The organism is Pseudoalteromonas sp. BZK2 (assembly GCF_014349195.1).
Classification (GTDB): domain Bacteria; phylum Pseudomonadota; class Gammaproteobacteria; order Enterobacterales; family Alteromonadaceae; genus Pseudoalteromonas; species Pseudoalteromonas simplex.
In genome coordinates this window covers 57,672-115,342 of sequence record NZ_JACSOG010000006.1, presented here as the reverse complement: position 1 = coordinate 115,342, position 57,671 = coordinate 57,672, and the positions used below count along the sequence as shown (strand labels likewise).

51 protein-coding genes (2 of these 51 cut by a window edge) are annotated in these 57,671 nt (G+C 41.9%); 33 read left to right on the top strand and 18 right to left on the bottom strand.

Annotated elements, in window-relative coordinates:
• Positions 1-950: the 3' portion of a methyl-accepting chemotaxis protein gene (locus BIZ38_RS05390; protein ID WP_054552819.1), read on the top strand. 931 nt of this gene lie to the left of the window's left edge; the window shows 950 of its 1,881 coding nt (coding positions 932-1,881); its start codon lies beyond the left edge, outside the window; it ends in the stop codon at positions 948-950.
• 99 nt (positions 951-1,049) lie between these two features.
• Here BIZ38_RS05390 and BIZ38_RS05385 read toward each other — a convergent pair whose 3' ends face one another.
• The 5 genes from BIZ38_RS05385 to priA form a co-directional block, all read right to left on the bottom strand.
• Positions 1,050-1,424: a gamma-butyrobetaine hydroxylase-like domain-containing protein gene (locus tag BIZ38_RS05385; RefSeq protein ID WP_187489772.1), complete on the bottom strand. Its 375-nt coding sequence runs from the start codon at positions 1,422-1,424 to the stop codon at positions 1,050-1,052.
• A 76-nt stretch (positions 1,425-1,500) separates the two neighbouring features.
• Positions 1,501-2,829 (bottom strand): HslU--HslV peptidase ATPase subunit, encoded by a 1,329-nt coding sequence (gene hslU / locus BIZ38_RS05380; RefSeq protein ID WP_130049805.1) that lies wholly within the window; start codon positions 2,827-2,829, stop codon positions 1,501-1,503.
• An 11-nt stretch (positions 2,830-2,840) separates the two neighbouring features.
• Positions 2,841-3,359: an ATP-dependent protease subunit HslV gene (gene hslV / locus BIZ38_RS05375; protein ID WP_054552816.1), complete on the bottom strand. Its 519-nt coding sequence runs from the start codon at positions 3,357-3,359 to the stop codon at positions 2,841-2,843.
• 80 nt (positions 3,360-3,439) lie between these two features.
• Positions 3,440-3,967 carry an SPOR domain-containing protein gene (locus BIZ38_RS05370; RefSeq protein WP_130167267.1) on the bottom strand — a complete coding sequence of 176 codons (528 nt, stop codon included), beginning with the start codon at positions 3,965-3,967 and terminating at the stop codon, positions 3,440-3,442.
• Between the two features lie 16 nt (positions 3,968-3,983).
• Positions 3,984-6,164 carry a primosomal protein N' gene (gene priA / locus BIZ38_RS05365; RefSeq protein WP_187489771.1) on the bottom strand — a complete coding sequence of 727 codons (2,181 nt, stop codon included), beginning with the start codon at positions 6,162-6,164 and terminating at the stop codon, positions 3,984-3,986.
• A 233-nt stretch (positions 6,165-6,397) separates the two neighbouring features.
• Here priA and rpmE point away from each other — a divergent pair, with 233 nt between their 5' ends.
• Together rpmE and BIZ38_RS05355 are read left to right on the top strand one after the other, a co-directional pair.
• Positions 6,398-6,613: a 50S ribosomal protein L31 gene (rpmE, locus tag BIZ38_RS05360; RefSeq protein WP_036973208.1), complete on the top strand. Its 216-nt coding sequence runs from the start codon at positions 6,398-6,400 to the stop codon at positions 6,611-6,613.
• A 535-nt stretch (positions 6,614-7,148) separates the two neighbouring features.
• Entirely contained in the window at positions 7,149-8,390 is a 1,242-nt protein-coding gene (locus tag BIZ38_RS05355) for a malic enzyme-like NAD(P)-binding protein (protein WP_054552813.1), read from the top strand.
• A 100-nt stretch (positions 8,391-8,490) separates the two neighbouring features.
• On the opposite strand, the gene metJ is transcribed toward BIZ38_RS05355, so the two are convergent.
• Positions 8,491-8,811: a met regulon transcriptional regulator MetJ gene (gene metJ, locus BIZ38_RS05350; protein WP_036973203.1), complete on the bottom strand. Its 321-nt coding sequence runs from the start codon at positions 8,809-8,811 to the stop codon at positions 8,491-8,493.
• A gap of 224 nt (positions 8,812-9,035) precedes the next feature.
• Between metJ and metB the strand changes: the two genes are divergently transcribed.
• A complete protein-coding gene (metB, locus tag BIZ38_RS05345) occupies positions 9,036-10,295 on the top strand; it encodes a cystathionine gamma-synthase (RefSeq protein ID WP_054552812.1) in 1,260 nt (419 codons plus the stop codon).
• A gap of 4 nt (positions 10,296-10,299) precedes the next feature.
• Entirely contained in the window at positions 10,300-12,645 is a 2,346-nt protein-coding gene (gene metL / locus BIZ38_RS05340) for a bifunctional aspartate kinase/homoserine dehydrogenase II (protein ID WP_187489770.1), read from the top strand.
• A 79-nt stretch (positions 12,646-12,724) separates the two neighbouring features.
• On the opposite strand, the gene BIZ38_RS05335 is transcribed toward metL, so the two are convergent.
• A complete protein-coding gene (locus BIZ38_RS05335) occupies positions 12,725-15,235 on the bottom strand; it encodes a penicillin-binding protein 1A (RefSeq protein ID WP_054552810.1) in 2,511 nt (836 codons plus the stop codon).
• Positions 15,236-15,367: 132 nt separating this feature from the next.
• Here BIZ38_RS05335 and BIZ38_RS05330 point away from each other — a divergent pair, with 132 nt between their 5' ends.
• From BIZ38_RS05330 to BIZ38_RS05290, 9 genes are all read left to right on the top strand, one after another.
• On the top strand, positions 15,368-16,447 hold the full coding sequence (locus tag BIZ38_RS05330) for a pilus assembly protein PilM (RefSeq protein WP_054552809.1): 1,080 nt from the start codon (positions 15,368-15,370) through the stop codon (positions 16,445-16,447).
• Positions 16,435-17,007: a PilN domain-containing protein gene (locus tag BIZ38_RS05325; RefSeq protein WP_054552808.1), complete on the top strand. Its 573-nt coding sequence runs from the start codon at positions 16,435-16,437 to the stop codon at positions 17,005-17,007. The genes BIZ38_RS05330 and BIZ38_RS05325 overlap by 13 nt, the downstream gene beginning before the upstream one ends.
• Positions 16,997-17,602 carry a type 4a pilus biogenesis protein PilO gene (locus BIZ38_RS05320; RefSeq protein WP_054552807.1) on the top strand — a complete coding sequence of 202 codons (606 nt, stop codon included), beginning with the start codon at positions 16,997-16,999 and terminating at the stop codon, positions 17,600-17,602. The genes BIZ38_RS05325 and BIZ38_RS05320 overlap by 11 nt, the downstream gene beginning before the upstream one ends.
• The gene (locus BIZ38_RS05315; RefSeq protein ID WP_054552806.1) at positions 17,599-18,135 is read left to right on the top strand and encodes a pilus assembly protein PilP; all 537 of its coding nucleotides are present in this window, start codon (positions 17,599-17,601) and stop codon (positions 18,133-18,135) included. Before BIZ38_RS05320 ends, BIZ38_RS05315 begins: the two co-directional genes overlap by 4 nt.
• A 22-nt stretch (positions 18,136-18,157) precedes the next feature.
• On the top strand, positions 18,158-20,215 hold the full coding sequence (locus tag BIZ38_RS05310) for a type IV pilus secretin PilQ (protein ID WP_371351972.1): 2,058 nt from the start codon (positions 18,158-18,160) through the stop codon (positions 20,213-20,215).
• 179 nt (positions 20,216-20,394) lie between these two features.
• Positions 20,395-20,913 (top strand): shikimate kinase AroK, encoded by a 519-nt coding sequence (aroK, locus tag BIZ38_RS05305; RefSeq protein ID WP_036973192.1) that lies wholly within the window; start codon positions 20,395-20,397, stop codon positions 20,911-20,913.
• Positions 20,914-20,940: 27 nt separating this feature from the next.
• On the top strand, positions 20,941-22,011 hold the full coding sequence (gene aroB / locus BIZ38_RS05300; protein ID WP_054552805.1) for a 3-dehydroquinate synthase: 1,071 nt from the start codon (positions 20,941-20,943) through the stop codon (positions 22,009-22,011).
• The gene (locus BIZ38_RS05295) at positions 22,011-23,411 is read left to right on the top strand and encodes an AAA family ATPase (RefSeq protein WP_187489769.1); all 1,401 of its coding nucleotides are present in this window, start codon (positions 22,011-22,013) and stop codon (positions 23,409-23,411) included. The genes aroB and BIZ38_RS05295 overlap by 1 nt, the downstream gene beginning before the upstream one ends.
• A 53-nt stretch (positions 23,412-23,464) precedes the next feature.
• Complete coding sequence (locus BIZ38_RS05290; RefSeq protein ID WP_054552803.1) at positions 23,465-24,307, top strand: Dam family site-specific DNA-(adenine-N6)-methyltransferase; 843 nt, start codon at positions 23,465-23,467, stop codon at positions 24,305-24,307.
• Here BIZ38_RS05290 and BIZ38_RS05285 read toward each other — a convergent pair.
• Entirely contained in the window at positions 24,279-24,464 is a 186-nt protein-coding gene (locus tag BIZ38_RS05285; RefSeq protein WP_054552802.1) for a DUF2970 domain-containing protein, read from the bottom strand. The two genes, BIZ38_RS05290 and BIZ38_RS05285, sit on opposite strands and share 29 nt — an antisense overlap.
• Before the next feature lie 5 nt (positions 24,465-24,469).
• Complete coding sequence (locus BIZ38_RS05280) at positions 24,470-24,766, bottom strand: hypothetical protein (RefSeq protein ID WP_054552801.1); 297 nt, start codon at positions 24,764-24,766, stop codon at positions 24,470-24,472.
• 333 nt (positions 24,767-25,099) lie between these two features.
• On the opposite strand from BIZ38_RS05280, the gene rpe reads away from it, so the two are divergent.
• From rpe to trpS, 3 genes are read left to right on the top strand one after another with little or no spacing between them, the layout of a single operon-like run.
• Positions 25,100-25,786 carry a ribulose-phosphate 3-epimerase gene (rpe, locus tag BIZ38_RS05275; protein WP_138599274.1) on the top strand — a complete coding sequence of 229 codons (687 nt, stop codon included), beginning with the start codon at positions 25,100-25,102 and terminating at the stop codon, positions 25,784-25,786.
• Positions 25,783-26,448 carry a phosphoglycolate phosphatase gene (locus BIZ38_RS05270; protein ID WP_187489768.1) on the top strand — a complete coding sequence of 222 codons (666 nt, stop codon included), beginning with the start codon at positions 25,783-25,785 and terminating at the stop codon, positions 26,446-26,448. Before rpe ends, BIZ38_RS05270 begins: the two co-directional genes overlap by 4 nt.
• Positions 26,449-26,498: 50 nt before the next feature.
• Positions 26,499-27,503 (top strand): tryptophan--tRNA ligase, encoded by a 1,005-nt coding sequence (gene trpS, locus BIZ38_RS05265; protein WP_054552798.1) that lies wholly within the window; start codon positions 26,499-26,501, stop codon positions 27,501-27,503.
• Between the two features lie 132 nt (positions 27,504-27,635).
• On the opposite strand, the gene BIZ38_RS05260 is transcribed toward trpS, so the two are convergent.
• On the bottom strand, positions 27,636-28,529 hold the full coding sequence (locus BIZ38_RS05260; RefSeq protein WP_187489767.1) for a TraB/GumN family protein: 894 nt from the start codon (positions 28,527-28,529) through the stop codon (positions 27,636-27,638).
• A 55-nt stretch (positions 28,530-28,584) separates the two neighbouring features.
• Positions 28,585-28,776 (bottom strand): hypothetical protein, encoded by a 192-nt coding sequence (locus tag BIZ38_RS05255; protein WP_138599271.1) that lies wholly within the window; start codon positions 28,774-28,776, stop codon positions 28,585-28,587.
• Between the two features lie 277 nt (positions 28,777-29,053).
• Here BIZ38_RS05255 and BIZ38_RS05250 point away from each other — a divergent pair, with 277 nt between their 5' ends.
• Positions 29,054-29,299, top strand: coding sequence for a hypothetical protein (locus BIZ38_RS05250; protein WP_130151675.1), 246 nt, complete (start codon positions 29,054-29,056; stop codon positions 29,297-29,299).
• Between the two features lie 14 nt (positions 29,300-29,313).
• Here the strand turns inward: BIZ38_RS05250 and BIZ38_RS05245 are convergent, their stop codons facing one another.
• On the bottom strand, positions 29,314-30,369 hold the full coding sequence (locus tag BIZ38_RS05245; protein WP_187489766.1) for a hypothetical protein: 1,056 nt from the start codon (positions 30,367-30,369) through the stop codon (positions 29,314-29,316).
• 12 nt (positions 30,370-30,381) lie between these two features.
• Entirely contained in the window at positions 30,382-33,201 is a 2,820-nt protein-coding gene (uvrA, locus tag BIZ38_RS05240; RefSeq protein ID WP_187489765.1) for an excinuclease ABC subunit UvrA, read from the bottom strand.
• A 162-nt stretch (positions 33,202-33,363) separates the two neighbouring features.
• On the opposite strand from uvrA, the gene BIZ38_RS05235 reads away from it, so the two are divergent.
• The 3 genes from BIZ38_RS05235 to BIZ38_RS05225 all read left to right on the top strand — a co-directional run bounded on the left by BIZ38_RS05235 (position 33,364) and on the right by BIZ38_RS05225 (position 37,411).
• A complete protein-coding gene (locus tag BIZ38_RS05235; RefSeq protein WP_187489764.1) occupies positions 33,364-34,731 on the top strand; it encodes an MFS transporter in 1,368 nt (455 codons plus the stop codon).
• A 20-nt stretch (positions 34,732-34,751) separates the two neighbouring features.
• Entirely contained in the window at positions 34,752-35,432 is a 681-nt protein-coding gene (ssb, locus tag BIZ38_RS05230; protein WP_187489763.1) for a single-stranded DNA-binding protein, read from the top strand.
• A gap of 254 nt (positions 35,433-35,686) precedes the next feature.
• Positions 35,687-37,411, top strand: coding sequence for an EAL domain-containing protein (locus tag BIZ38_RS05225; RefSeq protein ID WP_187489762.1), 1,725 nt, complete (start codon positions 35,687-35,689; stop codon positions 37,409-37,411).
• Here BIZ38_RS05225 and BIZ38_RS05220 read toward each other — a convergent pair.
• Positions 37,408-38,307, bottom strand: coding sequence for a 1-aminocyclopropane-1-carboxylate deaminase/D-cysteine desulfhydrase (locus BIZ38_RS05220; protein ID WP_187489761.1), 900 nt, complete (start codon positions 38,305-38,307; stop codon positions 37,408-37,410). The two genes, BIZ38_RS05225 and BIZ38_RS05220, sit on opposite strands and share 4 nt — an antisense overlap.
• A 238-nt stretch (positions 38,308-38,545) precedes the next feature.
• Here BIZ38_RS05220 and BIZ38_RS05215 point away from each other — a divergent pair, with 238 nt between their 5' ends.
• The 9 genes from BIZ38_RS05215 (at position 38,546) to tldD (ending at position 51,219) form a co-directional block, all read left to right on the top strand.
• On the top strand, positions 38,546-40,573 hold the full coding sequence (locus tag BIZ38_RS05215) for an SUMF1/EgtB/PvdO family nonheme iron enzyme (protein WP_054552788.1): 2,028 nt from the start codon (positions 38,546-38,548) through the stop codon (positions 40,571-40,573).
• 132 nt (positions 40,574-40,705) lie between these two features.
• Positions 40,706-41,749 carry a rod shape-determining protein gene (locus BIZ38_RS05210; protein ID WP_054552787.1) on the top strand — a complete coding sequence of 348 codons (1,044 nt, stop codon included), beginning with the start codon at positions 40,706-40,708 and terminating at the stop codon, positions 41,747-41,749.
• Positions 41,749-42,591 carry a rod shape-determining protein MreC gene (mreC, locus tag BIZ38_RS05205; RefSeq protein WP_054552786.1) on the top strand — a complete coding sequence of 281 codons (843 nt, stop codon included), beginning with the start codon at positions 41,749-41,751 and terminating at the stop codon, positions 42,589-42,591. The genes BIZ38_RS05210 and mreC overlap by 1 nt, the downstream gene beginning before the upstream one ends.
• On the top strand, positions 42,584-43,063 hold the full coding sequence (gene mreD, locus BIZ38_RS05200; protein ID WP_054552785.1) for a rod shape-determining protein MreD: 480 nt from the start codon (positions 42,584-42,586) through the stop codon (positions 43,061-43,063). The genes mreC and mreD overlap by 8 nt, the downstream gene beginning before the upstream one ends.
• Positions 43,063-43,632 (top strand): Maf family protein, encoded by a 570-nt coding sequence (locus BIZ38_RS05195; protein WP_138616160.1) that lies wholly within the window; start codon positions 43,063-43,065, stop codon positions 43,630-43,632. The genes mreD and BIZ38_RS05195 overlap by 1 nt, the downstream gene beginning before the upstream one ends.
• Before the next feature lies 1 nt (position 43,633).
• Positions 43,634-45,106, top strand: coding sequence for a ribonuclease G (gene rng / locus BIZ38_RS05190; RefSeq protein WP_054552783.1), 1,473 nt, complete (start codon positions 43,634-43,636; stop codon positions 45,104-45,106).
• A complete protein-coding gene (locus BIZ38_RS05185) occupies positions 45,106-48,963 on the top strand; it encodes a YhdP family protein (RefSeq protein ID WP_187489760.1) in 3,858 nt (1,285 codons plus the stop codon). The genes rng and BIZ38_RS05185 overlap by 1 nt, the downstream gene beginning before the upstream one ends.
• A complete protein-coding gene (locus BIZ38_RS05180; protein ID WP_187489759.1) occupies positions 48,953-49,783 on the top strand; it encodes a carbon-nitrogen hydrolase family protein in 831 nt (276 codons plus the stop codon). Before BIZ38_RS05185 ends, BIZ38_RS05180 begins: the two co-directional genes overlap by 11 nt.
• A complete protein-coding gene (gene tldD / locus BIZ38_RS05175) occupies positions 49,780-51,219 on the top strand; it encodes a metalloprotease TldD (RefSeq protein ID WP_054552780.1) in 1,440 nt (479 codons plus the stop codon). Before BIZ38_RS05180 ends, tldD begins: the two co-directional genes overlap by 4 nt.
• 54 nt (positions 51,220-51,273) lie before the next feature.
• On the opposite strand, the gene BIZ38_RS05170 is transcribed toward tldD, so the two are convergent.
• From BIZ38_RS05170 to BIZ38_RS05160, 3 genes are all read right to left on the bottom strand, one after another.
• Entirely contained in the window at positions 51,274-52,005 is a 732-nt protein-coding gene (locus BIZ38_RS05170) for a glutaredoxin family protein (protein WP_187489758.1), read from the bottom strand.
• Between the two features lie 125 nt (positions 52,006-52,130).
• Positions 52,131-53,804, bottom strand: coding sequence for a hypothetical protein (locus BIZ38_RS05165; RefSeq protein WP_187489757.1), 1,674 nt, complete (start codon positions 53,802-53,804; stop codon positions 52,131-52,133).
• 205 nt (positions 53,805-54,009) lie between these two features.
• On the bottom strand, positions 54,010-55,050 hold the full coding sequence (locus tag BIZ38_RS05160; protein WP_138599261.1) for a helix-turn-helix domain-containing protein: 1,041 nt from the start codon (positions 55,048-55,050) through the stop codon (positions 54,010-54,012).
• A gap of 195 nt (positions 55,051-55,245) precedes the next feature.
• On the opposite strand from BIZ38_RS05160, the gene BIZ38_RS05155 reads away from it, so the two are divergent.
• Both BIZ38_RS05155 and BIZ38_RS05150 read left to right on the top strand, forming a co-directional pair.
• Entirely contained in the window at positions 55,246-55,404 is a 159-nt protein-coding gene (locus tag BIZ38_RS05155; RefSeq protein WP_166338734.1) for a hypothetical protein, read from the top strand.
• Positions 55,394-55,987 carry a Fic/DOC family protein gene (locus BIZ38_RS05150; protein WP_166338735.1) on the top strand — a complete coding sequence of 198 codons (594 nt, stop codon included), beginning with the start codon at positions 55,394-55,396 and terminating at the stop codon, positions 55,985-55,987. The genes BIZ38_RS05155 and BIZ38_RS05150 overlap by 11 nt, the downstream gene beginning before the upstream one ends.
• Before the next feature lie 86 nt (positions 55,988-56,073).
• Here the strand turns inward: BIZ38_RS05150 and gorA are convergent, their stop codons facing one another.
• Positions 56,074-57,435 carry a glutathione-disulfide reductase gene (gene gorA, locus BIZ38_RS05145; RefSeq protein ID WP_187489756.1) on the bottom strand — a complete coding sequence of 454 codons (1,362 nt, stop codon included), beginning with the start codon at positions 57,433-57,435 and terminating at the stop codon, positions 56,074-56,076.
• Positions 57,436-57,586: 151 nt separating this feature from the next.
• Between gorA and prlC the strand changes: the two genes are divergently transcribed.
• Positions 57,587-57,671 carry the start of an oligopeptidase A gene (gene prlC / locus BIZ38_RS05140; protein WP_187489755.1) on the top strand. Its footprint extends 1,967 nt past the window's final position, so 85 of the gene's 2,052 nt are visible here — the first part of the coding sequence; the start codon lies at positions 57,587-57,589; the stop codon falls past the right edge of the window.

Sequence of the window (57,671 nt, the reverse complement as noted above, 5' to 3'; positions counted from 1 at the left end):
AAATACGTCGCAGTAATGATTTAAGTATGTCTATTGAGCAGTCAGGTAAAGATGAAATCACCACGATGACAGTTGACTTTAATAGCTTGATTAGTGACTTTAAAAAGCTAATTTACGAAGTCAATACCGCTCTAGGCACACTCAATGTGGCAACAGAGCATTTATCTGAAACGACAGCGGCAACTAGCTCTGGTATGCAAGAGCAACTTCATGAAGCTGATATGGTTGCTACTGCTGCAACAGAAATGCAGGCGACGATTCAAGATATCTCTCACAATACTGAAGCAGCAGCGAAAAAAGCAGAGTCGACTAACTTAAGTGCGCAGCAAGGTCGTTCTGAGGTTGAATCAACGGTAGTGCAAATTAATCACTTATCAGACTCACTCGGTAATGCGTCAAGTGTGGTGTCGCAATTAGAAAAAGACGCTGAAACGATTGGCTCTGTACTGGATGTTATTCGTGGCATTGCTGAGCAAACAAACTTACTGGCACTCAATGCGGCTATTGAAGCGGCGCGTGCTGGTGAACAAGGCCGTGGTTTTGCGGTAGTAGCAGATGAAGTTCGCTCACTTGCGCAGCGTACTCAAGATTCAACACAAGAGATCGAGAGCATCATTTCGACCTTACAAGGGCGTACGCAAGAAGTGGTGAGCATTATGCAGCAATGTCGTACGCAAGGTGGCGAAAGTGCGGCGCAGGCAAGTAAGGCGGGTGAGTTATTGCGCTCAATTACCGAAGATGTACAAACTATTATGGATATGAGCACTCACATTGCCACAGCGATTGATGAGCAAAGCCAAGTGGCTTCTGAGGTGAATAAAAACGTGGTTCGTATTCGTGATATCGCTCAAGAAGCATCGGGTCACGCGGCGACTAATGCACAAACCAGCGAAGAAGTATCAGAGCAAGCGCGTGTGCTTTATCAAGCAATCGATAAGTTTAAAGTTTAATAATTACTTGATACTTTATATAGACAAAGGCGCGGTGACGGTGTCGTCATCGCGCTTTTTTGTTTTTAGGTGTGCTTTATCGAGGCATTTTGATAGGTATTAAGGCACAAACTTGATAGGCACGCTGTCTTTACTTGCTTCGTGCTCAGAGACTCTCGTTTGGTATTTCTGCCAAAGCTCATCATGGTTAGCTTGCAGCTCACTTAAATAGTGCCAGCTGAATAAACCGCTATTATGATTATCGCTAAACACCAGTCGAATCGCATAATGACCAACCGGCTCAATTTTACTAATTCCTACTTGTTGCTTACCAAGTACGAGTTTCATTGGTTCATTGCCATGACCTTGTACTTCAGCAGAAGGTGAGTGAACACGCAAAAATTCAGCACTAAATTGAGCAATAGTCTGATCATCAAAATGAACATCTAATACTTTGCTAACGCTGTGATAATGCACTTTAGTGACTTCTTTCATGTCAGCCTCGAATCTACGATTTATAAACTAAAAAGCCTCCAACTGGAGGCTTTTAATTATAACGCTAATTTGTTGATTAAAGAATGAAGCGACTTAAGTCTTCATCTTCAACAAGTGCACCTAAATGCTGCTCAACGTAATTGGCATCAATTGTTAGTGTTGAACCTGCTTTTTCTGAAGCATCAAATGAAATTTCTTCCATTAATTTTTCCATCACAGTATGCAAGCGACGGGCACCGATGTTTTCGGTTTTCTCATTAACTTGCCAAGCCGCTTTCGCGATACGTTCAATGGCATCATCAGTAAACTCAACCTCAACTTGCTCTGTTTTTAACAGCTCACGTTGCTGCTCAGTTAAAGAAGCATGAGGCTCAGTTAAGATACGTTTAAAGTCATCAGCACTTAGTGCTTCAAGCTCAACGCGGATTGGTAAACGGCCTTGTAGCTCAGGGATCATGTCTGATGGTTTAGCCATTTGGAATGCACCAGATGCGATAAATAACATGTGGTCAGTTTTAACCATGCCATGTTTAGTGCTTACTGTTGAACCTTCGATTAATGGTAGTAAGTCGCGTTGTACACCTTCACGGCTAACATCTGGGCCAGATGCTTCACCACGTTTACAGATTTTATCGATCTCATCGATAAACACGATACCGTTTTGCTCTACTGCGAAGATAGCTTGCTCTTTTAACTCTTCAGGGTTAACAAGCTTTGCTGCTTCTTCTTCAACTAATAGCTTAAATGCTTCTTTGATTTTTAGCTTACGCTTGCTGCGCTTATCGCCACCCATGTTTTGGAACATGCTCTGAAGCTGGTTGGTCATTTCTTCCATACCAGGAGGAGCCATGATCTCAACATTAGGTTGAGCTTGTGCAACATCGATATCAATTTCTTTATCGTCTAACTGACCTTCACGTAATTTTTTACGGAAAGATTGACGAGTAGAAGAGTTCTCTTCTGTTTTTGACTCACCAAAGGTATCGCGTGCTGGTGGTAAAAGAGCATCTAAAATACGCTCTTCTGCCGCTTCTTCAGCGCGATGTTTGAATTTTTTGGTTTGCTGTTCACGCGTCATTTTAATTGAGATATCAACTAAATCGCGGATGATCGTTTCTACTTCTTTACCAACATAGCCCACTTCGGTGAACTTTGTTGCTTCAACTTTAATAAAAGGCGCATTAGCAAGTTTAGCTAAGCGGCGTGCAATTTCAGTTTTACCCACACCAGTTGGACCAATCATTAAAATGTTTTTAGGTGTTACTTCTGCACGTAAATCATCGCTCAGTTGCATACGGCGCCAGCGGTTACGTAGCGCGATTGAAACTGCTTTTTTAGCTTTAGCTTGGCCAATAATATGTTGATCAAGCTCGTGAACGATTTCTCTTGGCGTCATCTCAGACATGGCAGTTCCTATTACAATTCTTCAATAGTTTGGAAATTATTCGTGAATACGCAGATGTTGCCTGCAATCGTTAGGCTCTTCTCTACAATGTCACGTGCACTTAGGTCGGTGTTTTCTAGTAGCGCTGTGGCTGCTGATTGTGCGAAGTTACCACCACTGCCAATCGCAATTAGGTCGTTTTCTGGCTGCACAACATCACCGTTACCTGTAATAATTAATGAAGCAGTTTCGTCTGCAACTGCTAATAGTGCTTCGAGCTTTCTAAGTGCACGATCACTACGCCAATCTTTGGCCATTTCAACGGCAGCCTTGGTTAAGTTGCCTTGGTGCATTTCTAGTTTGCTTTCAAATCGTTCGAAAAGGGTGAAGGCATCAGCAGTACCGCCAGCGAAACCAGCGATTACTTTGCCGTTATAAAGACGTCGAACTTTGCGGGCGTTGCCCTTCATTACGGTGTTACCAAGTGAAACTTGGCCGTCGCCACCAATAACGACCTTGTCGTCGCGGCGTACACTTACAATAGTGGTCATGATTATTCCTCATCATCGAGCGGCAAGGCCGCTCGTAAAAAGCGATTGATGAGGTGTTTATATGGGTGAATGAACTAAAATCAAGTCCAAAGCCAAATTCCGCAGCCCATTATTTTGATGCGTTTAAGTTTATTCTTGTCACTTTCGGCTAAACGTTTGGTTTCGTATGGGCCTAAGCGCACTTTATACCAAATACCATTGCTGCCCTCAGTTTTCTTCACTTCGGCCACTAAGCCGGCAAAAGCAATTTTAGCTTTTAATGTTTGTGCTTGCTCTAATGTTCTAAAAGAGCCGCATTGCATTACATATGGGCCTTTTTGTTCAATCTCTTTTACTTCAACCTGAACTTCGTGCTCTTTAATCTCTTTGATAAATTCAGGTGTCTTAGGTGGTGGAATAACTACTTCTTCTTTTTTAGTAGGGTTTGCTTGCTGCTCTACTAACTCAGGATCAGCATTATGTTTGATATACCATAGGCCGTAACCAAACCCGCCTACTAAGATAAGCGCAATTAAAACAAGAATAATAGGGAAAGGCTTTTTCGCCGGGGCTTGTTTTTTATTATTTCGATTTGCTGGTTTTTTATTTATGTAATCGTGCTGTGCCATGACTCTTAATTGGCCTTTAAATCATATCTATAGGATCGACATCTAAGCTCCAACGCACCTTTTGCGCTAATTTACTGGTACTTATATAGTCGACCATTTGCGCTAAATATTGGTGTAAGTGGGAGCGTTCCTGCGCCTGAATATGTAACTGAAAGCGATATTTACCTGCCACACGTTCTAGTGGTGCGGGTATCGGACCGAGCAATTGTATACCAGATACGTTCTGTACAGGAACCAAATCAGTTAAAAAATCCATCACTTGATTTATGTTATGTCCTTCGGCACGCACCATAGCCATATTTGTGATTGGTGGAAGTTGCGCGTCTTCTCGTTCTGTCAGTGCGTAACGGGCAAAATCTTGGTAACCATTATTAACTAAGTCTTGCAGTAGCGGGTGCTCAGGAAAGTGAGTTTGTAATAATACTTGCCCAGGTTCACCACTGCGACCTGCACGGCCTGCCACTTGCGTAACAAGTTGCGCTAAATGTTCAGTGGCGCGAAAGTCACACGAATATAATCCACTGTCGACATCTAGGATTAAAACAAGGCTAACATCGGCAAAGTGGTGGCCTTTTGCCAACATTTGCGTGCCAACTAAGATGCGCGCACCGCCTTGGTTAATATCATCAAGGGCTTTTTCTAAGCTGCCTTTACGACGAGTTGAATCTCGGTCGATACGACTAATCGGAATATCAGGGAAGGTTTGTGTTAAAAACTCTTCGATTTGTTCAGTGCCTTTGCCATTTGGAAAAATCTGCGTGCTGCCGCAATCAGGGCATTGATGAGGCACCTGATGTTGCTCACCACAGTGGTGACAGATCATCTGGCCAATGGCTTTATGAAAGGTTGCACTGGTGCTGCAACGTGAGCACTCACTTAGCCAACCGCACTCATGGCATATAAGGGTAGGCGAAAAACCACGACGGTTTAAAAACACCATCACTTGCTTACCACGTTCTAAATGCTGGCGCATATAGGCAAGGCTGGCATGGGCAATCCCTGCTTGCTCAGGCTGACCTTTCATGTCCATTAATTGGAACTGGTTATCAGTACTGGTTTGGGCCCGTTCAGTGAGGCTCAACAGCTGATATTTGTTATTAATTGCTTTATGTAAGGTCTCAAGTGCTGGTGTGGCACTGCCTAGAACGAGCGGAATATTATGTTGGTATGCTCTATAAGCGGCTAGGTCTCTAGCATGATAGCGTAGTGTATCTTGTTGCTTAAACGAGCTGTCGTGCTCTTCATCAACGATGATCATGCCAAGTGATAAAAAAGGTAAGAAAATACTTGAACGTGTGCCGATCACTATGGCGCAGCTGCCTTTTTCACAAAAACGCCAAGTTTGTAAGCGTTCGTTATCTGTCAATGCTGAGTGCCATAGCATAATTGGGGTATCGGGAAAGCGACGACGAAAGCGGTTGACAGTTTGGGGTGTTAAGCCAATTTCAGGCACTAATACTAAGGCTTGCTGACCTTTTTTCAGTACTTCTTCTAGGCATTGCAAATACACTTCGGTTTTACCACTTCCGGTAACTCCTTCAAGCAAAAAGCTTGTAAAGCCACGAGCTTGGTTAATGCTGGTGCAGGCAACAGCTTGCTCTTTATTAAGCACCGGCTTGCTACCGACAGTCGGCGCGCGTTGCTGCCATTGGTTATCATGCTCAATAAACTGGGTGATCAGTTCTTTATCAAGCAGACTGTCGATGGTTTTTTTTGTAAATCCGAGCGCTTTTAATTCTGTGACCGATGACTTGCCCGACTCGGCTAGCTGTTTTAATAAACTTAACTGAGTTTTTGCTTTTAATGACGGCAGTTTTGCACCTTTATCGGTCAGCTCAACCATATTAATACTGGTTTTATCTGGGCATTCGCCTTGCCTTAATGCAGCCGGAAGTGCCGTATGAATGGTCTCGCCCAATGGGTAACAGTAGTAGCGTGCTGTGAATTTTAGTAATGCTAAATGTTGCTTAGATAACACTGGCGTGTCGTCTATAACATCAATAATCGGCTTGATTTTGTCAGCGGGAACATCGGTTGATGTTTTAAGAGCCAGTACCACGGCAACCTTTTTTTGACTACCAAATGGCACGCGAACCCGCATACCTGGCTTTAACTCAGGGCTATGCAGCAGCTGTTCAACTTTATAATCGAAGGTACGCTGTAAAGGGACTTTTATGGCAACTTCTACAAAGTGCATAACAACTCAACTGAAACAAAGATAGAAAGATAATGTACTAAAATTGCAGTTAAAAACCTACCAACAAATACTGAACAACAGACCACTTGGTTATTTTTTTAGCGAAAGATGTATTTAAAGCTTGTCGTAAGGCGTCTTGAGCTATAAAATACGCGGCCTATTAATTGTATTAACTGCGTATGGTGCCAGACTTCGGGTTTGGAGAGCGATACGGCCTTAACTAGAGGTTCCCTATGAAAGAAGGTATTCACCCTAAGTACGAAGCTATCACTGCAACTTGTTCATGTGGTAACAAATTCGAAACTAGCTCAACTCTTTGTAAAGACATCCACTTAGACGTATGTTCTGAGTGTCACCCGTTTTACACTGGTAAGCAAAAGATTTTAGACACTGGCGGCCGTGTTGATCGTTTCAACAAGCGCTTCGGTGCACTTAGCAGCAAGAAGTAATCTCTGCTGTTTAGTTAAAAAAAGCACCTTAAGGTGCTTTTTTTATGCCTAAAATTTACAAAACTCATTATTAAAGCTGCCACTTACTTATCATCTTCACTTATGTATCTTGCATAACTATTTCTGGTTGTTATGCCCATTATGTCGCTAATTTTGCAGACAAAGCGCCACCCCTTGGCTATATTCTTTTTTGTATAAACTTTCATAAAAGTTATTAAAAATAATAAATTTAAATAACTTTGTTAGTAAATGCTGTGAACTTCGTTGAAATGGCTGTTTTGGGCTAATTTCGGCTAATTGCAGTGTACGTGCGTATAAAATACAACAACACGTGCTTAAAAGGTCATAAATAGATGAATTTTTATGTCTGATTAATCGCAACTATGCACAGAAATTGTTGGGAAATCCTTTAAAATTAAGCGATATAGCATATAACAGGATAGACCTGATAATACTTGGAATTTTTATACATTACAGGTATCGTACTGATGCAAGCTCTCTCACTTTTTAACTTTTTGCAGGATACTATCGCGTTATGTCAGATTTTCGTGAACAAGCATTACATTACCACGCTCACCCCGTTCCAGGTAAAATTAGTGTTGAACTAACCAAGCCAGCCGAAACGGTTAACGATCTCGCTTTAGCTTATAGCCCAGGTGTGGCTGAACCAGTCCGTGAAATTGCTGCTGATCCAGCAAACGCCTATAAATACACAGGCAAAGGCAACATGGTTGCAGTTATTTCAAACGGTACCGCAATTTTAGGTTTAGGTAACTTAGGTCCGCTTGCATCAAAACCTGTAATGGAAGGTAAAGCCTTACTATTCAAACGTTTTGCTGGCCTTGACTCAATTGATATTGAAGTTAAACACCGCACAACAGAAGATTTCATTAATACGGTTGCTAACATCGCTGATACGTTTGGTGGTATCAACCTAGAAGATATTAAAGCACCAGAATGTTTTGAAATCGAAAAAGCGCTTATCGAGCGCTGTGATATTCCCGTTTTCCACGATGACCAACATGGTACCGCTATTGTTACAGCTGCTGGTATGCTTAACGCCCTTGAAGTGCAAGGCAAAGATATCGAAGATGCTATCATCGTATGCTTAGGTGCTGGTGCTGCTGCTGTTGCTTGTATGGAGCTTTTAATTAAGTGTGGTGCACTGCGTGAACACATTTATATGCTTGACCGTAAAGGTGTGATCCATACACGTCGTGATGACTTAAACGAGTATAAGCAATTATTTGCTAACAATACCGATAAGCGTACATTACAAGATGTTATTGCTGATGCCGACGTATTCGTTGGTGTATCAGGTCCTAATCTGTTAACTGCAGATGATCTTAAGCTGATGGCAGACAAGCCAGTCGTGTTTGCATGCTCAAACCCAGATCCTGAGATTGCTCCAGAAGTTGCACACAGCGCGCGTAACGATTTAATTATGGCAACGGGTCGTTCAGATTTCCCTAACCAAGTAAATAACGTGCTTTGTTTCCCATTCATTTTCCGTGGCGCGTTAGATGTTCGTGCAACGGCAATTAATGATGAAATGAAAATTGCTGCAGTTCATGCTATTCGTGGCATCGCGAAAGAGCCTGTACCAAGTGAAGTATTAAAAGCGGCTGGCGTTGAGTCACTTGAGTTTGGTGCCGAGTACATCATTCCTAAGCCCATGGATCCGCGTTTATTACCACGTATTGCACGTGCTGTTGCTGAAGCGGCAGTAGAGTCGGGTGTGGCGCAAATCGATATGCCAGAAGATTACATGCGTTAAACTAAATTAGCCTTAGGTATAACGCTCAATAAAAAAACTCAGCCTAGGCTGAGTTTTTTTATATCTGCGATTATCGGCGGTGATCCGATGGCCGAAATACTTATTCTGAATCAAGCACTGGGATATCTAATCCCATTTCTTGCATAATTCTTTTAACTTCTTCAGGTACCTTTTCAGGGTTGTCTTTACGTAGGTCGTCATCATTTGGTAATGGTTGACCTGTAAAAGCATGTAAGAAAGCTTCACACAATAACTCACTGTTCGTCGCATGACGCAGGTTATTGATCTGGCGGCGTGTACGCTCGTCAGTTAATACTTTTAATACGTTAAGTGGGATTGATACGGTAATCTTTTTTACTTGTTCTGATTTTTTACCGTGTTCTGCATATGGGTGAATGTATTCACCGTTCCATTTAGCCATAAGTTGTTTCGTTGCCTCGGTTGTCAGTGATTTACGCCTTATTCACAGCGCAAGATGCGGAAATTCTATCTCTTTAAAAAAGATAGTCAAATACTAGTTATTTAGCCATCTAGTGGTGTAAATGTATAAACTTCTATGTGTAAGCGATAAATGCTTTGACTTCTCATATTTGATCATCTAACCTTTTAGACGTCTAAACATCCAATTAAAGAATAGGTGATGAAATGAGCGAAAAAAATAAAGCGACGATTGCTGTTCGTCACGGCATTGAAGCCGATAAACATCATGGTGCGGTTGTGCCTCCTTTATACTTATCAACCACCTATTCGTTTGCTGATTTTGATACTAAGCGCCAGTATGACTATGGTCGCAGCGGTAATCCAAATCGCGATATCTTAGCTGAAACCTTAGCTGAGCTTGAAGGTGGTGCTAAAGGTATTATCACTGCAACAGGTATGTCTGCTGTGCATTTAGCAACTCAGCTGTTAAACAGTGACGACACGTTAGTGATCCCACATGACTGTTATGGCGGTAGTTATCGTTTATTCACCTCGCTTGAAAAGCGTGGCCTGTTAAAACTAAAAGTTTTGGATTTAACTAAATCTGAAAACCTCCAAGAAATTTTAGCGATTAAACCTAAGTTGATTTGGATTGAAACGCCAAGTAACCCAATCTTGCGTTTAACAGATATTAAAGCAATCACTAGTATTGCTAAGCAGTGTGGTGCTTTGGTTGCGGCTGATAACACCTTCTTATCACCCGCATTACAAAACCCAATTGAGTTTGGTGTTGATATTGTTGTGCACTCAACTACTAAATACATCAATGGTCACTCTGATGTAGTGGGCGGTGCAGTGATTGCTGCAACGCAAGAGCTAGGCGACGAGCTTGCTTGGTGGGCGAATAATATCGGTATTACTGGTGCACCATTTGACAGCTACTTAACGCTTCGTGGTTTACGTACTTTAAATGTACGCCTAAAGCAGCACCAAGAAAATGCCTTTGCCATTGCTGAGTATTTAGAAAGCTCTCCTTATGTGAGCCAAGTTTATTACCCTGGCCTTGCTTCTCACCCACAACATGAGCTTGCTAAAGCACAGCAACGCGGTTTTGGTGGCATGGTGAGCTTTGATATTAAAGGCGACATCAACGATGCTGCTGCGTTTTTAACAAGCCTTAAAGACTTTAGCCTTGCTGAGTCGTTAGGTGGGGTAGAAAGTTTGATTTGTCACCCTGCAACAATGACCCACGCAGGCATGGAGCCTAAAGCACGTCTTGAAGCTGGTGTGGGCGATACCTTGATCCGTATTTCTGTAGGCATTGAAGACGTAAAAGATCTCATTGCTGATTTAGACCGTGTTTTCAATTTAGTTAAGCCAGGTCAAGGACTGCAAGTTACAAAAGCTGAAGCTAAGCAAGCACAGCAAGATACACAACAAAACGCGTCATTTAAGTTAACGCCAGCACATACGGCATTGTGGTAGAAAAATGGTAAATATTGTTCATAAATTTGGTGGCTCAAGCTTAAGCTCGGCAGATCGTTATCATGCGGTAGCGAACATCGTTCTTGCTAATACTGAGCAGGGCGATTGCGTCGTTGTGTCGGCATCGGGTAAAACAACCGATACCCTGGTAAAGCTTTGGCAAAGTTACCAGCAGCAAGATAGCCAAGCTGTTAGCGATATTCTATTGCTTATTGATAACAATCAACGTGCGCTTATTGAGCAGCTACTTATAGGGCAGAATAAACAACAGGCGTTGGCACAGTTAAAAGATGAACTTGCTGTACTAAATGAATTAATTAGTCAGCAGCAGTTACTTGAAGCCCCTTTACTTGCTCATGGTGAAGTGTGGTCGGCGCGGTTATTGGCTGCTTATCTAAATCAGTTAGGTGTCGATTCGCAAGATGTTGATGCAAGACAGCTATTTACTCTAAATGGTGGCCAGCTTTTACATCAAAAAAACCAACAGCAATGCAGTGATGCGATTAGCAGAACACATATCAACGTAGTAACGGGTTTTATAGCTGCAGATTGCCAAGGTAATACGGTGACATTAGGCCGTAATGGCAGTGATTACAGTGCCACTTTGTTAGCGAGTTATACTTTTGCCAAGCAAGTGTCTATCTGGACAGATACACAAGGGGTATTTAGTACTGACCCTCGTAAAGTTAAAAATGCGGTTAAGTACGCCAAAGTATGCCGCGAGCAAGCTAACTTATTAGCGCGTTTAGGTAACCCAGTATTGCATGCAAAAACCTTGTCGCCGTTAAAAGACTCAGAAATTAAATTAATGGTAAGAAGTAGCTTTGATTGTGATGCAACGCCAACCGAGGTAGTAAAAGAAGGTTATAGTAAAGCAAAACGTTTTATTACGACCTTAGATAACATCGATTTATTACGGGTTGATAAACTAAGCAGTGGTGAAGTCGGTGAGCTTAGTCAGTTAATTCAACACAGCCTGCATCACTTTACTAAAGAGGGCGATACTTACTTATTAGTGCCAGGTCAAAGCACTCACCAAGTTGTCAGCCACTTAGCGGGCCGTGCAAATATTGTCGAGTCAAATTTAAGTGGTTGTGCAGTAGTTGCCCCAACAGCTGATGTATCTGCGCTAACAGAGCAAGCCACAGCGCTTTTAAAAGAGCAAAGTATTCATCCTCGTTTTGTACAACAAGACGATAACTATGTGTTGATCTTAAACGATCAGGCAATTGATAGTGATGTTTTAACTCTTCTACATGACAAGCTGGTAAACAAAGGTCAAGAGTTGGCCATTATCGTTGCTGGACTTGGTAATGTAGGCGAAGTGTTCTTATCGCAACTACAAGCTCAGTTTGCGCGTTTATCTGCTCAGTACAAAGTAAAAGTAGTTGCTCTTTTACGCTCTAAACAAATGCTTTTTAGTGCCAGTGGTTTAAATACCGAAACATGGCAAGAGCAGTGGCATAATGAAGCGCAAAGCTACGACAAAGCTGAATTATTAGCACGTATCAATGAACTAGATTATGAGCACAAAGTGGTGATTGATATCACTGCCAGTGAGGCGTTCAGTCAGTTATACCCTGACTTTGTTGAACTTAACTGTCATTTGATCAGTGCAAACAAATATGCGGGCACTGCAGAAAATAGCTGGTATCAAAACCTACGCACTAATTTGGCTGAGCGAAATCTGTTATGGCGTTATAACACCAGTGTGGGTGCAGGTTTACCGATTAACTTTGCTTTAGCTGATTTGCAAAATAGCGGAGACAGCATTAACCGCATTGAAGGGGTATTCTCGGGTACTTTATCTTGGTTATGTAGCAGTTATGATGGCAGTGTGCCGTTTTCAGATTTAGTGTTTCAAGCTCAGCAAATGGGCTATACAGAGCCAGATCCTCGTGAAGATTTATCTGGCCGTGATATGCAGCGCAAACTGCTAATTTTAGCGCGTGACTTAGGCCTTGATTTAGAGCTTGATGATATTGCTTTAACACCTCTGATGCCTGAACAGCTTGCATCAGGAAGCTGGCAAGATTTCCTTGCAAACAAACAGCTACTTGATGAATTCATGACAGAAAAAGCAGCCCAAGCTGCGGCGGAAGATAAAGTGGTGCGCTACACCGGTGCTATAACACTCGTAGATGGTAAGGTTCAGGCTCAAGTTGGTTTAGTCAATGTTGGCAAAGATGATGTACTAGCAAGCCTTAAACCGGGCGATAACATCTTTGTGATCAATTCACAGTGGTATACAGATAATGCATTGGTGATCCAAGGCCCAGGAGCGGGTAAAGAAGTCACTGCCGCTGGGGTGCACTCAGACCTATATTGGCTGGTAAATAACCTAAAGTAATTTTGCTGATCTTAGTTTAAATAGCTAAGCAAAAAGCGCCCCAAGGGCGCTTTTTTATGTCTTATAGCAACTTAGTTATTTAGAACAACTCTTCCTCTGTGCTGAGCTTTTCTTCAAATACGTCTGTTGGTTGATCGAGTACGTACTTAGTTGGTGCAGTGCCTTTAATGAAGTATTCAAAACGACTGGTGTAATCATTTTTGTGACTCAATAGACCTGTTGCTAAGTCGATTCGAACCGATACTAAACCTTCAGGAAGCTCAATAGGTGCTTCTGGCATACCATCAAGGGCTGCACGCATAAAGTCGACCCATGCAGGTTGCGCGGTTTTAGCGCCGGATTCTGCACCTGATATTTGCGATTTATCGAGGTTACTATTGTAAGTCGAGCGGCCTAGCGCTTTTCCAGGGTTATCAAAACCAACCCAGACCGAAGTCATTACATTGCGATTAAAGCCGCTAAACCAAGTATCTACCGAATCATTAGTGGTACCTGTTTTACCAGCTAAATCACGACGATCAAGTGCTTGTGCACGCCAGCCTGTGCCACTCCAGCCTGTTTTATGGGTCCAACTACCGCCCCCCCAAATTGCACTGTGCATAGCTTGCGAAATTAAAAATGCATTTTGCTTAGAAATGATACGAGGCGCACAGCGAGGTGTTTTCGTTATCTCTGCTTCAGTAAAACTCTGTTGATTCTGGTTAAGAGATGCAAACTCAGGGGTTACAGTTTGCTTAGGCGCATCACAAGCAAGTTCTGGCTCTGTTTTGAATAAAACAGTACCCGCCGAATCCTGAATTTCAGAAATAAAGTAAGGGGTAATTAAGTGGCCGCCATTGGCGAATGTACTCATACCGCGGGCTAGTTCAAGTGGAGTGATTGAAGCGCTACCGAGTGCGAGTGATTCACTGCGGTTAATATCGTTATTCAAAAAGCCAAACTTAAGCAAATGATCGGCTGTACGCTCAAGGCCAACACCACGTAATAGGCGCACCGAGATTACGTTCTTCGATTGTGCGAGTGCTCTGCGAATACGTATAGGACCATTATAAACCGCAGGGCTGTTCTTAGGGCGCCATGCCACACCTTGGCTTTTATCCCATTGATTAATTGGTGCATCATTCAAAATAGAAGCAAGAGTATAGCCATTCTCAAGTGCCGCTGAATAAATAAATGGCTTAATGTTTGAGCCTACTTGGCGTTTTGCTTGAACTGCGCGATTGTATTGGCTTTGTTCAAAGCTATAACCACCGACAATCGCTTTAATGCGACCATCTTGTGGGTCAAGTGAAACAAGTGCGCTCGATGCTTCTGGTACTTGGCTAAGGATATAGCTTTCATCTGCATTTTTACGCAGCCAAATTTGCGCTCCCGCTGATAAAATTTCGGTAGCTGTTTTTGGTGCAAAGCTTTGACGGTAACGCGTAATATATTTACGCGCCCATTTTAGACCATCCCACTCAACAGTGACTTGTTCACCGCTTTTTAATAGCACATCAATTGATTGTTCAGCGACGTTGGTGACAACACCTGCTAATAGCGGACCAAATTCTTTGACATCTTTTAATTTAGATAAGATCTCTTCTTGGCTAAGAGGGCTTTCATTTTCGCTGTCCCATAACTGAGCCGCAGCACCACGGAAGCCATGACGCATATCGTAAGCGTGTAGGTTATCAACAATCGCATCTTGAGCAGCCTGTTGAATGTTAGAGTCAACGCTGGTGTAAACTTTAAAACCAGTATTATAGGCGCGCTCGTGACCATAACGAGCTACCATTTCAGCACGAACCATCTCTGAAATATACGGGGCATAGACTTCAATTTCTGCGCCGTGAAATTTTGCAGTAATAGGTGCGTTAATTGCCTCTTCATATTCGCTTCGAGTGATGTACTTTTCGGTGTACATACGACCTAATACGACATTTCGACGAGCCTTTGCGCGAACTGGGTTACGAATAGGGTTAAGTGCAGAAGGTGCTTTAGGTAGGCCTGCAATCATCGCCATTTGCGCTAAAGTTAACTCGTTTAAATCTTTGCCATAGTAAACTTGCGCAGCTGCACCAATACCAAAGGCGCGATTACCCAATTCGATTTTGTTTAAGTATAATTCGAGAATTTCGTCCTTAGTTAAAATACTTTCAATGTGAAGAGCTATGAAGATCTCTTTAACTTTACGGATATATGCTTTTTCTCGGGTTAAGAAGAAGTTACGGGCAAGCTGCATGGTTATCGTACTTGCGCCTTGTTTCTTTTCACCGGTAGATATGAGTACAATGGCTGAGCGAACTATACCAATTGGATCAATGCCAATATGTTCATAAAAGCGATTATCTTCTGTTGCTAATATTGCATCGATTAATGGTTGGGGTATTTGATCTATTGTTACTGGAATGCGGCGTTTTTCACCAAATTGATTGATCAATAAGCCATCTCGTGAGAAAACTTGCATAGGTGTCTGTAACTGAACGTCTTTTAAAACCTGAACGCTAGGAATGTCGGGTTTAACGTAATAGTATAGACCAACTAAAGTGATTAGTCCTAAGAATGAGCAGATGATAATAAATTGTAAAGTTCGCTTTAATAAAATCACTTATATTTTCCCTAAATGGACTCCCAATTAGAATCGGAGACTGCTAGTATATATTGATTAAAAAATGAATAATATTTTTTCAGATAAAAATTATAACTTGTTTATTATTAAAACAAAGGCCAAGTTGCAAACATGCTAAGTCAGCTATTTAAAAAGCCTTCATCTATGATGGTAGGGATCGACATCGGATCACACTGTATAAAGGCAGTGTTATTGCAGGAGACAGACGCTGGTTTGCGGCTTGAAGCACTAGCTATTGAACCTATGCCTAAAGGCGCTATGTCTGAACGTTCTATTCAAGACATAGAAGCAATAGGTAATGTTATCGCGAAATTAAAAAGAAAAATACCTAAATCCGTACAACGCGCTGCTGTTGCAGTGTCTGGGCAAACCGTGATCACAAAAGTAATTTTTATGGATGTATCATTAACTGATGCTGAACTTGAGTCACAAATTGCTATTGAAGCAGACAGCTTAATTCCTTACCCCCTCGACGAAGTTAATATCGATTTCGAAAAACTGGCTATTAACGAAGCGGATCCAAGTAAAGTTAATGTACTTCTTTCGGCAGCGCGAACTGAAAGTGTGCAAGCTCGTGTAGGTGCTCTTGAAACAGCTAACTTAAAAGCGGCAGTGGTCGATGTAGAAAGTTATGCCCTCAGCCGAGCAATGGATGTTTACTATCAACAGTTGCCAAGCGATGCTTACAATAAGTGTGTCGCTGTGGTTGATATTGGTGCTGTTCTGATGTTGGTTAGTGTGGTGCAAGAGGGTGAAACAATTTATACCCGTGACCAAGTATTTGGCGGCGATCAATACACTAATAGTATCGTTGCTTATTATAATAAAAGCTTTGATGAAGCTGAAATAGGTAAAACAACAGGGGATTTACCACCAAATTATACTTTTGAGGTGTTAGCGCCATTCCAAACATCACTATTGCAGCAAGTAAGACGCGCAGTACAAATGTTCTTAACAACCAGTGGTAAAGAGCAAGTTGACTATATTGTTCTAACGGGTGGCACAGCTATGATTGATGGCCTTGACAGGCTTTTAATTGAAGAACTGGGAATCCATACGGTGGTTGCTGAGCCATTTGCAAACATTGAAATCTCCGCAAAAGTGGATCGGAATATGCTGCAGCGTCACCGAACTCAGTTTGCAATAGCCACAGGACTGGCATTAAGGAGCTTTTCATCATGCCACATATAAATTTACTGCCCTGGCGAGAACAGCAAAGAAAAGACTCACAGAATAAATTTATAACTGTGCTTTTTTCTGTTGTTGTTGTCAGCTTTATCAGTATGTATCTATTGAGCTCTTTTTACAGCGGCCTTCGTCAAGGCCAAGATGCAAAGAATAACTTTTTAAATACTGAGATCGCTCTTTTGAATCAACGTATTAGGGAAATTAATGAGCTTGATAAAAAGAAAGAAAACTTACAGCAACGAATGCGTTTAATTGAAGAGCTGCAAAGTAGTCGTAACTTAGGTACACAAATCATGGATGAAGTTGCGAAAATAGTCCCCGCAGGTGTCTATTTGACGAAGTTGGAGCGCCGTGGTGACCAAATTCATGTAACAGGTCGTAGCGAATCGAATAACCGCTTATCGACCATGCTACGTCAAGTTCAAAGTTCTTATTTACTAGAGCGCCCAGTAATGCAAGGCATTGTTGCAGGTGAGCAGACATCAAGGCTATTAAGTGACTTTAATATGGATTTTTATGTTAAACCGTTTGATCAGATAGGTGAGGCGCGTAATGAACCTTGATATCAAATCGTTAACTGAAATAGATTGGAATGAAATAGAGCTCGAAAACATGGGTGATTGGCCCATTGCTGTAAAAGCGTTATGTTGTGCTTTTGTAGCTGCAATCGTGTTGTATTTTAGTTATAGCTTATTGGTGTCTGATGAGATTGCCAGCTATCACAGTGCCGTAGCAAAAGAAACTGAGTTGCGTAACACTTACAAGCAAAAATATGCTTTAGCGAGCAACTTAGAACTGTATCGCCAACAAATGGTAGAAATGGAAGAGAAATTTTCTCAACTATTGAAGCGCTTACCTACCTCGAATGAAACACCTGGGTTGCTTGATGATTTATCTTATGTTGGAACGACAAGTGGTTTAACCTTCTTAAAAATTGGTTGGTTACCTGAAATTGAAAAAGAATTTTATACAGAGCTACCGATAAAAATTGAGGTGGTGGGTACTTACCATGAATTCGGTGAATTCGTCGGCAAAGTAGCACAATTACCGCGTATTGTTAGTTTGCATGATTTTACAATTCAAACTTTAGGTAATGGCGAACTTACTTTTAGTGTTGTAGCCAAAACATATCGTTACGAGGGGGGCACTAAAAAATGAAGAAGCTTTCCTTAGTTATATTAATGAGCTTTGCGTTAGCCGCTTGTAATGATGATACTGCTGAGCAAAAAGAGTTTATCGATCAGGTAAAAGCTAGCACAACGCCGAAAGTTGAACCGATCCCACAGATAGCGCAATTTGAATATTTTGAATACAGTGCAGGCAGACTTCGCAGCCCATTTGTTGCTCCGAAGCCTGAGATTATTCAAAATAACCTTGTGCAGGTGAAGAACTGTCTTCATCCTGATCCAAATCGAGTTCGCCAACCTCTTGAGAAATACCCATTAGATAATTTGCTTATGAAAGGTACCATAGGCCGAGCTGGCAATACTTGGGCACTCATCAAAGCGGCAGATGAAACGCTTTATCGCGTAACCGTAGGTAATTACATTGGTTTGTATCATGGTGAAATAAAAGAAGTGCACGACAATTACATAGAACTATTAGAATTAATCCCTGATGGGGCTGGTTGTTGGAAAGAGCGTCTGACAAAGCTAGAAATGTTAGAGGCGGATACAAATGGTGCAAGTTAATCTTATGAAAGGTAAAAAAAATATGCATAAAGGAATGGCTTGGTTTAAAAACATGCATAAGTTCATGTTAGCTGCACTTGCTTTTTTAATAGCGCAGTCAGCAGTTGCGGCACCTTTACTATATGATGTGCGTTATAACCCATTAATGAAAGGCGAAACACAACTACAGCTTGTGTTTGATGAGGCACTGACATTCGAACCAAAAGTCCAGGTGTATAACTCACCAGCACGCATCGAAATGTTATTCAGTAATGTAGGTGTTGATAATGAAATGCGTGATGTACCTGTGAACCAAGCAGGTATTCAGCATGTAACAAGCACCATGACCGCTGATGGTTTGAAGGTCGTTGTATCGTTAGATAAATTAAAAATCTATAAAACGTTCGCTAAAGATAACATCCTAACGCTGCATGTTTCTGATAACCCAATTAGTGGAGACGAAATAGCGGATCCACTCTCAGCAGCCAATAATTATATAAATACAGTTCAGTCGATAGATTTTCGTCGTGGTGAAAAAGGCGAAGCAAGGCTGTTAGTATTTTTACAAGACACGCAAGCAGCTATAGATGTTCACGAAAGTGGTGGCAAAATTATTGCTGAGTTCCACCATACTGATATTCTCGATGATCTACTTTATCAGCTTGATGTGATGGACTTTGGCACAGTCGTTAGCAATATTGAGACGTTTAAAGAAGGCAATATGACACGTATCGTGGTTGAGCCAAACGCTGCATTTAAATTCACTCATCAGCAAATTGAGAATATTTTTACTTTAACTGTCGAAAAAGATGATACACAACGCGCTTACCTTGAAGGGGGAATTGAGTATCAAGGACGTCCAATGACGTTAAACTTCCAAGATATTCCCGTGCGTTCAGTACTGCAAATAATCGCAGGTTACAATGAATTTAACTTAGTAACGAGTGATTCTGTTACAGGCAATATTACTTTACGACTAGAAGGAGTCCCTTGGGATCAAGCTCTTGACGTAGTATTGAAAGTGAAAGGCTTAGATAAGCGCATGGATGGCTCTATATTAATGGTCGCCCCTTCTGAAGAGTTGGCTGCCCGAGAAGCTAAAGAACTTAAAGCTAAGCAGCAAGTTGAAGACTTAGAACCGCTTTATAGCGAATATATTCGCCTTAACTATGCAAAAGCAGAAGAGTTTGCAGACCTATTGAAAACAGACACAAATAGCATTATCTCAGCGCGAGGAAGTGTTTCTGTTGATAAACGGACGAACACTTTGCTGATCAAAGACACTGCAAAAAGTATTGAAAGTGTGCGTCGTATGGTTGAGACCCTAGACATTCCTGTTAAGCAAGTCGTGATTGAATCACGTATGGTGACAGTGAATGATAATGTGCAAGAAGACTTGGGTGTTCGTTGGGGTATTAGTGACGTAGGAAGCGATGGTGCTATTTCTGGCTCTTTAGAAGGCGCTGGCGGCATGTTTGGTGCGGGCTCTTACGATAATATTCCAAGTATTTCTGATCGCTTAAATGTCAATTTACCGGTTTCAAGCCCTGCGGGTAGTATTGGTGTGCAAGTCGCTAAGCTAGCCAATGGCACTATTTTAGATTTAGAGTTAAGTGCGCTTGAAGAAGAAAACCGCGGCGAAATTATCGCAAGCCCACGCATTACGACGGCTAATCAACAAAAAGCACGTATTGAGCAGGGTACAGAAATTCCATACGTTGAAGCTGCATCTAGTGGCGCAACGACAGTAACATTCAAAAAAGCGGTATTGAGCTTAGAAGTAACGCCTCATATCACACCAGACAACAAGGTAATTTTAGACTTAGTAATTACACAAGATACTCGTGGTGATACGGTACAAACGCCAACAGGCTCTGCTGTGGCGATCAATACCCAAGAAATCCAAACCCAAGTATTAGTAGAAAATGGTCAAACAGTGGTGCTTGGTGGTATCTTCCAGCAGCAAATCGTTAACTCAACTAAGAAAGTACCATTGTTAGGTGATATTCCTTATTTGGGTGTGCTGTTTAAAAGCACGAGTGAATTTAACGAGAAGAAAGAGTTGTTAATCTTCGTAACCCCTAAAATTCAAATTGATTAAGTGATTTTTTCTTAAGCAACGAGCAATTAGCATTTTTAATTGCTCGTAATCTGGCTTTTTATGCTAATTGACTTGAAATACCCAAGCAATTACTGAGATAATCCCCTCCTTAATTTTGGGGCCAGGTCGTTAGGCGGGGTTTTATTTCAAATTTTAGAGTTCGTTTGTACTAAAAAGATATGGCTGAGAAACGTAATATATTTCTAGTGGGCCCTATGGGGGCTGGCAAAAGCACAATTGGTCGTCACATTGCTGACCAATTACACCTTGAATTTTTCGATTCAGATCAAGAGATCGAGCGTCGTACTGGAGCAGACATTGCTTGGGTATTCGATCTTGAGGGTGAAGAGGGCTTTCGACTTCGTGAAGAAACTGTAATTTCAGACCTAACTGAGATGCAAGGTATCGTTCTTGCAACAGGTGGTGGTTCTGTGATCAGTAAAGAAGTACGTAACAAGCTTTCTGCTCGTGGTATTGTTGTATACCTTGAGACACCAATCGAAAAGCAAGTTGCACGCACACAGCGCGACAAGCGTCGCCCATTATTGCAAACAGAAGAAGCACCGCGTGATGTACTAGAGCGCTTAGCTGAAGAACGCGAACCGTTATACAAAGAAGTTGCTGATTTTGTTGTCCGCACTGATGAGCAAAGCGCGAAAGTTGTTGCTAATCAAATCATCGAGAAATTAGATTTTTAAAAACCAATAATAAAAAGGAAACTAGCTATGCTTGAATTAACAGTTAATTTGGACGAGCGAAGTTATCCTATTTATATTGGTCAATCTGCTCTTCAAGAGACTGGTCGGCTGCGCGAGCACATCGGCGACTGTCGACCTATCATTATCACCAACGACACCATTGCACCTTTATATCTTGATGATGTAATGACGTCGTTGGCTGATCTAAACCCGTTATCTTTTACCATCCCTGATGGCGAACAATATAAATCACTTGAGTGGTTTGAAAAGATTTCGGCGTTCTTACTTGAACATAACTGTGGCCGCGATACTTGCCTTATTGCCTTAGGTGGCGGTGTGGTGGGTGATCTCACTGGTTTTGTTGCTGCATGTTATCAACGTGGCGTGCCTTTTATTCAAGTGCCAACGACTTTGCTTTCGCAAGTCGATTCATCTGTTGGCGGTAAAACGGCAGTAAACCACCCACTTGGTAAAAACATGATTGGTGCGTTTTACCAACCACAAGCAGTATTTATCGATACGCAATCGCTACATACTTTGCCTGAGCGTGAATTCGCAGCGGGCATGGCTGAAGTGATTAAATATGGCCTTATTTACGACACTGAGTTATTTGCTTACCTTGAGCAAAATATCACTAAACTTAAGTCTCTTGATGAACAAACTTTACAGCATGTGATTTATCGCTGTTGTGAAATCAAAGCCTTGATTGTTGCACAAGATGAAAAAGAAGCCGGTTTACGTGCATTACTAAACTTAGGGCACACCTTTGGCCACGCAATTGAAGCGCAAATGGGCTATGGTAATTGGCTACATGGCGAAGCCGTTGCGGCAGGTATGGTACTGGCAGCACGCCTTGCACATACCCGTGATGACTTAAACGCAGCAGAAGTTGAACGCATTATTAAATTGATTGCTGAGTATGATTTACCTGTCGATATTCCGGCAGAAATGACCAGCGAGCAGTTTTTAACGCACATGCGTAAAGATAAGAAAAATAAAAAAGGCACGATTCGCTTTATTCTACCTACCCAATTTGGTCAATGTGCGCTGGTAAGTGATGTTACTGATCAGCAGGTTTGTGATTTAATAGCGCGCTAATGCAATCGCAAATATTGCCTAGCCGTGCTGCGCTAGTTGATCGAATCGCTCTGCAGTTTGAATATGGGCAAAACCTAATTTGCTTACTCGGTCCTTCTGGCCTTGGTAAAAGCTATTTATTAGAAACCTTCATCACGGATAAATACCTCGACTTTAATAAAGCGTTTGTTCAGTTGTCGGGAAAAATGACCGACCAACAGTTTATGACTGAACTGTTAGAACAAAGCTTTAGCAACCCACTAATTGATCACGCTTTAAGTTTGTCTGAAAACTTCTATCAACTTTATAAACAACAGCCTTGTGGTGATTGTTTATGGGTCATTGATGGAGGGCGTCATTTATCTGAAGAGTTAATTCAGCAATTAGAAGTCCTTGCCAAGCAAAGCCCGAGCACGTTATACATACTGATTGCATCACAATCGGCAGGGCAGTTTAGTCAAGCAGTTGAAATCCACTTAGAGTCGCTAAATTTAAGTGAAAGTAAGCAACTGATGCGTTGGTTTTTCGATAACCTCCCTGTTGAAGAAGACCCAGTTTTTCGCACCTTTTTACAAGAAGCGCATGGTAACCCAGCTTTATTACTTGCTTGGCAGCCTGAACAACAAACTGCAGACATTCGCGCACCAGAAAAAAGCTATAAACTGCTTTATTTAATTTTGCTCTTAATCACGACCATGGTGCTGATCATTGGCTTTTTATATAAAGCTGATATGACTGAGTGGTGGAAAGCGCATTACCAGCAGGATACAACGAACTCTGTGGCAACAGCACTGCCTGCAGAAGCAGTAATCAATGGTCGAGTAGAAAGCAAAGAGCTAGTTCTAGAACAAGCTCAAGACGATCTTCAAGCCGAGCAGCAAGTTGCTACTAATGATGAGGACAACACAACTCAGGCAGCTAAGGTGCCAGTTGATAACTCTGCGATAGAAAACCGTGAGAATGAAAGTCATAACAATAACGTGGCTGCGATTGTTGATAGCCTTTTGCCAGCAGAGCGAATAACACATGAGACTGAGCAACCAACGACAGATGAAGTTATAGCTGCCGTCATCAACGATGCTGAGCAAACCGAGTCTGCCATTGAGCCAGAGCTGCCATTAGTAGGAAATGCGTGGTATTTAACTCAGCCAGATGACAATTTTGTAATCCAATTACTTGCGGTGACTAAACAAGAGATTAGCGATAAGTTTATTACTGAAAATGGCTTGCAAGGGCAAGTAAATACTTACCAAAGCTTACGGAGTGGTAAGCCGTGGTGGATTGTAACTTATGGTAGTTACACCACACTGAATGATGCTAAGAAGGGCGTAACAACACTTTCTGATAATGTGCGTAAAAATCAGCCGTTTTATAAAAAAATAAGTAAAATTAAACAAGAAATCGCTTCACTAAATCAGTAAATTAAAGCTGATTAGTGTAAAATCGCGCAACACCGAATTGAAGTTAAGAGCAGATGCAGCAAAAAACCAGAGCCTTCCTTAAATGGGCAGGTGGAAAATACAGCCTAGTTGAAGATATTCGTACCCGCTTGAAGCAAGCGAGTATGGATGCTGACACCTTAGTTGAACCTTTCGTTGGTGCTGGCTCTGTATTCCTTAATACTGATTTTAAGCATTATATTTTAAATGATATAAATGCGGATCTGATCAATCTTTACACTGAGCTTAAGCGCACGCCCGATGAGTTTATTAGCGACGCTAAAAAGTTGTTTGTAGAGCTTAATAACCACCCCGAAGCCTATTACGAATATCGTGTTCAGTTTAATCAAAGCAGTGATGTGTATGAGCGTGCGATTTTATTTTTATACATGAATCGCCATGGCTATAACGGGTTGTGTCGCTATAATCTAAAAGGTATTTTTAATGTTCCTTTTGGTAAATATAAGCGCCCGTATTTCCCTGAAAAAGAAATGCATTTCTTTGCTGAAAAAGCTCAGCAAGCAACCTTTACTTGCTTAGGTTATGACAAGGTATTTAAGCTTATTCCTAATAATGCGGTTGTATATTGCGATCCACCTTATGTGCCTTTGAGTAAAACAGCTTCATTTACTTCTTACGCTAAAGGCGGTTTCAATTTAGATGACCAAGCAAACTTGGCGAATTTAGCTGAGCAAGCCGCATTCGAAAATAACACGCCGGTACTTATTTCTAACCACGATACAGTGTGGACGCGTAAAATCTACAGCCAAGCATCATTAGATGAGATCCAGGTAAAACGCACGATTAGCCCCAAGGGCGGTTCACGCAATAAAGTGAACGAGCTAATGGCTATGTATTTAGCACCAAAGAAACGGTGAAATAAATCGCTGCTACAAATAGACTGAAAAAAATCAGGGCAATGACGATGATAGTACTGAGCGAGTGCTCTTTGAAGTCAGCTTGACGCTTATTTTCTGATTGCACACCAAAAAATGCCGCAAAGACACTTTGTAATGCACTCATGAATTTGTTCATACGATTTAGAACTTAGAACCTAAACCGCTAACTTTCTTTGACTCTTCACTACTTGTTAATAACTCAAGTAAATCAAGATAATGGAACTGAGCACTGCGGCTATCACCCGTTAACCAAGAAAACCATCCTGTTTCTTGTTCTGCTTTCATACATTGAGCAGAAGATGATGATGCGTTAAGCGTGTTGCATGAGCAACCAGACGCCGCTGCTAAAAAGTCGTCTTCATCAGCAGATGAAAAAGATACAAACGCAGCAACCGTAAGTGCGGACGCGATTAAGATCCCTATTTTAAAAGCACGCATGAGAATAACCCTTGTTTGTGTTACTTAAACAAGCATACATAACAATTGCTCAAATAACAAACTTAATTATCGCTGAATTAAATAAAAATTTAATAAAATTAGCTCTTTAAAGTAAATTTAATGTTTATTATTTGTTTCATTTTATTGTGTTGTAGATGGCTTTTTAATAGAGTTATTGCTCAAATTTTGACTAAAATAACACTAATTCAATAGGCTAAAAGGATTAGCTTAAAGCAATCGCCCTTTAACAATCAGCTGCGGTGTTTAAATCAGCAGTCGATTGGGTTACATTATGCGCTCTTCTTGCAGTCGCAAATTTTAATGGAATCTCTCATGTTGGAAACATTACAAAAGTATTTAATTGCCCCTTCTATTTTATCAGCCGACTTTGCCCGTTTAGGTGAAGATGTTGATCGTGTACTAGCAAGTGGAGCAGATGTTGTACATTTTGATGTGATGGATAACCATTATGTGCCAAACCTAACTTTTGGTCCGATGATTTGTAAAGCACTGCGCGATTACGGCATTACAGCCCCGATTGATGTGCACCTTATGGTAAAGCCTGTCGATCGTCTAATTCCCGACTTCGCTGAAGCGGGCGCTTCTATCATCAGCTTTCACCCAGAAGCCAGTGAGCATATTGACCGTACCTTGCAACTCATAAAAGACAGTGGTTGCCAAGCAGGGCTTGTATTTAATCCTGCAACCAGCCTTAGCTACCTTGAGCATGTGCTCGATAAAGTTGATGTGGTGCTATTAATGTCGGTTAACCCTGGTTTTGGCGGCCAAAGCTTTATTCCTCATACCCTCGAAAAGCTTCGCCAAGCGCGTAAAATTATTGATGATTCAGGTCGCAAAATTCGTTTAGAAGTTGATGGTGGCGTTGGTGTTGATAACATTGCTGAAATTGCCGAAGCGGGCGCTGATATGTTTGTTTCAGGCTCGGCGATTTTCAATCAACCAGATTACAAAGCGGTTATCGATGCGATGCGTAACGAGCTTGCAAAGGTTGAGCCATGAAATACGATGCGGCATTTTTTGATTTAGATGGCACCCTAGTCGACAGTGTTTATGATTTATATATTGCGATGAACCTGACCCTAACTGATCTAGCGTTTCCGGTTGTTACGCAAAAGCTAGTTGAAAGCTGGGTCGGTAATGGTATAGAAACACTTGTTAAACGTGGTTTGAGTGGCGATATGCAAGTTAGTGAGCATTTAGATGAAGCCCTTGCTGAGCGTGCAATTAATTTGTTTTATCAGCACTATGACCAAGTTGTAGGCGATTACAGTGCGCTTTATCAACATGTAGAAACCGGGCTTGCTGCCCTTGCTGGTATTCCTAAAGTGGTGATCACCAATAAGGCTCGTCGTTTTACCGAAAAGCTACTTGATAAACTGTCACTGACTAGTCATTTTCAGTTGATTGTATGTGGTGATGATATGGCAAAGAAGCCATCACCTGAGCCTTTACTATTTGCTTGTCAGCAATTAGATGTCAGCCCAGCCAAAGCGGTTATGATAGGCGACTCTAAAAGTGATATTTTGGCTGCCAAAGCGGCTAAGGTGGATGTTGTTGCGCTTAGTTATGGCTATAACCAAGGTGAAAACCTTGTTGATTTCAATCCAGAGTACCTCTGCGAGAATTTCTTAGATATAATACCCGTTCTTACCCAAAGGTAAGTGCATTTTAAATTCGTCTTTTTAGTTTAGTAAAAATATAAAGGAACATCATGAGTAAACCAGTAGTGTTAAGTGGCATTCAGCCAACCGGTGGTATGACAATAGGCAACTATGTTGGCGCTATTAACCAGTGGCTTAAGCTACAGGAAGACCACGAAAGTTTCTTTATGTTAGTTGATTTACACGCTATTACTGTACGCCAAGATCCTGAGCAACTACGCTCGCGCGTGCTTGACGGTATTGCGCTGTATGCTGCATGTGGTATCGACCCAGAAAAAGCTGCGTTATTTGTACAATCTCAAGTGCCAGAACATGCACAGCTTAGTTGGGTTTTAAACTGTTACGCTCAAATGGGTGAGCTTAACCGTATGACGCAGTTTAAAGATAAGTCTTCTAAGCATGCTAATAACGTTAATGTGGGTTTATTCTCTTACCCAGTGCTGCAAGCAGCTGATATCTTGCTATACCAAGCGGATCAAGTGCCAGTGGGTGAAGATCAAAAACAACACCTTGAGTTAACTCGTGATATTGCAACACGTTTCAATAACCTATACGGTGACGTGTTCAAACTACCAGAGCCATACATTCCTGAGTTCGGCGCACGTGTAATGAGTTTACAAGATCCGCTCAAGAAAATGTCTAAATCAGATGAAAATCCAAACGGTTACATTATGTTATTAGATGAGCCGAAGAAGATTGAAAAGAAACTGAAAAAAGCAGTAACCGATTCAGACGAGCAAGCTCGTATCTACTTTGATCGTGAAGAAAAACCAGGTGTATCAAACCTACTTACTTTATTATCAGTGGCCACTAAGCGCTCTATTGAAGATTTAGTTCCAGAATACGAGGACAAGATGTATGGCCATCTGAAAAAAGACACTGCAGCAGCGGTTGTTAATATGATTGAGCCAATTCAAGCACGCTTTAAAGAAATTCGCGAAGATCAGTCATTACTTGATAGCATTATGAAATCAGGTGCTGAAAAAGCGAGTATCCGCGCTGAAAAAACATTAAAAGCAGTCTACGATGCGGTAGGTTTTATCCCTCGCCCGTAAGCTTGTGATAAATTATTGAAATAAAAATACCGCTTGATAGCGGTATTTTTTTAGCTATTAAAAGCTAAGCGCCATTAATACTGTAAATAAACAGATAAGTGCAGCAGCGGTTTTGTCTGTTTTTTCCATTTTTTATTTCTCACCTGTATTCAATTGTTTAATTACATAACCTTTATTTTTTAATAAGCCTAACAAGCTATCTTCACCAGCTAAGTGGGCTGTGCCAACGAGCAGTAACTCTTTTTGCGAATTAGTAAAATAATTTTCAATATGACCAAGCCAAGTTAGATTTCGTTGCTTGATCAACATTTGGTAAGTATTAGGGTCATGTTCTTGTAAAGGCATAAGAGTAAGTTCATCTATTGCTTGCATATCGCCATTTTTCCATGCATCAAGCATTGCGATGTACAGTGCTTGGTAACTAGAAATTTGCGTTAATAGTGACTCAATAAAGGCATTTTCGTCTTGGCTACCGATTTGTTTAAACAGATCTAATTGAAAAGCCACGGTCTCTAGATAAGCGATTTCTTTTTTATCTCGCTTAGCTAATTTCGCGAAGTAACTATCAACACCTTCACCCATAAGTTGTTGCTTTTGAAGTTCTAGCGACATGATTAGCACGCTTAACATAAAGGGGCGAAAGCTATCGAGTTCGCTGAGTTTCATATCATACTGGGCAAGTTGTTCTTCTAGTTGCTGTTTCACCTTTGCTGATAACTTGCTACTCAGTGTTTCGCCAGCTTGATAACTAAGAGTTTTAAGCATAGTGAGTTGTGCTGAGCTATCGCTTGGTGCAGGTACATCAGTTTCAAGTACTAAGATATCAGCCTGTTTATACGCTTGATTAAATTCATCAGGAAGGGGGAGTTCCTTGGGCGGCAAAATGTGGATTGAACCAGCAACATATATAAATTCATCACCTCTACTAACTTTCCATACGGCACTTTTTGCAGTGCTAAAACCACTTATTAATAGGCCTGTCGCAGCAATTGATGAGATTAGCAAGTGTCTAGTTAGTGTTTTCATTATTTAAGCCTGTTAATTTAAAGAAGCTTGCTCAGCATGCTGAGCAAGCCAAGTATTACTTATTCAGTTGTTGCTCAATTTGCTGATCAATTTTATTGTTCATTTGCTCAATAGATGCTTCGATAGAGGTCTCTAATTGCTTGTTTAGCTTTTGAGTACCTTGAGCATTAAGTAAGGTATTCGTTGATGTAATAATGATTGCAGTGACCGCTAAAAGTGACATCATTTTTAAGACTGAGTTAGCCATAATTTAATTCCTTTAATTGGTTGATTAGTTTTATCAGCGAAGCAAAATTGGTTGGTAGCCCGTTGATGGAAACTACAATAGCGAGGAAAGCTGCTAGAGTCGCTTATCTAGTTCTAAGCAATTTATATATAAGGTTTGAAAATATTAATTTGAATATTTTCAATGGTTTAAATTTAATTCTTATGAGAGGAAATAAGGTTTTAAACCATTTAATTTTTGCGGTTTTGTCTTTTGATGATAGTTTGGATGCAGCAAATAGGAACTTGGAGGTTTTGATATGGGTTTTAAAGTAAAACATTATGCGGCTAAAACTGTACCTGCGAATAGCTCATTAGAATGGGAGCTAATCTTAACTGAGCTTATCATTGGTAGCCTTTGTGCTGCATTCGCAAAGATCGGCTATGATGCCGCTATGTTACTTATTTTTATACCTAATTTAGTAATCGCCTTAGTTTGCTTTGGCTTTATTGGGCTTTCGATATTTCATTTCATAAGAGAAAAACGCAGTAAGCCAAGTGAGTAGTATAGATTGCTGCGCTATTTTTCTACTGGGGTAACGCCTGGCGAGTCGCACGCAATGACTTCAAATCGATAGCCATACTCAGCATGGTGATCAGGGGTTACTTGCACAATCTCATAATCATTCAGCTCAACGGCTTTACTGTTTTCTGCTTTTAAACAGCGTGAATAACTATCGGCTTCAAAGCTGTAAGCAAACATGGCAATTAAACGTTTGCTACGTTCAAAGTAACCTTTGGTATCTAAAAATTGGCGAAGGTTTTCAGCGGTTTCGCCGTCAACTTCTATATCTACGTCTTGGCTTGGGGCTGAGCTTTGTGTATTTTCAGGAAGTTGTTGCTCGAGCTTTTCACCAAGTTCTTCGACTGCTTTTTGCTGTTCTTCACCTGATTCCTTGGCAATGACTTTACTATCCACAAAGGTGCTGACCATATTGTCGAGCACTTCTTCAGGTGGCTTATCATCAAGAAATGAAATTAAGTTAATAAAAACTACCGACGCTAAAACAAAGCGTACAATGGCAGTTAATAATGGTGAGTAGCTTTGACTAATAAACTTAACTCGCTCAGAGCCAAATGGCTTTATCAGCAATAAAACAAAAATATAAAAAGGTAAAAAAAGTTGAAATAACAATAAAGTACCTAGGGTTATTCCCATTGCCCAAGGTGGTAAATATAACAGGGTGGCAAAGTTATGTGTGTAGTTAAAGTGACTAGCTGAGACATGAGTTACATCATTAACTATGCCGCTTGCACCAGCCAACACAAAATTAGCGATACTGGCATAGAAGATTAAAATCAGTGCTTTGCCGGCAAGCGAGTGCCAAAGTTGGTTAAATTTGGGCCAAAACTCAATAACAAGCGCAATAATGGTGATGGTGGCACTTAACCAGCCCGATTGCAGAACAATCAGGCTGCTTAATGCTAAAAGATAGAGCTTTTGCGCGGTACTTAAGTTAAACCAAATGGCTTTTAACTGTTCAACCAGTCTCGTTTTATGAGGCTGCCAGCTACGTTGCTGTTGTTGAAACTGTTTATTAGCGCGCCATTTTGCAATTTTTAAATACCTACGCACGCAATATCCTTTTTATAGTAATGGTTTTAAGTACCTTCCTGTGTGTGAACGCTCACAATCGGCAACGTCTTCAGGTGTACCAGAAATTAAAATTTCACCACCGCCTGAGCCGCCTTCAGGGCCTAAATCGACAATCCAGTCTGCGGTTTTGATCACATCAAGGTTATGCTCGATAACAACAATGGTATTACCGTGATCGCGTAAGCGGTGAAGCACGACTAATAATTGCTGAATATCAGCAAAGTGTAAACCCGTAGTTGGTTCATCAAGGATATATAAGGTTTTACCTGTATCGCGTTTTGAAAGTTCGCGAGCTAGTTTTACACGCTGTGCTTCACCACCAGAGAGGGTAGTAGCAGCTTGACCTAAGCGAATATACGACAAGCCTACATCCATTAGGGTTTGCAGTTTACGTGCAATAGCCGGAATTTTATCAAAATAGTCACGGGCATCTTCTACGGTCATTTCGAGTACTTGGTGAATGTTCTTACCTTTGTACTGTACTTCGAGGGTTTCACGGTTGTAGCGCTGACCTTTACATACATCACAAGGTACATACACATCAGGTAAAAAGTGCATTTCTACCTTGATCACACCATCGCCTTGGCAAGCCTCACAACGGCCACCTTTAACGTTAAAGCTAAAACGGCCCACTTTATAGCCACGTGAACGGGCTTCTTGAGTACCCGCAAATAGCTCGCGAATACCGGTGAAAATACCGGTGTAAGTTGCTGGGTTTGAGCGCGGAGTACGGCCAATTGGGCTTTGGTCAATATCAATCACTTTATCAAAATGATCTAGACCCTTGATTGACTTATACGGTGCCGCTTCTGCGGTCGTTGCGCCATTTAACTCTGTATGAGCCAGCTTAAATAAAGTGTCGTTGATAAGTGTCGATTTACCTGAGCCTGATACACCTGTGATACAGGTCATTAAGCCAAATGGAATACGTAAATCAACGTTCTTTAAGTTGTTACCTGTGGCACCAAATAACTCAAGCCATTTGTCAGTAGTTTGATGGCGAGCCGCCGGTACTTCGATTTTCTTTTCGCCAGAGAGGTACTGGCCCGTGATTGAATCTTTGCTAGCTAGAATATCGTCATGGGTACCTTGTGCAATAACATGGCCGCCATGAACACCGGCACCCGGGCCGATATCGATAATATGATCCGCAGCGCGAATGGCATCTTCGTCATGTTCAACCACAATAACGGTGTTGCCTAAATCGCGTAAGTGAATAAGGGTTTTTAGTAGGCGGTCGTTATCGCGTTGGTGCAAACCAATTGATGGTTCATCCAGTACGTACATAACACCAACAAGGCCTGCACCAATTTGGCTTGCCAAACGAATACGCTGAGCCTCACCACCAGAAAGGGTATCGGCACTTCGCTCAAGTGATAAATAATTAAGGCCGACATTGATTAAGAAAGATAAACGGTCGCGAATTTCTTTGAGAATTTTTTCGGCAATTTGGGCGCGCTGACCAGTTAGATTCAAGCCATCAAAAAATGCCATGCTTTCACCAATACTCATTGTGGTGATAGCTGGCAAGTTTGTTTGACCTATAAATACATGGCGAGCTTCTTCACGTAGTCGCGAGCCATGACAGCTCGGACACGCTTGGCTTGTTTGGTATTTAGCAAGCTCTTCGCGCACTGAGTTTGACTCGGTTTCACGGTAGCGGCGATTCATATTATTTAAAACGCCTTCAAACTCATGGTTACGCGTAATTAAGTCGCCACGGTCGTTACGATAGTTAAAGGCAATTTTAGTTTTGCCAGAACCTTCAAGAATTACCTTTTTGGCCTCTTTACTAAGCTCTTGGAAAGGTACTTCTAGGTCAAACTTATAGTGCTCTGCGACAGCTTGCAGCATTTGGAAGTAATAAAAGCTGCGTTTGTCCCAGCCTTTAATTGCACCGCCCGATAAACTTAGCTCTGGATTTTGTACAACACGGTTTGGATCAAAATACTGACGCACACCTAAACCATCACAGCTTTGACACGCACCTGCCGGGTTATTAAACGAGAATAAACGCGGCTCAAGTTCACTCATAGCGTAGCCACACGTTGGGCAGGCAAAATTAGCAGAAAACAGCATGTCTTCGCTGAGTGAATCGTCCATTGCCGCTACATGGGCAATACCACCTGATAGCTCAAGGGCTGTTTCGAATGATTCAGCTAAACGCTGTTGTTGGCCATCTTTAACTTTAAAACGGTCAACCACGACCTCGATAGTATGCTTTTTATGAAGCTCAAGGGTCGGTGGATCTGATAAGTCACAGACTTCGCCATCGATACGGGCGCGAATGAAGCCTTGACTTGCGAGTTGCTCAAGCAGCTTAACGTGCTCACCTTTACGATCTTTTACCACTGGCGCTAATAGCATTAGCTTACTTCCTTCAGGAAGCGCTAAAACCGTATCGACCATTTGGCTGATCGTTTGTGCTGCAAGCGGTAAATCGTGAGTAGGGCAGCGAGGCTCACCTACACGGGCAAATAATAAACGTAGGTAATCGTAAATCTCGGTAATTGTACCGACCGTTGAACGCGGGTTATGCGACGTTGATTTCTGCTCGATAGAGATAGCCGGCGATAAGCCTTCGATGTGATCGACATCGGGTTTTTCCATTAGTGATAAGAACTGTCGCGCATACGCTGACAGTGACTCAACATAACGACGTTGCCCTTCTGCATACAAAGTATCAAACGCTAAAGACGATTTCCCTGAACCAGATAGGCCAGTGATAACTATCAGCTTATCACGGGGAATGGTTAGGCTGATGTCTTTTAAATTGTGCGTACGGGCGCCTCGGACTTCAATGTTTTCCATGCTATCTCGTTTTATTACCTAATTATTTTTTCAGTATCTCATAATACGCGATAAGATTAATCCTTGATCAAAGAAAAAATCATCGCTTACAGGTGATTATTTAGTTTTCGCTTGTGGTAGAATCCACGCTCAAATTTAAATAGACAGCAAGATCAGTAATTCATGACAGCATCTTCACTCAACTCTCGAGAAAAACGCGCTGCCGTTTCGTTGGCGAGCGTCTTTGCATTCCGTATGCTTGGCTTATTTATGCTGATGCCAGTATTGGCGATTTATGGTCAGCAACTAGAAGGGTTTTCGCCGCTTTGGATTGGCTTTGCTATTGGTGCCTACGGTTTAACGCAAGCGGTGTTACAAATACCGATGGGGTGGTTGTCTGATAAGATTGGCCGCAAAAAAGTGATTATTGGTGGCCTTTGTATGTTTGCTCTTGGTTCAGTGATTGCGGCAACCGCTGAGTCTGTGCAAATGGTTACGCTTGGGCGTGCACTTCAAGGCATGGGGGCGATTGCCAGTGCCTTATTGGCGCTTGCTTCTGATTTAAGCCGTGATGAACAACGTCCGAAAGTTATGGCCGTGATTGGTATGTGTATTGGTATGAGCTTTGCTGTTGCTATGCTACTAGGGCCTATTGTTGCTGCATCGTGGGGAGTTGCTGGGGTATTTTGGCTTACCGCAGGACTGGCCATTTTAGGTATTTTAATTGTGTTGTTTTTGGTGCCTAATGCTGTCAATAAGGCGCCAAAAGGTGACACACTTGCTACGCTTGATGATATTAAGCAACTGATTAAACACCCACAATTAGCACGCCTCGATTTTGGCGTAATGCTGCTTCATCTTACATTAACTACCGTATTTGTAGCCTTACCAGGCCAACTGATAAAAGACGGCTTAGTTGCAGACCATCATTGGTATTTATATATCCCTGTGCTGTTTTTAGCGTTTTTCTTGATGGCACCAATGATGATTGTGGCTATTCGTAAAGAAAAAGAAAAACAAGCCTTTATTGGCTCAATCGCACTGCTTGTTTTAAGTATGCTCGCGATGTCGTTATGGGTTGATTCGGTGATTGGCATCGGTATTTGTATGTTGGTTTACTTTATTGCTTTTAATTTTTTAGAAGCAACCATGCCTGCACTTGTTTCGCGTATTGCCCCAGCAAACCAGAAAGGTTCTGCGATGGGGGTATTTTCATCTACGCAGTTTTTTGGTGCCTTTTTAGGTGGTTTATTAGGGGGTTACGTTGCTCAAGCATTAAGTGCGCAAGCAGTGTTTGCGGCGGCGGCACTTGTTGGGGTAATATGGCTTATCCTTGCTTGGAATATGCAAGTCCCACCAAGAAGTAAAATAATTAGCTTAATGACTGAATTAAGTTCAGAGCAGCAGGCACAAGCGCTTGCTTCTCGTCTTGTTGCTTTACCGGGCGTAATTGAAGCAACGGTTGTCTGTGATGAAAATCGCAGCTATTTAAAGATTAATGATAAAGAATTTGACCTAGACCAAGCACGCAAAGTGGCTGGTTTAATCTAACGTTTTATAGGAGAAGTTCCATGGCACGCGGTGTGAACAAAGTTATCTTGGTTGGTAATTTAGGCCAAGATCCAGAAGTACGTTATATGCCTAATGGCAATGGCGTAGCGAATATCAGCATTGCTACGACAGATAGCTGGAAAGATAAAAACACAGGGCAAATGCAAGAGCGTACTGAATGGCACCGTGTCGTGTTATTTGGCAAACTAGCAGAAGTTGCTGGTGAATACCTTCGTAAAGGTTCACAAGTGTACATCGAAGGTCGTTTACAAACGCGTAAATGGACTGATCAATCAGGCCAAGAAAAATACACTACAGAAATCGTGGTAGACATGGGCGGTCAAATGCAAATGTTAGGCGGTCGTGGTGAGCAGCAAGGTGGTGGCGGTGGCTATCAAGGTGGTCAATCACAAGGCGGTTACCAAGGTGGTCAGCAACAAGGTGGCGGTTACGGCGGTGGTGCACAGCAATCACAAAGCAATAACAGCTATGCTCCACAGCAACAGTCTGCGCCAGCACAGCAGCAACAGCGTCCACAACAGCAGCAGAGCAATAACCAATATGGTGGCGGTTATGGTCAGCAGCAAAACAATGCACCTCAACAAGGTGGTTTTGCTCCTAAGCCTCAAAATGCCCCACAAGGCGGCGCATCAAATCCAATGGAACCACCAATCGACTTTGATGACGATATCCCGTTCTAATTCACAATATAATTAGATTGTAGAGTTAATTTTTAAAACCCAGCTTAGTTGCTGGGTTTTTTATTTACGCAATACTTCGTAATCACTACTTTTGTTTGGGTTGTGTTGATTACAAAATAATTCTCATTAACTGTTTTTGCTAGGTGTTTAAAATTACAAAACTTTTGACAGCGCTGGTTATAGGATATTTCTGATATTGCTTTAAATCGCCCCGCAGCCTTGTATTTATAGGGTTCTTGAACAACACTTTGTGTATGTTTAAGCAACTAACCTGTGAAATGAAACGAGACTTAACTTCACGAATAAAGCAACCGGAGGCCATCTACGTGGCGGCCGCATTTTTGCTGTTAGTTGTTTTTAATATTTTTTTAAGTGATGTGTTACACGACAAAGTGCACCGAACAGGCACTGAACTAGCCAAGCAGGTGTATGAGCTGAACCTTGATCCGGTTGTGTCGCAAGATATCATTGCCACATTAGTTAAAAGCCAAGGCTTTGCAATGAATGCTAGCGACGTTCCGCAAAACTTTGCGAATTTCATCGATCTTGAGCAGGAGGTTTTTAGCTATAAGACCGTTAATTTACGCTTATTTCATTGGCCTTCATGGTTAGTTGAAAGTCACTTATTTATATTTTTAAATTTAATATTGCTTGGTACTGGGTATTGGGGTTTCCGTTGGTGGAAAAAAATGTTCAAGCAATTAGAAACCTTAGAGCAGCCACAAATACAAAGCCAAGAGCAGCAAGTGGTTGAGGCACCGCCAAAGCAGTTAACATCTCCAAAACCATTAGCGCACCAAGATTTGAATATCTTATATGGTGTGCCAACTAATTATAATCATTTGTTTGCACTATTTTTTTGGAAAAGCCCGTTTCCTGCTAACCTTGATATCGATAACTACTTTAAATTAGTGATTGCTAAAGGCTTTGGTGAGCTTGTAAATCGCTCTGTTAAATTACTGCCTTCTGGCGGTATCGCTGTCACCTTAAATAATGTACCTGCCACTGAAATTGATAAATACACAAAGCGACTACATCAAGTTATATATCAAGCTTGTTTAAATTACCGTAGTGATTTGTCTCGCGCTGATATAAAAATTGGTGTGTGTAATTACCGCACAGGGGCTGATCAGGCAGTGGTTTATCAGCTTACTAAATCGGCATTAGCACTGGCGAAACAAAGCGCTTGGCAGCATATTCATCGCTTACCTTTTGGTCACACGCAGTCAAACATGCTGGCTGATAGCAAAGAACATCTTTTTGAGTATATAAAGAAAAAACACTTTATGTTGTTTTTTCAGCCGTTATTTGACTTGCAAACGGGCGATATTTTGCAGCATGAGGCATTGATCCGTATTCGACACAAAAGCTTAGGTTTGCTTGCTGCTAGGCACTTTATTCCACACATGAGTAGTAAAAAAGATGTTTTACTGTTAGATAAAACCGTAATTTTACAAGTAAAAAAGATGTTGTTGAATGAGTCTGGTAGCTTAAAGGTAAGTATTAACTTGCATGCGATGAACTGGTTCAATGATGAGTTTTGGGATTGGTTAAATCAGCAGACAGATGACTTTAAGTGTATCGACAGGTTGCAATTTGAACTCAGCGAAGATGATTATTTAAAACAGCATAAAAAGCTTAGTACACAGTTCGAGTGTTTAGAAAAACTCTCGGCAGGTATAGTTATTGATAATGTGCGCAGCAGTGAGCACCTAGCGACCTACAAAGGCATTAATAACATTTGTAGTATTAAACTAGCTTTAGAGCTAATTCATAATATAGACACAAGTGCTCAGCAACAAAAAATTGTTAAGCAAATAATTACTAAAGGGGCAGAGCTAAACTTTCCTGTCTATGCAGTTGGAGTAGAAACACAGAACGAACTTGCGACCTTAAAAAACCTAGGTGTCATTGCTGCTCAAGGTTTTTACTTTGCCGAGCCATTACAAAAGCTGGCGGATATTACGCCCTATAGTTAGTCAATGAGGCCTCGGTACTTGAGGCCATTTAACCCTTGTAGCCCACCTGTATGGACTGCAATGATGTGCGAACCTTTAGCAAAGTAGCCTTGCTCTATAAGTTGCCATACAGCAAAGAGCATTTTACCGCTGTAAATTGGCTCAAGCGCAATAGTGTGTTGCTTGCTAAAAGTTTGGCAAAATTGCCACAAGTTATCGCTAAACTTTCCGTAGCCACCATCATGAAAGTCGCAAAGCAGCTGCCAGTTTTGTTGCTGATTTGCTTTATTACTTAGCTGCTTTAACTCATCAATTAAGTAGTGCGCTTGTTTCAGTACTGCGACACCTAACAGCTTTGTGTGCTGCGGTGCGCCTTCAATTAACCCCGCCAATGTACCGCCACTGCCAGTAGGGCAAACAACCACATCAGAACTTGGTAGGCTCTGTGCTAACTCTTTGCAACCTAAAAGCGCAGCTGCGTTGGTGCCGCCTTCTGGCAGTATGTAGGCATTAGGAAATTGTGCTTGCAATTGTGCTAGGTAAGTTTGGTCGTGCCTTAACCGGTAAGTAATTCGATTTACTGGGTGTAAGCTCATACCGCATTGCTTTGCGTAGTTGAGTGTTGGATTTGCTTCGTCTAGTTCAGGGCCGCGAATAATGCCGTGGGTTTTAAAACCAAATAGTTTACCCGCAGTTGCTGTGGCATGAATATGGTTTGAAAATGCACCACCAAAAGTGAGTAGTTCAGATTTCTTCTGCTGCTGCATGGCTTGCAAGTTAAATTTTAGCTTACGCCATTTGTTGCCACTAATTTGCGGGTGAATAAGATCATCACGCTTGATGCTGAGCTGAACTTTACGTGCCGCTAATAAGGGGTGATGAATTGTTTGTACTGGTGATTCAAAAGAACTATTCACGGTATCATTTTTTAGTAAATAAACACGCCCAATTGTAGCAAAGTCGTCTTAGAGATAGAAATTAGTCAATTAAACCAAAATGATTTTGTTATTTACTGGCATCAACTAAGGTAATAGAGGTAAACTGAGATAATAATTGAACAAAGCTTGTGTTTTGCCTTGCAAGTACATAGCATAAGAGTTTAATTATAAAAAATAATAATGACCAAATAATTGCCGCTTTTTGGGAATGGAATATATGCGAATTGCTCCTTTATCTCTGTTAATTTCAGTTAGTTTGCTAGCGACAAGTGCATTTGCACAAGATACAGCTACGGTAACTGGCATTGAATCAGAGATCAGTAAAAAACAAGCCGAATACGATAACTCGACCCTAATCCTCGAAAAACACCTAAAAGAAGAAAGTCAGTTACAAAAACAACTCGAATTATTGCGCGCCCGCTCAACTGAGCTAGATAAAGAAAAAAACCAAGCGCTAGATGCAATGAATGAGATGTATCGCCGACTGATTGATGACCCAACCCTTGATATCAGCAATGCGCAGTCGCGTTACCAAAAAGCTGTGGTTGATCATAAACAAAACAAAGATGATATTTCGATGCAATTGGCGGCAATTGCTTCGCATAGAAAAGATATCGAGCAAATTCGTGTATCAAAGCACACTCAACTGAATACCTTAGAAAGCTTAAAAGAGCAGTTAGCAACAGCACGTGTTGAGCGTTTACGTAACGAGTTTACACGTGAAGGCACGCTAGAAGTTAATCATACGATTAACTGTAAGCGTACCGAAACGCTTGCTGCCTGTGAGCAGCGCGGCCAACAAATGGGTTTACAAAAAGCCACTAAACGTTTTGTAGACCAGATTTTTGCTAACTTAACAGAAGAGCGTTTAGTTGAACCGAAACGTAACCTTGCCGGTGCACAGGTTAAGATTTTAAGTAGCCATGTCGTGAACAGTGCTTTTAGTGGTCAAGGTAACTACAACGTTAATTTAAGCGTGACCATGCGCGGTGATGTAAACAGCAGTCGTTTATGTAGCCTACTTAATTTAGACAATCGTTTTTGTGCAGATTATGGCACGCCTTTGGCCGGTAATTATCAAGCAAATTACGACGCAACGTATTCAGATAGTCAGTTAACATTCAGTAACTCTCAGGATAATAATCAAGTGGTCTCTGTATCACGTTTTAATGAGCAACCTGTAAGCGATTATTCTGTAAAAAAGCCAATTAAGGTTGAACCATTACCTGATCAAAATAAATCTAAAATGGTTGAATTAACACTGCGTTCAAATGTTTATGATGATGAAGTGTTTATTGATGGCGTGAGCTATGGTGCAACTAGGTTAACAACGTCATTACCAAAGGGCTTTCACAATATTGAAATTCGCAAACGTGGCTACAAAAGCTACAAAGCGCGAATTGATCTGCGTAAAGCACAAACCATTAATGCAAACCTAGTTAAAGTGCCTGAGCCAGTTGTTGCTGAAGTGACAGCGGCACCAGAGCAACCTGTAACAGCACCTGTTGCAAGTATTGTTAATAAAACCAGTTCTGCCAGCATTGTAGTTATTCCCGCTGGTAAATTTAAGATGGGTGACATTAACGGCAATGGGTTAGCGAATGAGCGCCCAGTGGTAGAAAAAACCATTGCTAACTCATTTGCAATGCAAAGCAAAGAAGTAAGCGTTGGTGAGTATGAGCAATTCGTTGCGAATACCGGCTATAAAACAGAAGCAGAAAAAGATCGCGGCTGTGCATATTACTTAAATGGTGAACCAGTTTGGGAGGCTACTCTAAACTGGCGCAATCCGGGTTTTGATCAAGAAAGCGATTTCCCGGCGGTTTGTTTAACTTACAACGATGCCAAAGCGTATGCAGATTGGTTATCGGGTCAAACAGGCCAGTTATTTCGTTTACCAAACGAGGTTGAGTGGGAATACGCTGCACGTGCAGGTAAAGAAACTGAATACCCTTGGGGTAACGAAATTGGTAAAAATTTAGCGAACTGTGGCTGGTGTGGAAGCGAATGGTCAAACAGGAGCGCAGCACCAACAGGGTCGTTTTCTCCTAACGCATTCGGCCTATACGATACAGTAGGTAATGTGTGGGAATGGACAAACAAAAAGTCAGGGCAGTCTGATGTGGCTGTTCGAGGCGGTGCATGGAATTTTGCTCCAAGCCTAGCACGCGTTTCAACGCGCTTAATCTTAGCGCCAGATTTTCGTGCAAACTATATCGGTTTCCGTTTAGTACGCGAACGATAAGAATTTAAAAAGGAAGCAATGGATGCTTCCTTTTTTAGCAATTTAATTAAAGCAGTTGCGCTTTTTCATGATTAGCATGATAGAGTGAGAGCAGCTAGTATAAGAACGAATTTTCAAAGGTCATCCAGCCTCATGTTTAAAAAACTCCGTGGTATTTTTTCAAACGATCTATCGATCGACTTGGGTACAGCCAATACCCTAATTTACGTAAAAGAAGAAGGTATTGTATTAAACGAGCCTTCAGTTGTTGCTATTCGTCAAGAGCGTGCTGGTGGCCCTAAGAGCGTAGCATCTGTCGGTACCGAAGCTAAGCAAATGCTAGGTCGTACACCGGGTAACATCAAAGCGATTCGTCCAATGAAAGACGGTGTCATTGCTGACTTCTACGTGACCGAAAAAATGCTACAACACTTTATCAAGCAAGTGCATAACAACAACTTTATGCGCCCAAGCCCGCGTGTTCTTATCTGTGTGCCTTGTGGTGCAACACAAGTAGAAAAACGTGCGATTCGTGAGTCGGCTATGGGTGCCGGTGCTCGTGAAGTTTATCTAATCGAAGAGCCAATGGCTGCGGCTATCGGTGCTGGCCTACCAGTGTCTGAAGCAACCGGTTCAATGGTTGTTGATATCGGTGGTGGTACAACTGAAGTTGCCATTATTTCTTTAAATGGTGTGGTTTACTCTTCATCTGTACGCATCGGTGGTGACAAGTTTGATGAAGCTATCATTAACTATGTACGTCGTAACTTTGGTAGCTTAATTGGTGAAGCAACTGCCGAAAACATCAAACACCAAATCGGTTCGGCTTTCAAAACAGATGAGCCAATTGAAATTGAAGTACGTGGTCGCAACCTAGCGGAAGGTGTGCCGCGTTCATTCACCCTTAACTCACACGAAATCTTAGAAGCACTGCAAGAGCCATTAATGGGTATTGTAAGCGCGGTAATGGTTGCTCTTGAGCAATCTCCACCAGAGCTTGCATCTGATATCTCTGCTCACGGTATGGTATTAACCGGTGGTGGTGCATTATTAAAGGATCTAGACCGTTTATTAATGGAAGAAACTGGTATCCCAGTTGTGGTTGCTGATGATCCATTAACCTGTGTTGCACGTGGCGGCGGTAAGGCACTAGAAATGATTGATATGCACGGTGGTGACGTATTTAGCTACGACTAATGAAGTTACTTTTTGGTCGTACCATCTCTTTGCAACTGCGGCTTTTTGTCGCAGTGCTTTTGAGTGTCGTGCTGATCGTGGGCGATCGCTACACGCAAGGTGGTACAACAATCCGCACCAGCCTAAACACTCTAGTTAGCCCACTCATTTACCTTGCCAACTTGCCCTATGAGCTATTTAGTATTGGCGCGAAGAATCTGCATACCCGCGAACAGCTTTTAACCGAAAACGAAGCATTAAAAAAGAAGCAGTTACTACAAAGCGAACAATTACAACAACTGCAATTTCTATCTCGTGAAAACGATAAATTACGTGCTTTACTCGGTTCATCGGCTAAACAATCAAACCGTAAAATTATTGCACAAGTCCTCTCTGTTCACTCAAATCCGTATAGCCACCAAGTGGTTATTAACCGTGGTACAACCGATGGCCTAAGCGAAGGCCAAGCTGTGATTGACGAAATGGGTGTAGTGGGGCAAATCACTCAAGTGGGGTCAACTACTTCGCGCGTACTGCTGATGACAGATACAACTCATGCCACACCTGTGCGTATTTTACGTAACGATGTGCGTACCGTGGTTGAGGGCATTGGTAAAATTAACGTGGTAAAGCTTTCGCATGTACCGCATAGCCTTGATGTTCGCATTGGCGATATTTTGGTTACGTCTGGTCTTGGTGGTACCTTCCCAGAGGGTTATCCGGTTGCCGTGGTGACCGAAATTAACCGCGATGAAGGGCGTCCTTTTGCGCAAGTTTATGCTGAGCCAATTGCGCAACTTGACCGTATTCGCTTATTGGTTGTGCTGTGGCGTAATCAGCAGGAGAGCATCAGCAATGAATAGTCGTCACTCTTTGCTGATTGCTATCAGTATCTTTTTTGCATTGGTAATGGCACTAATGCCGTTACCAATTTCGTTTGAGCCATACCGCCCAGATTGGGTGTTAATGGTATTAATGTATTGGTCGTTAGCGGTGCCGCACCGTCTAAATATTGGCACAGCCTGGGTCGTTGGTTTATTAATGGACCTTGCATCAGGTTCGCCACTCGGTGTGAACTCACTGACTTATTCGGTGTGTATATTTATCACTGCGAGTAACTTCCAAAAAATTAGAAACTTTTCTTTATGGCAGCAAAGCATTTTAATTGCTTTGTTTTTAACGCTTTACCACCTCATGCAATTTTGGCTTAACCACTTTTTAATGGGCGTTTATTTTAGCCCGCATTATATGTGGCCAGTGCTAACCGGCATGCTTTGTTGGTGGTGGATATTCTTAATTTTGCGTAAATATCGCCGTCATTTCAGGATTAGATAATGCAAACCGCAATTTATTTGGCGTCTGCATCACCGCGCCGAAAAGAGTTGCTCAGCCAACTTGGCGTTGAGTTTTCTCAATTTAGCGTTGATGCTGATGAAAGCCAATTCCCAAACGAAGCCCCGCGTGACTATGTAGAGCGCCTAGCCAAACTCAAAGCACAATCGGGCGTTGCTATGGGTTACACCGACCGCCCAGTACTTGGCAGCGATACCGTGGTTGTCATTGATGATACCGCACTTGGTAAGCCGCTAGACCAAGCTGATTTTACCGCCACCATGAAGCGCTTATCTGGCCGTACCCATCAAGTGATGACGGCTGTGGCAATTGCTGATAGTGAGCAAGTAAAAAGCTGCCTTGTTGTCACCGATGTTACATTTAAACCACTCAGCGATGCGGAAATTGATGCCTACTGGCATAGTGGTGAGCCGCAAGATAAAGCCGGTGGTTATGGCATTCAAGGCTTAGGTGGCCGCTTTGTGAGTCATCTTTCGGGTAGCTATTTTGCGGTTGTCGGCTTACCTTTATATGAGACAGAGCAGTTATTAAACGAATTTTTAAGAGGGTAACATGAGCACCGAATTACTGATCAACGTTACACCGAGCGAAAGTCGCGTTGCGCTTATCGAAAATGGCGTACTGCAAGAAATCCAACTAGAGCGAATTGGCAACCTTGGCATAGTGGGCAATATTTACCTAGGTAAAATCAGCCGCGTACTACCGGGTATGCAGGCTGCGTTTGTCGATATTGGCTTAGAGAAAGCCGCCTTTTTACATGCATCAGACATTGTAAACAGTGCCTCAATTGTAGAAGGCGTTGACGAACAGCCAATCAAAAAAGTACAAGATATTCGAGAGCTTGTGCGCCAAGGTCAACATATCATGGTGCAAGTGGTTAAAGACCCGCTAGGTACCAAGGGCGCGCGCTTAACAACCGATATCACGATTCCTTCTCGTTATTTAGTGTTTATGCCAGATGCAACACATGTAGGTGTAAGCCAGCGTATTGAAACCGAAGAAGAACGTTCGCGTTTAAAGAAAATTGTTGCTGAATATGGTGATGATGACGGCAGCTTTATTGTTCGTACCGCAGCAGAAGGTGCATCTGAAGCAGAGCTACGTCACGATGCGGAATTTTTAAAAAAGCTGTGGCAAAAAATCGTCACTAAGCGCAAAAAAACCAGTAAAGAAAGTATCTTGCATGAAGACTTAACACTGGCGTTTCGTACTCTACGTGACTACGTAGGTGAAGACATGGAGCGTATTCGTGTTGATTCAAAACTAACCTATCAAGAGCTTAAAGAATTTACTGAAGAATTTGTGCCGCTGTTATCGGGAGCATTAGAATACTACCCGGGTGAGCGACCTATTTTCGATTTATTCGATGTTGAAACCGAGATCCAAAAAGCACTACATCGTAAAGTTGAGCTTAAATCGGGAGGTTATTTAATTATCGACCAAACCGAAGCGATGACAACCGTTGATGTAAATACCGGTGCGTTTGTTGGCCACCGTAACCTCGAAGAGACCATTTTTAATACTAATATCGAAGCAACCTCAGCGATTGCTCGTCAGCTACGTTTACGTAATTTAGGCGGCATCATTATCATCGACTTTATCGATATGATTAGTGATGAGCACAAACGCCGAGTATTGCATTCACTTGAATCTGCGCTTGCAAAAGATCGTGCAAAAGCCAACATAAATGGCTTATCTGCACTAGGCTTAGTAGAGATGACCCGCAAACGCACCCGCGAAAGCTTGGAGCACATTCTTTGTGATGTGTGTCCAGCGTGTTCAGGGCGCGGCTCGCAAAAAACGGTCGAAACGGTTTGCTACGAAATCTTGCGTGAAATCGTTAGGGTAAACCGTGCTTATGCAGCTGATAAGTTTATGGTTTACGCAGCGCCTTCGGTAAGCGAAGCATTGATCAACGATGAGTATCACAACCTTGCTGAGCTGGAACTATTTATCGGTAAGCAAGTCAGTATTCAAACAGAGAGTTTATACAACCAAGAACAGTTTGATGTGGTAATGATGTAATGAAGGCAAAAACGGTCTGCTTTTATTGTTTACGTAAGTTATGGCAAGTATTTGCTATTACTCTCGTACTGCTGGCCGTAATTGTCTCTGTGGTAAAGTATTCACTGCCATACGCGAATGACTATAAAGATGACATTGAAGCGTTTTTGTATGAACGTTTTGATGTAAATTTAGCGATTGGCTCAATCTCAGCCAGCTGGCAGGGGAAAGGACCTGCTTTAGTTATCGAAGATATTTCCTTTGAAGATAACCAAACCTCACCCATTGCACTCACCATTGATAAAGCGAGCCTTGAAGTTAACTTATGGGAATCTATAAAAACCCGTCAGCTTAAATCGAGCTACTTTGTGATCAATGGTTTTCATGCTGATGTCGATTTACCAACGATGCTTGATTTAGGCAATAATCAACAATCTGGTAACTTTGAGCAAAAAGAACTTATCGAAGGTTTGTTTCTTGGTGAAACAGGGCACTTTGCAGTGCAAGATAGTAGCCTTAACTTTATCCTCAATGATGGTAAAGAGCGTAAGCTCATTCTTGAAAACATTGTCTGGCAAAATACTCCTGAGCAACATCAAGGCTCAGGTACATTAGCGTTACCAGGAATTTCTGTTGGTAGCTTTGACGCCCGTATGGCATTGAATGGGTCGACTCTTGAAACCATGGCAGGTGATATCTATGTGCAAGCGGCGAACGTTGATGTATCTAAATGGCTGGCACAATATATTAATACCGACAAGCAGCAGCTTAATTCCGACATCAACTTACAAACTTGGTTTAGCCTTGATAAAGGCCTGATCAGCGATGTAAAAGTGCAGTGGCTACCGAGTTTTATCAACTGGCAACAAAACCAAGAAGCGCATCAAATTAGTTTAAGCGAAGGTGGTTTTCATTTATTTCCAAAGCAAGGTGGCTGGCGCTTAAAAAGCACCGGACTTACCTTTGAAAGCGATTTAAAACAATGGCCAACCTTACAATTTGAAGCTCAGCTTGGCGATAAAAATCAAATTTGGTTAAAGCAATTTGATTTTGCATTGCTGGCCAAGTTATCGCAGTTAAGTAACTTTGAAGTACTTGCCCCGTTTTTAGCTCGTCAACCCAATGGTCAGTTAAGTGATGCCTACCTTGAGTTAGGTCAGCAGGATAACTGGCAACTTTGGTTTCAGGGCGAACAAATTAATTGGCTGTCGCTGCAAGGTGTTCCGGGTGGGCAAGCTATCCGCGTTAATGGCTTAATTAATCAATCAGCTGGGCGAATTCAGCTTTATGGCGAGAATAATCAACTATTAACAAACGGCAGCTTTAGCCAAGATATTGCCTATAACCAATTAAATGTAGAACTAGACCTTCATCATTATGATGATGGCTGGCGCATTAGTAGCGATAATATTTGGCTTGATAACGACGAAGTAACTGTGGCTGCTGAGATGATGCTCAGCCTGACTGATGAACCGCGGTTAGATTTATATGCTGAAGCCTATGCCCCTGATGCCAAAGTCGCTGGGCATTATTTTCCGTTACCTGTCATGAGCAAAAGCCTTGTTAGCTACCTCAATGGAGCCATTAAAGGTGGCGAAGTAAATAAAGCGCAAGTGTTGTTCTCAGGGCCATTTAAAGGGTTTCCGTTCAAAGAGCAGCAAGGTCAATTTGAAGTGTTAGCGAATGTTGAAAACGCGAACTATAAGTTTTCACCAAGCTGGCCAGAAGTTGAAGATGCCAACGTCATTTTACATTTCGAAAATGAGCGCATGGATATCTATAGCAAGTCGGGCAAGCTGGTTAATCTAGTCCTTGGCGATAGCGTGCATGTCAGTATTGCCGATTTAATGAATGCAGATGTCTTAAAAGTTGCTATTAATAAACGCGCCCATGGCGATAAGCTTAATCCCTTCTTTTCTGCGACTCCGTTAGCAAAACCGTTAGCTGATGTATTTGAGGTAGTTCAAGCGAAAGGGGAAGCGCAGGCTGAAATTGAATTATTAGTAGATCTAGAATCTGGTCATGTTGATGCGATTGGTGAAGTTGAGTTAGCTAATATTCCGATTTACCTTGCACAGCCTGGGATCACACTTAATCACATGACCGGTATTGTTAAGTTTAACAACGATAAAATCGACTTAAAAAATGCCAAAGCAGATTGGATGGGTATGCCGCTCACTGCAAGTTATAACAGTGAAAGTGTGGCTGATAACTATCGCGCTGAAATTGCTATAAAGTTAGCGCTTGAAGCTGAGCCTTTAATTGAACAGGCCCATGGTTTACTGGCCGGTTACTTAAGCGGCCAAAGTGATGTAGATATTAATGTGTCGCTTAACTTTTTACCGAATGACTTTAATTACCGCGCCGATGTGAGTGGTAATTTAATCGGTGTGACTAGCCAACTACCTGCACCTTATAACAAAGGCGCAGAGCAGAAATGGCCATTAACTGCGGTCGTGCAGGGCGACCGTATTTCTAATTTGATCACCGCAAATGTTGATGAGCAGTTATTTTTTAATGCGATTTTAGATAATGGCGAAAAGAAATTTAGTAATGCCCATTTAATTTTAGGTGCACAAGATTTAGGTTTGAACCGTGAAGGTTTTGCGGTATCTATTGATTTACCAGAAACCGAAATAGTGCCTTGGTTTGGCTTAATTGATCAAATTATTGCGCTTACCAAAGTTAAGTCAGATGCGCCAAGTGTGATGCCTGCATTCAACAACGTAACGGGCAAATTTAATAAACTGGCACTACACAATATCGACTTTAATGATTTTGAATTTCGCTTAGCGCCAAAACAATCAGATTTAGAGTTAAAGCTAAATGCTAAAGAATTACGTGCCGATGCACTGATCCCAACCGGTGAAACACGCAGACCAATTCAAATTTTTACTGACTATCTGCGTATTAATTTTAACGAAGTTGCAGAGCAAACAGAGCAAAGCACTGAACCTGAAGATTTAAGCTGGTTAACCCGAGTCCCAGCCATCGAGTTTAACTGTGAAGATTGTAAAGTCGCTGAGTATCAGCTCGATAAAATTAAAAGCAGCTTAGTTGGGGAGAACGATAAACTTTTGTTTACTGAGCTGGTCATCGACAAAGGCGATCACGTATTGCGCGGTAAAGGGCAATTTGCCGATGGGCAAACACGCTTTAGTGGTAACTTACAAAGTGACGATATTGGTGCGCTATTTGATGAGTTTGATATCACTACTACAGTAAAAGACTCTGACGCCAATATTAAGTTTGATCTTGCTTGGCAAGGCGCACCTTATAGCTTTGATGTACCAAGTTTAGCCGGTGAGTTAGATTGGCGTTTAGGTGAAGGACACCTTGCTGAGATCAGTGATGGTGGTGCGCGAGTATTCTCATTACTGAGTTTAGACTCGTTAGTGCGTAAGCTGAAACTGGACTTTAGAGATGTATTCTCCAAAGGCTTTTTCTATAACAGCATGCAAGGCACGATGCAGCTAGAAAAGGGCATTGCTTACACTCAAGATACCAAACTTGATGGTGTGCCTGCTGATTTAACGATTAAAGGCCATACAAACTTAAATACCTTTGAAATTGATTACGATCTAGCGGTTGCGCCGCAGGTAACGTCGAGTATTCCAGTGATTGTGGCATGGATGGTTAATCCGGTAAGTGGTCTTGCTGCGTTGGCAATCGACAAAGTGATTCACTCAGCGCGGGTGATCTCAGAGATCAACTTTAAAGTAACAGGCAGTATGAACGACCCTGTTGTCGAAGAAGTTGATCGTAAGAGCCGTGAAGTGACGTTACCGCAAGCCGCGCAAAGCCAGCCGCAGTCGTCGACGCAACTAAAATTAAAAGATGCCGCATCTTCAGCGAGTTTAGATAATAATGAAGGCTAATCCTCACCCACAGGTTGTTGCAGTACAAATGTGCTCAAGTATGAATGCTGAGCAAAATCTCGCTTTTTTAGCAGAGACATTGAATCAGTTACCTGCAACTCGGCCATTGCTAGTGTGTTTACCCGAAAGTTTTTTGATCTTTAGTAAGCAAAGCCAAGCAAGCTATCAATTAGGTCACCAAAGTGAGGCATATAAAGCGCAACTTGCCGATTTATGCAAGCAACATGATATTTGGTTAGCCGCTGGCACCCTGCCTGTTTCGCAGCAAAATGGTAAGTATTTAGCCGCCTCGTTTTTATTTAACAACCAAGGCGATGTGGTTGCGCAGTACAATAAAATTCATTTATTTGATGTAGATGTAGCCGACACTACCCGCAGTTACCGAGAGTCTGATGCGACGCAAGCAGGCAATGATATTGTGGTGGTCGACTCGCCATTTGGTAAAATTGGCTTAGCAGTATGTTATGATCTACGTTTTAGTGGCTTATTCACCGCCATGCAGCGCCAAGGGGCTGAGCTTATTTTAGTGCCCAGTGCCTTTACCACAGTCACCGGCGCTGCTCATTGGCATATTTTATTAGCTGCGCGGGCAATCGAAACACAATGCTATGTGGTTGCCGCAGCGCAGTGGGGCGAGCATGAAAATGGCCGCCACACATATGGCCACAGCATTATTATTTCACCATGGGGAGAAACGCTCAGTGAGCTTGCCTCTGGTACCGGGTTTATCAGCCATGAGCTTGATTTAAACCGCTTGAATACAATTCGCCAAGACATGCCTGTGCAGTCTCAGCAACGATTTAGAGAGCATTTATTATGAACACGGTTGAACAGCATTTATTACATGACAGCCAATTAACAAGAGAAGAATTAGAAAAAACGCTCGCTTTTATTCATCAGCACCAAGTTGACTATGCCGACCTGTATTTTCAATCGAGCCATCACGAATCTTGGGTGCTTGAAGACGGTTTAGTAAAAGAAGGCTCATACAACGTTGAGCGTGGTGTGGGTGTGCGTGCTGTTAGCGGTGAAAAAACCGGTTTTTCATACTCAGATGCGATTAACCTTGAAGCGTTAAACAAAGCAGCAACGGCTGCGCGTAGCATTGCCAATGCTGGCGAAAACAAAACAATTCAGGTGTTCAGTGATGTAGCTGCTAAACAACAGTATGCGCCGCATCAGCCAATTCAAAGCATGAGCAACGATGACAAAGTAAGCCTGCTACGTGAACTTGAAAACTATATTCGTCAATTAGCGCCGGATGCTGAGCAAGTGATCAGTTCAATGTCGGCGGTTTATGAAGAAGTGTTAATTGCTGCAAGTGATGGCACCTTTGCCACCGATATTCGCCCGCTTATTCGCTTAAACTGCTCAGTGTTACTTGAGAAGAACGGCCGTCGTGAGCGCGGTGGTGCAGGGGGCGGTGCGCGTTTAGATTATGGCTATTTTAAAGAGTTAGTCGATGGCAAACCGCGCTGGATGGAATACGCCGAAGAAGCTGTTCGCCAAGCAAAAGTAAACCTAGAAGCAATCGATGCACCTGCGGGTAGCATGGAAGTCGTGCTAGGCGCAGGTTGGCCGGGTGTGTTACTACACGAAGCGGTAGGCCATGGCCTAGAAGGTGACTTTAACCGTAAAGGCGCATCAGCGTTTAGCGGTAAAGTAGGTCAAAAGGTGGCATCTGAACTGTGTACAGTCGTGGATGATGGCACCATTGCTGATCGCCGTGGTTCATTGAACGTGGATGACGAAGGGACACCAGCTGCGTATAACGTGCTTATTGAAAACGGTATTTTAAAGGGCTACATGCAAGATAAGCTAAATGCCCGTTTGATGGGTGTTAACCCTACTGGTAACGCACGCCGTGAATCGTATGCTCATTTACCTATGCCGCGTATGACCAACACCTATATGTTAGGTGGCGAGCACAGCCAAGCTGATATCATCAGCTCAGTGAAAAAAGGTATCTTCGCGCCTAACTTTGGTGGCGGCCAAGTGGATATTACGTCAGGTAAGTTTGTATTTAGTGCCTCTGAAGCCTACTTAATTGAAAACGGTAAAATCACGCAACCTATCAAAGGCGCAACACTGATTGGCAATGGCCCAGAAGTGATGCAGCAAATTTCGATGGTAGGCAACGACTTAGCGCTTGATAAAGGCGTTGGCGTGTGTGGCAAAGATGGCCAAAGCGTACCTGTTGGTGTGGGTCAACCAAGCCTTAAAATTGATAACCTAACTGTGGGTGGTACGGCTTAATTGCCCCTACTGATAGTTATAGTGAACGCGAGGGTAATCCCTCGCGTTTTTGTATTAGCTCAATAGCATCCATATACCTGCGGCAATCATAAATAAGTTTTCACTCAGAGAGATAAAGCCGAGCGGCACATTACTGTCGCCACCAACACAGGCGCATTTCAGCTCTCGTTTATCGATATACACAGCCTTAATAACTGATACCGCACCTATACCACCAATAAATAATGAAAATGGTGCTACAGCTAAGGCGGGTAATTTAGCCACCATACCTATCGCTACATACGCCTCTATAAATGGATAAACATAGGCGTAGGGCACGACACGCATGGCTAGTAAGTCATAGGTAATAAATGAGTTAGAAAAGCTGTATAAGTCTTGCAGCTTTTGTATCGCTAATACCGCCATGGATAATGCAACAAACAGCATCAGATTTTGCATAGAAAATAAAGCCTCACCACTGGCATAAGTGAAACCGCAGCTTAGTAGCATAGCTACTGCGAAAATGGCTAAAACAGGGGTATAACTGGTACCTTGTTGGCCAGCCTCGGGCAGATTAAAAAAGTCGCGTAAATCATCGTAACCACCAATGCGTTTATCATTGATAAAGGTTTGTGGTGTGGTTTTTACATCATGCTGCTGTTTGAATTCGTCAGTTTGCTCACGGCTGGTTAAGTGACGATCATCAACATCGTAACCATGACGCTCTAGTAAATCTTTTGATTTTAAACCGAATGGGCAAATATGCTCATCGGTCACCATGCGATATAAAATTGCAGACTTAGACACAGTGCCTCCTTGTAAAAATGCCTTGTTTACTGCGTAATAACTACTTAATTACACAGTAAACAAGAGCAAACTCTTGCTATAACTGGTTACTTTATTAACAGTTACAAGGTTTGTGCCAGCACTGGTTATTGCTTAGTTATAGTTAAAACAGCATCCATTACCGGATCGATACCTGCAAAGTAGTCTTTTGCAGAAAGTGTAATTGGCATATCGGGCGCTAACCAGATTCGATGATCTTCCGCTCGGCTTTGCTGGTGGAATTGGCTCGAAATAAGGCCTGTTTGTTTACTGTATGGCAGGTTAAACCAGCCAGCTTCACCTGCCACATTCGGGCGGGTGCCTGATGGCTCACCTACAAAAATCGCTGGCACTATATTGGCAATCTTTACAGCTACATCATGGCCTGCCGAAAACGTATTGCGGCCAATTAATAAAAATAGCTTTCCTTGTGGTTTTAATACGTTAAAAAATGCGGCCGTTGCCACCAAAGGCGGGGTGAGCGAGCCATTACCACCACTGTTATGGCGAAGGTCTAGCACCAGATGCTCAATGTCATCGTGTTTGATTTGTGCTTGTAGCTGCATGGCAAATTCAGCAAGGGTGAGATCTTTGTTATTTCGCACATCATTGAATTGTACATACAGTAATTTATTCGTTTTGATTTGTTCGCTCCAAAACGGCGTATTGTTTTTTGCTAAGTATCTAAGCGTAGGGTGCTCAGCAAGTTTTGGTAACTTAGGAAAACCTGTAAATTGCATTGGTTTGAGCGCTGGTGTAACTGTGGTGATAGCGCCTTGTGGTGAGCTGAGCGTAAGTGTTACCTCGCTCCCTTTGCTAATGCCAAGCCCGTTTAGCACATCAAGCAAACTTAAATAATAGGGACCCAACCAAAGGGTTTGCATTTCATTATCGCGAGCATTAATACGTTTAGTTAACTCAAGAGCTTGCTGGGCTGGTGTATCGGCAAATGCCTCAACTTTATAGCCAACATATTGCTGGTAATCGCTACTTGCTTTGCTGATGTATAAACCGTCACTAAATTGATAAAACTGAAATGGTAGTTGCTGAAAGTTGCCTGTTTCACCCCATGCTGGGATCAATAGATTATGACCATTGCCAAGTAATGCAATTAGCTCCATAAACTGAAAAACAATTTGCTGATCGGTTAGAATAGGAATCGACTTATCAATCTCAGCTACTTTTTCTGCAAACTGTTGTGAGCTCATGTTTTGATACATTGCCACGTGTAAACGTTTGATCTCTGAAACTAAAAACGCTAAATCGGCGCGCCATTTTTGATCTCGATTGAGTTCAGTATCCAAATTATTACCTGCAAGTGATTTATAACTGGCTGATTGTGCAAAGCGTTCAAAGTAAGGGTTAATACCAGATTTAAATAAGCTGGTGCCAGCAAGTGTTGGGCGGTCATCCCATCTTGCTGCTAGAGCTTTTTTAAGCCAATACTCGGCTTGCTGTTGGTTTTTAAGCTCTGCGTATGCCTCTGCAATTTTCACCATTAAATCGTTCGGGTTACTGGCCCCATTAGGAATGCCTTTTAAGCTAGTCCCAATTGCAAGTGCGCGTTGCAAAGCATTGCTGGCATTTTGATAATCGGCCAATTGAAAGTAACTGAGGCCAAGTAAATACCAAGTATCGCCATCGTGTTGATATTCATTAATGAGCATTTTTGTGAGTTTATTCACCTGAGCCCAGTTTTGTTGTTTAGCAAATTCTATTGCTGCTGTTTTCGATTGAAAGTAAGCGATTGGGTCGCTTGCACCAACGCGACTTGGCTGCACTTTTAAAGCTTGATTCGTCACCTCTAAAGAGTGATTCGTTGCTAAAGCAAAACCCGAAAAGTTTATTAATAGGCACAAAGTTAGTAGTAAAAAATAGGACTTGTACATCAGGAGTCTCAAAGTTGTTTTTTGTTTAAATTAGCGTTTGAGTTGTAAAAAAGCGTCCTAAAACAGGATTTAGGACGTTTTTTGTCTGTTTTATGAGCTAATTCTTTTGCGTTTGCTTCTTAAATTGACTCGGTGTTAATCCCGTTTCTTTTTTAAACACGGCATTAAAAGTCGATTTAGAATTAAAGCCTGCTTGAAATGCCAGCTCTATCAGGCTGAGTTTTTGAGGTGAGTCTTGCTCTATTTCGCGTTTAACATCATTCACTCTATGCTGGTTGATGTACTCACAAAAGTTGTTCCCCGTTGTGCTGTTAATAGCCCAAGATATTTCTTTACTACCGAGCCCTGTTTGATTTGCTAAGTCGTTTAGTGAGAGCCTAGGTTGTCGATAAAGCGATTCGTTAATAATCAAGTTATCAATGGTTGAGAAAATTTGCTGCGCAAGTTGCTCGTCAGCCGAATCAGTTTGTTCAGCTTCGGGTTCTTCTGACAATGTGACTGGCTCGAATTGAAAGCTATTTTTGATGGTGTGAAACAACAAAAAGCTAAACATCAGCAGTAACAGTATTTCGTTTAATAAATACCAGTGCATCTTTATATCGAGCGGCGTGATTGGTTGCACATTCATGCGCAGCAAATCAAATACGACAATAATGGCAAAAATAAATAATGCTTTGATCAGCCACTTTAATTTAAGGCTCTCAGCATCTGAGCGCGCATGCATAAGTTGTTTGTGATAGCGCTTTAAAATGCCATAAGCGAAGTAGAAATAACCAAGTTGACTGAGCGAACCAAGTAAAATGATCGCTTGCGTGTAGTGGGTAAAGGCCAAGGAAATAGCCGCAGGAATTAAGTGTACCGCGTAGTGTGATGTTTTAAAAGGCTGTTTACCTGTAATCGACAAGGTAAAAAAGTAAATCATAGGCCCATACAGTAATGTAAATGCAGGGGTAATTAAGTAACTAGAAAACCCTAACCCTTCTAGCAGGTTAAAGGCGCACACACAGCCTTGAAATGCAAACAGCAGCACCAAGGAACGACTTTGTTTTTGGCTATTAATTAATAATGCACCAAATAACATTTGGAACAGAAAGATACTCTGTACAAGGTGTACAGGGAATAAAGTGATTGATTGCAAAGTAGTTTACGTTTTTATTCTTTTAGCTGAGTTTAACAACTCCCCCTCACTTTGTAATCATAGGCATTAAAAAGTTTAAATTGGTCAGTATTTTAATTGCCTTTTTCTCTTCTTTTTGGCTGTACTTTCGAATAAGTTGATTAATGGCAATTTATGCTTGAATAAGCTAGAATTATCAGTATTACAGGAGGGTTTATGACTACCAAAACTGCTAAGACTAGCAATCAGCAAAAAACTAAGTTTATGCCCGATATGGATAACTTTAAGGTCAGTTTAAGCTATGAAGGTCTAACGCTGAAAACTAATAGTGAAGGCAAAAGTATTGCTGAATTGAAGCGTAAATATGCGCGATAAATACGGGGTAGCTCAAGATAAATATTGCTACCCTGCCTCTGATGTATTAATTAATCTATTAGATATTCGAGAATCGGATATATTAGATCAAGCCGAAGCTGAGTTTACCGCTGAACGCTATAGAACTTATGACTCCCCCGAACAACCTCTATCTAAGTTTTCACTTGAGCATTTAAAACATCTTCATCACCACTTATTTCAAGACTTATATGTGTGGGCAGGTCAAATTAGGGATGTTGATATCTCCAAGGGTAATACCCGCTTTTGTACTTGGACGCGTATTGAGCCTGAAGCTAACAAATTATTTCGAACCATTCCGGCAATATCGAATTGTCAGAATAATGATGAACTAATTGAAAAAGTGGCAGACTTGTTTTGTGAGCTAAATTTACTTCACCCATTCCGCGAAGGTAACGGTAGAGTGTTACGTTTCTTTTTTGAAGAAATGTTATATAGCATCGGCTATAAGGTTTCGTGGCCTCCAATCTCTCAGAGAGAGTGGATTGATGCGAATATTGCAGGTGTGAATTTAAACCTAGATTTACTTAAACGTATTTTTAGTCAAGCAATTTCTGAGCTTTGATAGTGTACTGAAATCACTACCAAATTTACTCAATAAAAAACCTTGTGGCAGCACCACAAGGTTTAAAATTGACTCGCAACGCGAGTTTATCTCATCGTTACAAACTCTTCTGAGCCCGTCGGGTGAATAGCCACAACAGCATCAAAGTCTGCTTTGGTTGCGCCCATCTTCATTGCAACGGCAAAGCCTTGGATCATTTCGTCAACGGTAAAGCCAATGCCGTGTAAGCCAACAACTTTTTCGTCTTCGCCTGCACACACTAGCATCATGTTACATGCTTGACGGTGCTGAGTAACCGCTGTGTACATTGCTGCAAAGCTTGATTTATATACTTTAACGTTATCGCTGCCGTATTGATCAATCGCTTGCTGCTCTGTTAAACCAATTGTGCCGATTGGTGGATGGCTGAATACCACAGTAGGTACTAGCTCGTAGTCCATTTTTAAATCATCAGGTAGTTCTTTATTGAATAAGCGCTCTGATAAAATACGACCTGCTTTAACGGCTACTGGCGTAAGTTCGATACCGTTTTCGATGATATCGCCAACTGCGTATACGTTTTCAGCTGTGGTGTTTTGGAATTCGTCTACTTTAACGTAACCAGCTTCAGTTACTTCAACACCTGCCGCAGCAAGATTGATCTTGTCAGTTGTAGGTGTACGGCCAATTGCCCAAATAACTTCATCAACGTTTTGGCTGTGACCATTTTCAAAGTGAATGGTTAAGCTGCCATCGCTTTCTTTAACTACTTCTTTAGGTGTGCACTCAGTGTGAAGAGTTGGGCCTTCTTTTGCCATAATATCGATAAGCGTATCAACAATGTATGGGTCAAAAGTACGTAGTGGTTTGTTTTTACGAACAAACAGGTGTGTTTCTGTACCAAGGCTATGAAGTACGCCTGCGATTTCAACGGCAATGTAGCCTGCACCAACCACAGCAACACGCTTAGGCTGTGCGTCTAGCTCAAAGAAGCCATTTGAATCAATACCAAGCTCAGCGCCTGGAATGTTAGGAATAGTAGGGCGACCACCAACAGCAACAAGGATATGGTCAGCAGTGTATAGCTCACCGTTTACTTCAACTGTTTTGTTATCAACAAACTTAGCAAAGCCATTGATTACAGTTACACCATTGCTAGATAAGTACTTGTTGTAACCTTGGTGAATACGGCCAATATACGCTTCGCGGCTTTCAACTAATTTAGCCCAGCTAAAACCTTTTAATTCAACATCAAAGCCGTAGTCAGGTGCATATGCGTTAATTGCTTCAGCAATTTGTGCGCCGTGCCACATTACTTTCTTTGGAACACAACCCACGTTTACACAGGTGCCACCCATGTGTTTTGCTTCAATAAGAGCGACTTTTGCGCCACGCATTGCTGCACGGTTTGCAGAGGCAATACCGCCACTACCACCACCAATTGCAATGTAATCAAAATGCTGAGCCATAGTTTGTCCTCAAAAATAGATAACTTTTTATTAATTAATCGATTTAGTAATAAGTTGATAATAGCATAATAAAGACCAAGGTTAAGCCCCTTGTATTTCATCAATTCGCCCCAACTTCAAAATCATCTTCGCATAAAATTTGAGAACGAAAATGACAATTGCAGAAAATAACCCGCTCATTGGTTTAGAAGGGCTTCCGCCGTTTTCTAAAATTAAACCAGCACACGTAGTGCCAG

What these genes read in the sequence shown, in the direction of transcription:
- BIZ38_RS05385 (WP_187489772.1), bottom strand. Translation starts at nt 1,424, where the DNA reads ATGAAAGAAGTCACTAAAGTGCATTATCACAGCGTTAGCAAAGTATTA.
- hslU (WP_130049805.1), bottom strand. Translation starts at nt 2,829, where the DNA reads ATGTCTGAGATGACGCCAAGAGAAATCGTTCACGAGCTTGATCAACAT.
- hslV (WP_054552816.1), bottom strand. Translation starts at nt 3,359, where the DNA reads ATGACCACTATTGTAAGTGTACGCCGCGACGACAAGGTCGTTATTGGT.
- BIZ38_RS05370 (WP_130167267.1), bottom strand. Translation starts at nt 3,967, where the DNA reads ATGGCACAGCACGATTACATAAATAAAAAACCAGCAAATCGAAATAAT.
- priA (WP_187489771.1), bottom strand. Translation starts at nt 6,164, where the DNA reads ATGCACTTTGTAGAAGTTGCCATAAAAGTCCCTTTACAGCGTACCTTC.
- rpmE (WP_036973208.1), top strand. Translation starts at nt 6,398, where the DNA reads ATGAAAGAAGGTATTCACCCTAAGTACGAAGCTATCACTGCAACTTGT.
- BIZ38_RS05355 (WP_054552813.1), top strand. Translation starts at nt 7,149, where the DNA reads ATGTCAGATTTTCGTGAACAAGCATTACATTACCACGCTCACCCCGTT.
- metJ (WP_036973203.1), bottom strand. Translation starts at nt 8,811, where the DNA reads ATGGCTAAATGGAACGGTGAATACATTCACCCATATGCAGAACACGGT.
- metB (WP_054552812.1), top strand. Translation starts at nt 9,036, where the DNA reads ATGAGCGAAAAAAATAAAGCGACGATTGCTGTTCGTCACGGCATTGAA.
- metL (WP_187489770.1), top strand. Translation starts at nt 10,300, where the DNA reads ATGGTAAATATTGTTCATAAATTTGGTGGCTCAAGCTTAAGCTCGGCA.
- BIZ38_RS05330 (WP_054552809.1), top strand. Translation starts at nt 15,368, where the DNA reads ATGCTAAGTCAGCTATTTAAAAAGCCTTCATCTATGATGGTAGGGATC.
- BIZ38_RS05325 (WP_054552808.1), top strand. Translation starts at nt 16,435, where the DNA reads ATGCCACATATAAATTTACTGCCCTGGCGAGAACAGCAAAGAAAAGAC.
- BIZ38_RS05320 (WP_054552807.1), top strand. Translation starts at nt 16,997, where the DNA reads ATGAACCTTGATATCAAATCGTTAACTGAAATAGATTGGAATGAAATA.
- BIZ38_RS05315 (WP_054552806.1), top strand. Translation starts at nt 17,599, where the DNA reads ATGAAGAAGCTTTCCTTAGTTATATTAATGAGCTTTGCGTTAGCCGCT.
- BIZ38_RS05310 (WP_371351972.1), top strand. Translation starts at nt 18,158, where the DNA reads ATGCATAAAGGAATGGCTTGGTTTAAAAACATGCATAAGTTCATGTTA.
- aroK (WP_036973192.1), top strand. Translation starts at nt 20,395, where the DNA reads ATGGCTGAGAAACGTAATATATTTCTAGTGGGCCCTATGGGGGCTGGC.
- aroB (WP_054552805.1), top strand. Translation starts at nt 20,941, where the DNA reads ATGCTTGAATTAACAGTTAATTTGGACGAGCGAAGTTATCCTATTTAT.
- BIZ38_RS05295 (WP_187489769.1), top strand. Translation starts at nt 22,011, where the DNA reads ATGCAATCGCAAATATTGCCTAGCCGTGCTGCGCTAGTTGATCGAATC.
- BIZ38_RS05290 (WP_054552803.1), top strand. Translation starts at nt 23,465, where the DNA reads ATGCAGCAAAAAACCAGAGCCTTCCTTAAATGGGCAGGTGGAAAATAC.
- BIZ38_RS05285 (WP_054552802.1), bottom strand. Translation starts at nt 24,464, where the DNA reads ATGAACAAATTCATGAGTGCATTACAAAGTGTCTTTGCGGCATTTTTT.
- BIZ38_RS05280 (WP_054552801.1), bottom strand. Translation starts at nt 24,766, where the DNA reads ATGCGTGCTTTTAAAATAGGGATCTTAATCGCGTCCGCACTTACGGTT.
- rpe (WP_138599274.1), top strand. Translation starts at nt 25,100, where the DNA reads ATGTTGGAAACATTACAAAAGTATTTAATTGCCCCTTCTATTTTATCA.
- BIZ38_RS05270 (WP_187489768.1), top strand. Translation starts at nt 25,783, where the DNA reads ATGAAATACGATGCGGCATTTTTTGATTTAGATGGCACCCTAGTCGAC.
- trpS (WP_054552798.1), top strand. Translation starts at nt 26,499, where the DNA reads ATGAGTAAACCAGTAGTGTTAAGTGGCATTCAGCCAACCGGTGGTATG.
- BIZ38_RS05260 (WP_187489767.1), bottom strand. Translation starts at nt 28,529, where the DNA reads ATGAAAACACTAACTAGACACTTGCTAATCTCATCAATTGCTGCGACA.
- BIZ38_RS05255 (WP_138599271.1), bottom strand. Translation starts at nt 28,776, where the DNA reads ATGGCTAACTCAGTCTTAAAAATGATGTCACTTTTAGCGGTCACTGCA.
- BIZ38_RS05250 (WP_130151675.1), top strand. Translation starts at nt 29,054, where the DNA reads ATGGGTTTTAAAGTAAAACATTATGCGGCTAAAACTGTACCTGCGAAT.
- uvrA (WP_187489765.1), bottom strand. Translation starts at nt 33,201, where the DNA reads ATGGAAAACATTGAAGTCCGAGGCGCCCGTACGCACAATTTAAAAGAC.
- BIZ38_RS05235 (WP_187489764.1), top strand. Translation starts at nt 33,364, where the DNA reads ATGACAGCATCTTCACTCAACTCTCGAGAAAAACGCGCTGCCGTTTCG.
- ssb (WP_187489763.1), top strand. Translation starts at nt 34,752, where the DNA reads ATGGCACGCGGTGTGAACAAAGTTATCTTGGTTGGTAATTTAGGCCAA.
- BIZ38_RS05225 (WP_187489762.1), top strand. Translation starts at nt 35,687, where the DNA reads ATGTTTAAGCAACTAACCTGTGAAATGAAACGAGACTTAACTTCACGA.
- BIZ38_RS05215 (WP_054552788.1), top strand. Translation starts at nt 38,546, where the DNA reads ATGCGAATTGCTCCTTTATCTCTGTTAATTTCAGTTAGTTTGCTAGCG.
- BIZ38_RS05210 (WP_054552787.1), top strand. Translation starts at nt 40,706, where the DNA reads ATGTTTAAAAAACTCCGTGGTATTTTTTCAAACGATCTATCGATCGAC.
- mreC (WP_054552786.1), top strand. Translation starts at nt 41,749, where the DNA reads ATGAAGTTACTTTTTGGTCGTACCATCTCTTTGCAACTGCGGCTTTTT.
- mreD (WP_054552785.1), top strand. Translation starts at nt 42,584, where the DNA reads ATGAATAGTCGTCACTCTTTGCTGATTGCTATCAGTATCTTTTTTGCA.
- BIZ38_RS05195 (WP_138616160.1), top strand. Translation starts at nt 43,063, where the DNA reads ATGCAAACCGCAATTTATTTGGCGTCTGCATCACCGCGCCGAAAAGAG.
- rng (WP_054552783.1), top strand. Translation starts at nt 43,634, where the DNA reads ATGAGCACCGAATTACTGATCAACGTTACACCGAGCGAAAGTCGCGTT.
- BIZ38_RS05185 (WP_187489760.1), top strand. Translation starts at nt 45,106, where the DNA reads ATGAAGGCAAAAACGGTCTGCTTTTATTGTTTACGTAAGTTATGGCAA.
- BIZ38_RS05180 (WP_187489759.1), top strand. Translation starts at nt 48,953, where the DNA reads ATGAAGGCTAATCCTCACCCACAGGTTGTTGCAGTACAAATGTGCTCA.
- tldD (WP_054552780.1), top strand. Translation starts at nt 49,780, where the DNA reads ATGAACACGGTTGAACAGCATTTATTACATGACAGCCAATTAACAAGA.
- BIZ38_RS05155 (WP_166338734.1), top strand. Translation starts at nt 55,246, where the DNA reads ATGACTACCAAAACTGCTAAGACTAGCAATCAGCAAAAAACTAAGTTT.
- BIZ38_RS05150 (WP_166338735.1), top strand. Translation starts at nt 55,394, where the DNA reads ATGCGCGATAAATACGGGGTAGCTCAAGATAAATATTGCTACCCTGCC.
- gorA (WP_187489756.1), bottom strand. Translation starts at nt 57,435, where the DNA reads ATGGCTCAGCATTTTGATTACATTGCAATTGGTGGTGGTAGTGGCGGT.